Here is a 57,671-nt window from a genome sequence, read left to right on the forward strand (position 1 = left end):
CGTTGAATATGGCTGTTGCTTTTAAAGAAGGTGTGATTGCAGGAAGAAGAGCCTTTGAATCTGGATTGGGAGCTATTGCCAACCATGCCGAAGCTTCAAGTCCGCTTACTTCATTTTTATTTGAATAAATCAAACTTATGAAAAGCTTTAAAGATGTTTTTGAAAACTATCAGTGGGATGAGGTGAAGAATAAGCTTGGAAAAGTAAGTCTGGCAGATGTAAGATACAGTCTTCAGAAAAAAAATAAAACTCTGGACGATTTCCTGAATCTCCTTTCACCAGCTGCCTCTCAGGAACTGGAACTTATGGCAGGAATGACGCAGATGCTTACCCAAAAACGATTTGGAAAAACCATTCAGCTGTATGCACCGCTGTATCTCAGTAATGAATGTCAGAATATCTGCACCTATTGCGGATTCAGTCTTGATAATCATCTGAAAAGAAAAACCCTCTCCGATACGGAACTGATGATTGAAGCATCTGTTCTGAAATCAATGGGAGTGAATCATGTGCTGCTGGTAAGTGGTGAAGCCAATAAAATAGTAGGAGTTCCTTACTTTCAGAATGCTGTCCGTAAGTTAAAGCCTCATTTTTCCAACATTTCCATTGAAGTTCAGCCCTTATTGGAAGAAGAATATAAGTTGCTTCATGAGGAAGGAGTACATTCCGTTTTAGTGTATCAGGAAACCTATCATCAGGATGTTTACAGAGAATATCACCCAAAGGGTAAAAAATCTAACTTCCATTTCCGTCTGGAAACTCCCGACAGGGTAGGAAGAGCAGGAATTCATAAAATTGGACTAGGAGTTCTTCTTGGACTTGAAGATTGGAGAGTTGACAGTTTTTTTAACGCATTACACATTGATTATCTTCAGAAACAATACTGGAAAAGTAAATTTTCTGTTTCCTTTCCAAGACTCAGACCGGCAGAAGGGATTATTGAACCTAATTTCATAATGGAGGACAAAGATCTTCTTCAATTGATCTGTGCGTATAGAATCTGGAATGAAGACCTTGAAATCTCCATTTCTACCAGGGAAAGTGAAGTGTTTAGGAATAATATTGTTTCTCTGGGAGCAACCGCTATGAGTGCAGGTTCAAAAACAAATCCCGGAGGATATGCGGTGGATAAAGAATCTCTGGAACAGTTTGAAACCAGTGACGAGCGAAGTATGGATGAAATTAAAATCATGATTAAAAAAGCAGGTTATGATCCTGTGATGAAAGATTGGGATTCCGTATATAATGGATTTTGAAATTTTAAAGCCATTAAGGATTTTGAAGGAGTGAAGTTGAATTAATAAAAATCGGAGATTTTTTAGATAGTATCTTTTTAAAGCGAAGCTTAACTTTCCTAAAAAAGCTAAAGAAACTTAATGGCTCAATTATCATAAAGTATGAAAAAAGAAGATCATTTTTCACGGTACAGCCGGCAGATATTTATTGAAGAAATAGGATTGGAAGGACAAAAGAAAATAAGTTCATCCAAAGTTCTTGTCATTGGGGCAGGAGGTTTGGGAAGTCCTGTTATTCAATATCTGGCTGCTGCAGGAGTAGGAACTTTAGGTGTTGCAGATTTTGATGAGGTTGAACTTCATAATCTGAACCGGCAGATTATCCATACCGAAAACAGAGTAGGATTATCCAAAGTGAAAAGTGCTGAAACCTTTGTAGGAGAACTCAATCACCAGATTACATTCATCGGTATTGAAGAAAAAATCAATGAAAATAATGCAGAGGTAATTCTGTCTCAATATGATGTTATTGTTGACGGCTCAGATAACTTTTCAACAAGATATCTGGTAAATGATACCTGCGTGAAACTGAAAAAGGTTTTGGTTTATGGAAGTATTTTAGGGTTTTCAGGGCAGGTTGCTGTATTTAATCATAATGGAAGTAAAAATTTACGGGATATTTTCCCTGAACCGCCTTTCGATGAGGATGTGCCCGATTGTGACAGTCTTGGTGTATTAGGAGCTCTTCCCGGAATGATAGGCAGCATGATGGCTCTTCAGGCATTAAAAATTATCATAGATCTTCCGGTGGGTGTGAATCAAATGACATTGGTAGATACGATGAAGTGGAGATTTCAGACGATAGATTTCTGAAGTAAATGTAAACACTAATATCACTGATATTTTACCAAATAACACCATTTTAATATCAATAGAAAGAGGCAGTAAAATGATTACTGCCTCTTTTATTTATCTTAGAAAGGATTATTGTGCCTGCTGCATTACGCCACCGTTATCCTCTTTTTTAGTCTGGTTAAGGATATTCGGATCCTCTTTTGCCAGTTTATTTCTTGTCGGAATTTTGTAGTTGATAGAAAATCCGAAATTTCTTGTATCATATTTACTGCTGATCATTACAGGAGTTCCTGATGGAGGATTAGAACGTACCTGCATCATCTGTCCGTTGAAAATATCATTCGCAAAAACAGAAAGTGTCAGACGGTTGTTCATAAACTTTTTCGTCAGCGTAATATCAAGCGAGTTGTTGAACGGTTTTTCTGCCGTAAAGTAGAAATATCCTGCTTTGGGTGTCAGATAGCTGTAATTAGCTGTCATTTTGATGTCCTTAGGCAAAAGAATCTGCGTCATGATATTGAAAATCCAGAACCCTTTATTATTCAGATTGTCAATTTCATGTTTCTGATAACCGGCATATAAGTACATGAAGTTAATTTTATCAGGGTTGAAATCAAACTTCATAATCTCACTCATAGGCTTACTGAAAATCATGAAAGGAACCGGCAATCCCACGTTGAAGTTGTGAATTTTCATATTTGAAATATTCACCTGCTCGTTGTAGAGTTTTCTTCCGTCTTTTCGGATGATCTGTGCCACCTGATTGCTTGCCGAACTTACACTATATCCGATAAATGCATAATCAAAAGCTGAAATTTTCAATTCATAATTATCAAAAATAGTAGGTTGTAGATTCGGGTTACCGTTTACTTCTGTACTGGGTCCTGAGAACGTCACGTTGTTCGGGTTAAGGGCAGAAATACTCGGCAGACTGATTTTTCTGTTGTAATTCGCGGCAATATAAACCTGATTCATCATGTTATACTGCACGCTTGCATTAGGGAAAAATTTAAACTTATTGAAAGGAATTAAATTAGCCTCTACCAGTTTTGCATCTTTATCAAAATATCTTGTTACTCCGGAAATATCATAGTTCTCAGCACGGGAACCTAATGTGAAATCAAATTTTTTCAATTTAGCCTGAAACTCTAAGTAGGTAGAAGCTGTCTGTCTTTGATATTCCAGATTGGTCAGACCAAAACTTTTCGTATCATAATCCTGTCTTTCATATAACCCACCAAAACTTACCTTTCCGCCATCAAGAAGTTTGATTGGCTGTGCATAATCTACTTTCAGGTTCGCGATATTCATCACAGATTTATTGTTCAGAATATCTTTTAATCCGTTAGTAGGGCTATCAAGAGGTTCATTGGGATAGTTTACAAATGTTCCATCCTGAAAATAATTATCCTGAGAAAACTTGCTGTCTGATTTTGTATACCCAAACTGGAAATCAAGTTTTTGAGATTTGTCAGCAAAACGTTTCTGATACGTTACCACGGCTTCCTGTCTCAAGGTATTGGTATGGGCAACATCCGAAGAAGTGTAAAAAGCTTCTCTTAAATCCTTCGGGTTTCTCTTGAACGGTAGATCTCCATGTCCGTCACTTAAAGTATAGTTATCATTATTGTTGTGATAAATATCGTAGTTCAATAATAATCTGTCCTGTCCTAAATCAAAAGTCAATCCGGATTTTGCAAAATATCCGCGTGCATATCGATCGGTATGGCTGTTCAAAAGTTCATCCTGCTTACCATTCAGCATACTTTCACGGTAATTTTGCCCCACATTCAGCTGCCACCCGAAATATTTATTTCTGGCGTTTAAGTTAACAGAGTTTGTGGTTCTGCTTCTGAATTTATCATAATTCGTGAAAGAATAATTTCCAGAATAGGTAGCAGTTAAATATTTATTAGCGTTTTTGTTGGTGATGATATTCATAATTGCACCTCCGGAAGTGGCCGGAAACTCAGCACCAGGCTGAGTGATCACTTCAATCCTTTCTACAGAATTGGCAGGCATTCCTTCCAGGAAGGAGTTCAGTTCATTGGACGTAATGTTCAAAGGTCTTCCGTTAAGATATACTTCCAGCATTTTTCCCTGATACATCATCCCTGCGATGTCGGTAGATACAAGCCCGGGAAGTTTTTTAATTCCTTCCAGAACGTTTCCGTTATTGAGCTGAGGTTGTTCAGAAAAATCAAAAATAGTACGGTCCGCCTTTTGTTCAACGGCTTTTTTAGTTTTGGTGATCACTACACCTTCAATTTGTTTCTCTTTAGGAGTGCTATTGGTCTTTTCCTGAGAGAAAACCAGCATAGAACTTACCAGAGATAAAGCGAATATAGTTTTTTTCATAATGTTTTTACTACTATTCGGTTAGACGATGAAAAATAAATTTTGTTACAGTCAGCACAGTAATTTATTTATTTTAATGAAGAAAATTCAATAAAATCATATTCTGCAGAAGAAGTAAAAAGTTGTCTTAATACAGCCGCATGGCCATTTCCTGCAATAACAAGAATTCTGTCTTCATTATTATGAGGAATGTTTTGAATATTGCGGAACATTCTCAGGTTCCTGCTGTACCAATAGAGAGCAAGCATATCTGCACCATCATATTCTCTCAGTTTAAAATCTCCGCTCAGATAAGCCCCATATCCATATTGATGGCTTTCTTTGGAATTCATATAAATAAAAGTGTCTAAGAGCGATTTGAAATTTTTAGGTTCAGAACTCTTGAAAAACCTGTTAAATTGTTGAGAAATTGCATCATTACTTCTAAAATCATACTCTTTGCTGAGGGTATTAAAAAATGTAGAATCGCTTTTTCCAAACTTCTTCTGAAGATCATCCCAAATAGATTCCGCATCAATGCTGAACAGTTCTTTTATTTTAAGGTCCCTGGCGATTCTCATAGCAAGCTGATAACGTTCGTCTCTTTTGTCCCGGTGTTTGCCGTCATTGTATTCCTTAAGCTTTTGATTAGCATTCCAGCTTGGCCAGGCCTCAATTGCAATTTTTGTTGGCTTAAATCTTTTGATATATTCTACAAGCTCGGTGACTTCATTTGAAGTTTTAGGAGAAAGTACATCTATCTGATCTTCTGTATTGATTTTATTGGCATCAAGATTTGGGTAATCAAAATGAAATGATCCGACAACCAAAACTTTTGTCTTTGGATTTTTAAAATAATCGGAAGGTTTTTTTTGAGCAAACACTGATGTAGACATGAATACAAGAAAATATAAATAAAAGTTTTCATGATTTTATTTTTTAATTACTATTACATTATTATTGTGCACGGTTTTTCTCTTCGAAATTCACCGTTCTGTTATTTGATTTTACTTTCTGATTTCCAAAATTATAAGTGATGCTGAGTGTCATTCTTCTGGCATCCCAATAGTTGTTGAAGGACTGTGTGTTATCGGTAAAGTACATATCAGCCCTTAATCCGGATTGTCTGAAAATATCACTCACTGAAAGATTGACCTGAAGTGCCTTTTCTGCAAAGCTCATCTTTAATCCTGCATCCAGGCTTGCACTGTTTTTCGCAGAAAAATATCCGTCTCTGGAAGGAAGATTGTTCCAGTAGTTGACAAATAGCATAAATGTTTTTGCCTTATTCAGCTGGAAGGTATTGTTCAAAGAAAAATAAAATGACTGTCCATTTTTAGCAACCAGATTGAATCTTGTAATCTGAGTTTCATTATAGCTGAAGGAAGTAGAGATATTACTTTCCCAGATTTTGAAATAGGTGTTCGTATAATTGAGATTGATTCCGTAAACATTCTGACTATAATAGTTTTCGTAGGTACTGACAAGGTTAATCCCATTCAGAAAGGAAATCTGGTCAAAATTATTCGTTGTTCTCTGATAATAAAGATTGGTAGAAAATTTACTTTTAAAAATATAATTGAATTCGATGTTATGATTGAAAGATGGCTGCAGACTTGGATTTCCTGTATAATACGTATTGGGATTAGAATACCATCGGAACGGATCTAAAGCTCGGAAGTAAGGCCGGTTGATTCTTCGTGAATAATTAATACTGAACTGATTGTTTTCATTGGCTTTATAAGAAACATAAGTTGTTGGGAAAAACTTTCCGTAATTATTCTCCGATTTTGATTGCGTAGTAGGAGAGAAGCCGCTGGTTTGTGAATATTCATAACGAAGTCCGGCCTTTACAGACCATTTTTCACCAAGGTCCTTACTGGCACTGATATAAGCTGCATAATTCTTTTCATCATAATCAAAAAGATTACTCTTTGCCGGATCTATGATATAATTCCCATTGGTGAAATTAAAATATTCTATATCTGAATTATTAGAAAACTGGCTGTATTTCGTACCTGTTTCCAATTGAATTTTTTTGAAATTTAAAGTCAAGTCTGCTTGTCCGGAGTATATTTTATAATCTACCGTAGAGCGATTTCTAACGATCTGAGTGGCATTAGTGGCAAGATTTTTTGTTGTAAAATTAACTTCAGTATCGGGCAAATTTCCATAATAATTAGATCCGAAACTAAGTTTATGTTCACCCAGTTTTTGATCAAAATAGAGATTAAGCATTTGGGTAGTAAAAGGAGACCGATGCTTTGAATCTGTCTCTGTTTGCAAAGTAGACGTACCATCTGTAAAGTAACTTTGTGTCGAATTGATATCCATATTGGTATGTCCTTTTGTAATGTCGTATACCAATCCTATATTGGAACTTTTAGAAAGAGAATAGTCGAAATTGGCATTCAGCCCAAGTCCGTCATTCATATCTCTTCTGTCATCCTTGCTGACAGAAGAATTTTGGCCGATAATATTATATTTTTCTACCGATCTTTTATCTCCGTCATAGCCCGTCACCTTTACAGAAGCTTTTATCTTCTCGTTTTGATAATTTACTCCTGCCACACTGCTGAAACCGGCATATGTTTTTTGAGTATAATTGGAATTCAGATAGCCGCTCCATCCAAGATTCTGATTCTTTTTGAGGATGATATTAATAATTCCGCTGTTTCCCTGAGCTTCATATTTAGCAGGTGGAGTCGTAATCACTTCTATTTTCAAAATATTTTCAGAACGAATATTTCTCAGATAATTGATGAGTTCTGATCCGGAAAGATTCAGCATCCGGTCATTCACCATTACAGAAACCCCATTCTTTCCGGCAATAGAAAGAAGTCCTTTGTTTTCATCCACCTGCAATAAAGGAGTTCCCGCCAGAACCTCAGTCCCTGAGCTTCCCTGTGAAAGCATCGAGTTCTGAACGTTGTAAACAAGACGATCCACTTTACGTTCTACCAGAACTTTTTTACCATTCACCGTCACTGCTTCAATTTTGTTGACGTTAATAGTGTCTTTTGTTTGTGCTGCTGTTAAAGAACAAATCAAGGTAGCTATAAATAAAAAATCTTTTTTCATGGAATATTAATGACAGATTAAAATAATGGTTGTGTTAAATTTCTCTCACAAAAGTATTGGAAGGGCTTCTGAATGGAAAGAGCATTTAGATGAAGGGCAACATTATGCGTGTCAAAAAAGTTTCATCGGAAAAAAACAGGTTTTTATCGAAAAGAGTAGATGGAGTATCGCTACAGTGATTTATATTTGAATATGAATAAAAAGCAAATTATCTGGCTTCAGATTTTTTATTGGTGTTTCAATTTTATAGGGAACAACATTACGCCTTATTTCTTTTTCCCTGAGCGAAGGGGATTTGAAACGTATGTGCTGAACTTTACCTATTTTATTACTGAAATCTCTACTTTTTATCTTTTGTATCTTGTTATTATTCCGAAAGTATTAAATCTTGAGAAACTTTATTCTGCAGTTTTAGTTTTTTTAATCTCTATATTAAGCTTTGGTGTCATTCGGTATGGAATAGAAGAAGTACTGCTTCCAATTACTCTTGGATTCAGAAATTATAATAAAGATACCGGACTTTTATATTATTTGACAGATAATATTTACAATGCTTCACTGACGGTTTTCATTGCCGGAATTTTGTGGATCGTGGAGAAATACGGAGTTGCTGAAAATGATAAAAGACAACTTCTGATTGAAAAAAAACAGGCAGAGTTACAGGCACTGAAGACTCAGATCAATCCTCATTTTATTTTTAATTCATTAAATAATATTTACTCTTTGGTGTATCAAAAGTCAGATAAAGCACTTCCGGCCATTGAAGAACTTGGGCAATTGCTGAGATACAGTACCAAAGATCTTGAAAAAGACTCAATTTCTTTGGATAAGGAAATTGGATATATAGACAGTCTGATTGCGCTGGAGAAGCTTAGAATCAGAAATCCTGAACTGTTGAGTATACAAAAGGATATTCAACACCCTCATCTGAAGATCTCACCCATGCTGTTGGTTCCTTTTGTTGAGAATGCCTTTAAACATGGTGATTTTCGTGATAAAGGTGTTGATATGAAAATTTCAGATCATGATAAGGTGCTGCATTTTTATCTTTTAAATTTTAAAACACAGAAAATGAAAGACACCGTTTCTGGAATAGGAATTCAGAATGTGAAAAAAAGACTGGAAATATTGTATCCTAAACACCAGCTTGAGATCAAAGATTCGGAGACGGAATTTATTGTAGACTTAAAAATTGATTTAAGGGATGAATAAGATAAAATGCATCATTGTGGATGATGAGCCACTGGCCATCTCTCTTCTGGAACATTATGTAGAGAAGATTCCCTTTCTTGAATTGGTATTTTCAACAGAGAATCCTATTCTGGCCTTGGAGTATCTGCAAAAAAATGATTCCGACCTCATCTTTCTTGATATTCAGATGCCTGAGCTTACAGGAATCAATTTTATGAAGATTGTAGGACCTGATCAAAAGTATATTCTGACAACGGCTTATTCAGAGTATGCCTTGGAAGGATATGAGCATAATGTAGTGGATTACCTGCTGAAGCCTATTTCATTTGAAAGATTTCAAAAGAGTGTATTAAAGGCTCAGGAGCGATTTTCTTTTCCACAGGAAGAAAATACCCATTTCTTTGTAAAATCTTCCGGGCAGAGGCATCGTATCGGCTTTCAGACGATTCTTTATATTGAAAGTATAAAAGACTATGTCAATATCCGGACTGAAAATGATGAGTTTATCGTTCTGGATACTCTTAAATCAATGGAAAACCAGCTTCCTGCAACATTTGTTCGGATTCATAAATCTTTCATCGTCAACCTGGATAAAGTCAAAAGTATTGGAGCGAAAAAAGTGATTCTTCCTGAATACGAGATTCCTATTGGAGAAAGTTATAGGGCAGGTCTTTTGGATAGATTAAAGTGATAAAATATCGGGATATTCATTTGAGACAGGTTTCTAAAACCTGTAAGGTTTAGAATATTTACCAAGTTCAGACCAAGTAAGTTGAAATAAAAAAAGACGACTTCAGTTGAAGCCGCCTTTCTATTAATTAATCTAACAATTAATCTTATTTTTCCTGTTGTTTGATCAGATTTAGCGCTGAACCGGCCTTAAACCAATCAATTTGCTGATCATTGTAAGTATGGTTGGCCATAATGATATCTTTAGTTCCATCGGTATGAATGAATTCTAAAGTCAGTTGTTTTCCTGGAGCGAATTGATCAAGATCTAAGAAATTAACAACATCATCTTCCAGGATCTTGTCATAGTCTGCCTCATTAGCGAAAGTAATTCCAAGCATTCCCTGTTTTTTAAGGTTCGTTTCGTGGATTCTTGCGAATGATTTTACCAATACAGCTTTCACACCAAGATGCCTTGGTTCCATGGCTGCGTGTTCTCTTGAAGAACCTTCACCATAGTTCTGATCTCCTACAACAATTGTTGGAATACCAGCCGCTTTATAAGCTCTTTGTACAGCCGGAACTTCACCGTATTCACCGGTTAATTCATTTTTAACTTTATTGGTTTCCATGTTGTAAGCATTCACTGCTCCAATCAACATGTTGTTTGAAATATTATCAAGGTGACCTCTGTATTTCAACCATGGTCCAGCCATTGAAATATGGTCAGTAGTACATTTTCCGAAAGCTTTGATCAATACTCTTGCTCCGGTAATGTTTTTACCATCCCATGCAGGGAATTCTTCCAATAACTGAAGTCTGTCTGAAGTTGGGCTTACATTCACAACAACGCTTGAGCCATCTTCTGATGGTGCCTGATATCCGTTATCATCTACAGCAAATCCTTTTGAAGGAAGTTCGAAACCTCTAGGCTCGTTAAGTTTTACCTGTTCGCCAGCTTCGTTCGTTAAAGTATCAGTAATCGGGTTAAAGTCCAGTCTTCCTGAGATCGCTACAGCAGCTACCATTTCAGGAGAAGCTACAAATGCGTGGGTGTTTGGGTTACCGTCAGCTCTTTTTGCAAAGTTTCTGTTGAAAGAATGGATAATAGAGTTTTTCTCTCCTTTTTCCGCACCTTCTCTGTCCCATTGTCCGATACATGGTCCACAAGCGTTGGTAAAGATTCTTGCGTTTTCAAATTTTCTGAAAGAATCTAAGAATCCGTCTCTTTCCGCTGTAAATTTCACCTGCTCAGAACCAGGGTTGATTCCTAAGATTGCTTTAGGTTTTACCCCTTTTGACACTGCATCCTCTACAATGGATGCAGCTCTTGATAAATCTTCATAAGAAGAGTTGGTACAAGAACCGATAAGTGCCCATTCCACTTCTAACGGCCATCCGTTAGCTTCAGCTTTAGCTCTGAATTCAGCCACTGGAGTTGCTAAGTCCGGAGTGAAAGGTCCGTTTAAGTGAGGAGTCAGTTCAGAAAGGTTGATTTCTATTAATTGATCGAAATATTGTTCAGGGTTAGCATATACTTCAGCATCACCTGTTAAGTGCTCTGCAATTTTATCAGCGGCATCTACTACGTCCTGTCTTCCTGTAGCGGAAAGATATCTTCTCATAGAATCATCATATCCGAAAGTAGACGTGGTAGCCCCGATTTCAGCACCCATGTTACAGATCGTACCTTTACCCGTTGCGGAAAGAGATTCTGCACCTTCACCGAAATATTCCACGATACATCCTGTACCTCCCTTTACGGTAAGAATTCCGGCAACTTTTAAGATCACGTCTTTTGCAGAAGTCCATCCATTCATTTTACCGGTTAATTTTACCCCGATAAGTTTAGGCATTTTAAGCTCCCAGGCCATTCCTGCCATTACGTCTACTGCATCAGCACCTCCTACACCAATAGCTACCATTCCCAATCCGCCGGCGTTTACCGTATGCGAGTCGGTACCAATCATCATTCCTCCGGGGAAGGCATAATTTTCCAGTACAACCTGGTGAATGATACCTGCTCCAGGTTTCCAGAATCCGATTCCGTATTTATCGCATACAGAGCTTAAGAAGTTGAATACTTCGGAGTTTTTGTTGATCCCTTCCTGTAAGTCTTTATCAGCACCTACTTTAGCCTGGATAAGGTGATCCGCGTGAGCAGTAGAAGGAACAGCCACTTTAGCTTTTCCTGCCTGCATAAACTGTAAAAGTGCCATCTGTGCGGTAGCATCCTGCATCGCTACTCTGTCCGGTGCAAAGTCCACATAAGAGTTTCCTCGTTCATACGCTTGTGTAGCATTTCCTTCCCAAAGGTGGGTGTAAAGGATTTTTTCTGAAAGGGTAAGAGGTTTTCCCACGATTTGTCTTGCTGCTGCAATTCTTTCAGGGTAACGTTCGTACACCTTTTTGATCATATCAATATCAAAAGTCATATCGTATTTTAGTTTTGTTCTTGTTCCGTTAATGCTTCTTTTCCCTGTGTTGAAAAAGAAAATCACTTATCTATGCATCAAAAAACGTTCCTATAATCCATAAACAGGGTGTTTTTGATTCTGAAATCAATAGATTTTATAACTTTCAATTTAAGAAAAATTAGAATTTATTTTCCAGCTTTTATCGAAAAAAAAACGTAATTATCTTAAAATAGAAACGTTCTAAACAAAAAATTGGAAGATTTTAAATCCTTAAGGACTAAAATCTTCCAATAATATAGTTATTCAATAGTCTTGCGACTTATTATCAATCTCTTAGTGAGCGCTTGTACTTGTTAATTCTTTAATAGAAGGAACGAAAGTAGTAAGGTCGATTCCTTCCACTGCAGCTTTGTACTCATCAATGCTAGGAATTCTTCCGATAATCGCAGAAAGAACAACAACCGGAGTTGAAGCAAGCAGAGATTCTCCTTTTTTACGTTCAGAATCTTCCACTACTCTTCCCTGGAAAAGACGGGTAGATGTTGCTAAAACAGTATCTCCTTTAGCTGCTTTTTCCTGGTTACCCATACAAAGGTTACATCCAGGACGCTCAAGGTACATTACGTTTTTATATTCAACACGGGCCTCTCCTTTTGGAGCGTTATCATCAAATTCAAAAGCTGAATATTTTTCTAATAATTCCCAGTCTCCTTCTGCCTTTAATTCATCAATGATGTTGTAAGTAGGGGCTGCTACTACAAGAGGAGCACTGAATTCTACCTTACCTTGTTGCTTTTCAATGTTTCTAAGCATTTGAGAAACAATCTTAAGGTCTCCTTTGTGAACCATACAAGATCCTACGAAACCAAGGTCTACTTTTTTCTCACCACCATAGTAAGAAAGATCTCTGATGGTATCGTGAGTATATCTCTTGGATACATCATCATTGTTTACATCCGGGTCAGCAATCATTGGCTCGACAATTACGTCAAGATCTACAACTACTTCAGCATAATATTTAGCATTTGAATCCGGAGTTAAAGCAGGTTTTTCTCCTGATCTGATCTCTTCAATTCTCTTATTTGCTTTGTCAATTAATCCCTGAAGAACTTTATTGTGGTTATCCATACCCTTATCGATCATGATCTGGATTCTGCCTTTTGCAATTTCCAGTGATTCGATCAAAGTATTATCTTCAGAAATGTTGATAGAAGCTTTTGCTTTCATCTCAGCAGTCCAGTCTGTAAATGTAAATGCCTGATCAGCAGGAAGTGTTCCGATGTGAACCTCAATGATTCTACCCTGGAATACGTTTTCTCCTCCAAACTGCTTCAACATCTGAGCCTGTGTAGCATGAACCACATCACGGAAATCCATGTGTTCTTTCATCTTTCCTTTGAAGGTTACTTTTACAGATTCCGGAATTGGCATTGATGCTTCACCTGTAGCCAAAGCAAGAGCCACAGTTCCTGAGTCTGCTCCGAAAGCTACTCCTTTGGACATTCTTGTGTGAGAGTCACCACCAATGATGATGGCCCACTCGTCAACAGTGATGTCATTAAGAACTTTGTGGATAACGTCAGTCATGGCGTGGTATTCACCTTTCGGGTCACGGGCTGTAATCAGTCCGAACTCGTTCATGAATTTCATCAGCTTAGGAATGTTAGCCTGAGCTTTTTTATCCCAAACGGAAGCGGTGTGACATCCCGACTGGTAAGCTCCGTCTACAGTAGGAGAGATTACAGTTGCGGCCATAGATTCAAGCTCCTGAGCAGTCATAAGCCCTGTGGTATCCTGTGAACCTACAATATTCACTTTGACACGAACGTCTGATCCTGCGTGCAGAACTTTTCCTGGGGTAGTTCCCACAGCATTTCTGTTGAAAATCTTTTCTACAGCAGTAAGTCCCTGTCCTTCATGAGAAATTTCTTTTGAAGGAGCAAAAACCGTCGGCGCTTCAATACCTAAAACCTGAGCAGCAAATGTCTGTAGTTTTTTACCAAATACGACCGCGTAAGATCCTCCTGCTCTGATGAATTCCATCTTTTGCGGAGTGAAAGATTTGGTAAGGTCGATCAGTTCCTGGTCGCCGTTAAATAATTTCTTTTCTTTTGTATTGATTGTTAAAACAGTTCCTGTTGCTACTGAATATGCTTCTTCAAGAACAATGTCACCGTTTTCATTACGAACCGGGTTTCCGTTTTCGTCAACTTTCTTTACCCAGTTTTTAAGGTCAATACCGATACCTCCGGTAACGTCTACTGTGGTAAGGAAGATCGGAGAAATACCGTTTGTTCCTCCTACAATAGGAGCAATGTTAACGAATGGTACATATGGGCTGGCCTGTTTTCCTGTCCAAAGAGCCACGTTGTTTACTCCGGACATTCTGGATGATCCAACACCCATTGTTCCTTTTTCAGCGATCAGCATAACGCTTGCATCAGGATGCTTTGCCTGTAAAGCTTTGATTTCTTCCTGAGCTTCAGGAGTGATCATACATTTTCCATGAAGTTCACGGTCTGATCTTGAGTGAGCCTGATTACCCGGAGAAAGTAAATCTGTAGAAATATCTCCTTCACCAGCAATATAAGTAACTACTTTAATTTCTTCAGCAACTTCAGGAAGTTTAGTGAAGAATTCAGCTTTTGCGTAGCTTTCAAGGATTTCTTTTGCAATTTCGTTTCCGCTGTTGAATGCTTCTTTCAGACGGTTCGTATCTGCTTCATAAAGGAAAACCTGAGTTTTAAGAACGTTGGCAGCTTCTTTGGCAATCGCTGCATCATTACCTAAAGCAAGGTCCAGCAGCACCTCAATAGAAGGTCCGCCTTTCATATGAGATAATAATTCAAAGGCAAATGCCGGGGAAATTTCTTCTACTACGGATTCACCCAGAATAATTTCTTTTAAAAATTTTGCTTTTACTCCCGCTGCACTTGTTGTTCCGGGTAGTGTGTTATAAATGAAAAATTTAAGAGAGTCCGGTCGGTCAGCATTACCTGAATCTTTAATTTGTGCAATGATTTCGCTTAGTAATTCAGCACCATCAATTGGCTTTGGATGAAGCCCCTGGGTTTTTCTTTCTTCAATCTCTTTGATGTAATCCTTATAAATACTCATAATAGAAGGTCTTTCAAAATTAAAGGTAGGCCTGCTTTTTCTTTACCGGGGTGTATAAATACAATTAATGACATTTTGAGTTCTCGCATTTTGATGCAACATTAACCGAATAAAGTCAGCATAATCTACACTTTTTCAAAAGTTTTTTAAAATTATCAAACATTTCAAAATGTTCCCAAAATTACGAAATTTTACAATTTTATAAGAATGAAATTATTTAGATTCTTTATAAATATGAATTTTATAATATCTATTTTTGGTCGTATTTTTGTAATCAAATGGAGAATATGAAAAATATCCTGAATGTTTTATGTGTTTTTATTTCGATTTTCGTTTTCTCACAGACCCGATCTGTGAAGAAAATCCCTGCGAAGAAAGGACCGAAAACCACGGCTAAAAAAGCAGCTTCAGCCAGCAAACCTAATGCTGATCTGGTGGTGATCAACATAGATCTTCCTGTTTTGATTCCTAAGAAAAAAGGAGATCAGTTCGGGTATGTCAATCAGAACGGGAAATTTATTATCCAGCCGGAATATCATATTGCCGTATTTTTTTATGAAGACTGCAACCTTCTGAATTCTCCTAATGAAAAAGTGAGAAAATTTGGAACAAAAGACTATGCTACGGTGGAGAAAAATATGATTTCTTACCGTATAGATAAGTCTGGGAAGCGAGTCTATAAGTTTAAAGATACCGATTTTGGAAAATGTAAATTTGAAGAATATAAACAACAGTTATTCCAGGCTTATATCCTGAATGGTTTTTACGGAATCATTGAAAAATCCAAATTTGTAAATGCCGCAGATTACAGACAATATCAGATCTATCCTCAATATCAGTATCTGTTCATTCTTGAAGGGGATGATGTAGCTAATCCAATGATTGTTGCTTCCAATAATGATAAATTTGGAATCATTGATGTTAACAATAAAGTTATTATTCCGTTTGAATATTCCAATATTAAAAGAAATTTCAGCTGGAAACTCGGTAAGATGTTTGAAGTGACAAAAGACGGCTCGAATTACTACTATATCGATGCCAACAACAAAACTTACTAAATAATTATAAATGATGAATGATGAATGATGAATGATGAATGATTCATTTGATAACTCCTATTTTTCATAGTGTTTTTTCCATTCTGTAACTATTTATTTACCACGTAATCTGATATTCAGAAGCCCACATCTCGTAACCCGATCGCAGTTCATATATTTTTTGTAATTTTGCGGCTGAAATAAAGGGGTGCTTTAACAGGCTGAGATTATACCCAATGAACCTGGAACAGGTAATGCTGTTTAGGGAATTGAAAATGTACCAATGAAACAGTATAACAATATACCAATTGCTAGACTGTTAAATTAATAAAATTGTTACATTATTGCTCAACCCCTTTTATTCATTAAATGTTAAAGATTTATAGAATGAAAGGATTATTTTTTTTAGGGCTTAGTGTAGGCTCAGTAGCTTTTATACAGGCTCAGAATAAAGATTCCCTAAAGGTGAGGGAAATTGAAGCAGTCAACTTTACCAAAAGGCTTCCGGTAGCAAAGGAAATCATCAATGTACAGAAAGATCTGGACAGTAAGAATCTGGGACAGGATCTTCCTATTCTTTTGAAAAATCAAACTTCCACTATTTCGACGTCAGATGCCGGAAACGGAGTAGGATATACCGGTTTCAGAATCCGTGGTGTTTCAGGAAGTGCCATCAATGTTATGATGAACGGTGTTCCATACAACGACTCTGAAAGTCAAGGAACCTTTTTTGTCAACGTTCCGGATTTGACAAGTTCTGCCTCACAGATTGTCATTCAGAGAGGAGTAGGAACTTCCAATAACGGGGTTTCTGCCTTCGGAGCAAGTATTAACGTACTTTCTAAGGATCCTGAAGAGAAATTTTATTTTAAAACGGATGACAGCTACGGATCATTTAATACTTATAAATATTCAGCAGAAGTTGGCTCAGGGAAATTCTGGAAAAACCGACTTTCTGTGATGGGAAGATATACTCATATTCATTCTGACGGATACATCGACAGAGCTTCATCCAACTTACATTCTTATAATTTCACTGCCTTATTTGAAGAAGGAAACACGAAATTACGTTTAATGGCTTTTGGTGGAAAAGAGAAAACATATCAGGCATGGAACGGGATTGATCGTAAAACCTGGGAGACTGATCCTAAATTCAATATTTCAGGAGCCATTTATGATGCCAACTGGGAGAATATTGTAAGTTTCTATGATAATGAAACGGATAACTACAGACAGAACCATTATCAGTTGCTTTGGGAACAGAAATTCAACGACCGCTGGAATCTGGAAACCACGTTCCACTATACAAAAGGAAAGGGATATTATGAAAACTACAAGCAGGGAGATCCTTTTTCAAGATATAACCTTCCCAATATAACAGAAGGAGGAGAAACGATAAAAGCTTCAGACTTTATCAGAAAAAAATGGCTGAATAACGATTTCTACGGAATGGTTTCTACATTGTACGGAAAGTTTGAAAATTTAGATTTGAACTTTGGTGCTGTGGTCAATCAGTATTACGGAAGACACTATGGAAATGTAACAGGAGTATTTTTTCCTCAGATTGATGAAAGCGAATATTACAGAAATCGCTCTGTAAAGAATGAGGTGTCTGGTTTTGCAAAAGCTTTATTAAGATTGAATAATTTTGAATTCTTTGGTGATTTGCAGCTCAGAAAAATAAATTACAACACAAAGATTCTGACGGCTGGTGATGGTGAAGGAGCAGATTTAAGTAAAAACTGGCTGTTTTTTAATCCAAAAGCTGGAGTAAATTACAGAATTGACGGAGGTAAAATATTCCTTTCTTACGCCCACGCCCATCGTGAACCCAACAGAGACGATCTGATGGCTAATAATGATGTAAAAGCAGAAAAGCTTCACGATATTGAAGCCGGTTTTGAAAAACAGTTCGGAATCGTTTCTTTTACTGCGAATGTGTATTATATGTATTATGTGAACCAATTAGTTCTGAACGGAGAACTGAATAACGTAGGGGCATTTATCAGAACAAATTCAGGGAAGAGCTACAGAAGAGGTATTGAGATTGGTGCTTTGGCAAAACTATCCAAACAATGGGAGGTTTCCGGTAACATAACATTAAGCCAGAACAGAAATCAGGATTTTAATATTCAGAATGGTGATGTTCCTAAAAGCCTTGGAAATACTCAGATTTCATTTTCTCCAAATGTTATAGCCAATTTAGGCTTGAAATTCAATCCTACAAAAAATTTCCAGTTTGCTTTAATGAATCAGTATGTAGGAAAACAATATCTGGATAATACCGAAGATGCCAATCTGCAGCTTAAAGATTATTTCCTTACAGATTTCAATGCTCAGTACCAGTTTAAAATTGCCAATAATGAAATTGCATTGAAGTTATTGGTGAATAACCTGTTCAATAAGAAATATGTGAATAACGGATCTGTTTATGATGGGCAGCCTTATTATTTTTCTCAGGCAGGAACGAATTTTATGTTTGGAGTGAGCTGGAAAATTCAGTAATTGACAAATCGGCCTTTTTGCTTTTTAACAGTTTTGACCTTTTTAAGCTTAAAAAAAGCAGTTTGAATAACAGTAAATCTGTTTTACTACAGATTAAGTAAAAGACTGTTTCGGCAGTCTTTTTTATATCCATTAAATATTACAAAAAGTCACGAAAAAGTTATAAATTTGCTGCCAAATGAATATTTCAGCATATATTTTAGAATACTTAAAACAATTTGGAACTGCCACAGTTCCAGGCTTTGGGGTGTTTTCACTGAAAAATTCTAAGGCAATTATTAATTCTGAAAACGGAAGCATTCTGCCTCCGGCCAGTCAGATTGAGTTTACAATAGATTACGAAGTACAGACTAAAGATCTTGCTGCTTTTATTGCAGAACAAAAACAAATGTCTCTGGAAGCTTCAAAAAGTGATCTTAAAATTCAGACTGATTTTTGGAAGAAAAAACTTCAGGCCGAACAGGTTCTTGAAATTCAAAACCTTGGAACAGTCTTCATTGAAGAAGGACACACTCATTTCAAGGGAAAAAGAATAGAATCCGGACGTCCGGACTTTTACGGATTGGAAGAAATCAGATTCTCAGATATCAATAACGGGGAAAAAGTGAATACCACAGTGAATCGCGAAAAGGATTTTAAATTCAAAAAAACAATTCTTTGGATTTTCCTTCTGGTTATTCCGGTTCTTGGGATTTTATACCTGGCGTTTAGCCAACAGGAACTTCTTTTTGGAAAAAAATCTTTCAATAATGTTTCTGTACAGACTTCCACCCATAGAATTGTAAAAGATACGGTGAAAGTAATGGTACATACCCCGGAAACATCCGTTTCAGATTCTTTGAAAAAAGATTCATTAGTAAAACCCGCCGGAAAAGTAAAACAATCTGCCCCGGCTGTCCCAAACAACACTAAGACTAGATGGCAAAAATAAAAAAAGCGTCAGAATCTCTGACTATTATGACCAATATCGTTCTTCCGAACGAAACCAATTCTCTAAGAAACCTTTTCGGTGGTGAACTTTTAGCAAAAATGGACCGTTGTGCGTCTATTTCTGCAGCAAGACACTGCGAAAGAAGAGTAGTTACAGCTTCTGTAAACCACGTATCTTTCAACCATCCGATTCCGGAAGGAGGAGTTGTGGTGCTTGAATCTAAAGTTTCCAGAGCATTTTCCACTTCCATGGAAGTGTATGTAGATGTATGGTTGGATGATCCTATCAATCAGAAAAAAGTTCATACGAATGCCGGGATTTATACTTTCGTTGCAGTAGATGAATTCAACCGTCCAATTCCTATTCCGGAAATGATTCCTGAAACAGAGGAAGAAAAAGAAAGATTTGCCGCAGCATTCCGTAGAAAAGAACTTTCATTGATCCTTTCCGGAAGAATGAAACCTTTGGAGTCTGTAGAACTTAAAAAACTATTCCAGGAACCGCAGGAGTCTAAGAAAGATAAAAAGTAAGCTTATATACTTTATCAATAAAAATGCTTTTAAACTTTGCTGAGTGCTAACGCCTTTGCGAGCTTAAAAGCATTTGTTTTTTCAGAAATTTGCGAACTTTGCGGTAGAATAAAATTGTAATCATTTAGGAATCTGTTCCTATCTCTAAAATCATTTATAAAAAATGAAAATACTTCTTTTAGATAAAAACCATCCTCTCATCACTGAACAGCTTTTGGCTCAGAATTTTATTTTAGAAGAGGATTTTACATCGTCTTATGATGAGGTTTGTGATAAAATTGAGAACTACGACGGAATTATTATCAGAAGCCGTATTCCACTAGACAAAAACTTTCTGGAAAAAGGGAAGAACCTGAAATTCATCGCAAGAGTAGGAGCCGGAATGGAAAATATTGATATTCCTGTTGCAGAAAAACTGGGAATTCAGCTGATCAATTCTCCGGAAGGAAACAGAGATTCTGTGGCTGAGCATGTAGTGGGAATGTTACTGGTGATCATGAACAGACTTTTTATTGCTTCTCAGGAAGTGAAAAACGGGATCTGGAAACGTGAAGAAAACAGAGGAGATGAGCTATTAGGAAAAACTGTAGGGCTTATCGGATATGGTAATATGGGAAAAGCTACTGCAAAAAGACTTTCAGGGTTTGGATGTAAAGTGATTTTCCATGATATTGTTCCTGATCTTTCTGATGAATATGCAGTACAGGTTTCATTGGATGAATTGAAGCAGTCTGCAGAGATTGTGAGCTTACACATTCCTTTAACTGCGGAAACCCATTATCTTATAGATGAAACATTCATTGCAGAAATGAGAAAGGAATTTTATTTTGTGAATACTGCAAGAGGAAAGAATGTTGAAACTAAAAGTTTAGTACAAGCATTGAAATCAGGAAAAGTAAAAGGTGCTTGTCTGGATGTTTTGGAATATGAAAAGTCTTCTTTTGAGAACATTGAATCAGAAAATGAAGTTCTGAAATATCTTCTTGAGTCAGAGAAAGCTATTGTAACACCCCATATTGCCGGATGGACCCATCAAAGTAAAGAAAAACTGGCTCAGTTTATTGTAGATAAAATTGTGGCTTCACATTGTTAAGATATTTAAAAAAATAAAATATAAAAGGCGGATATACAAAAAGTAAATCCGCCTTTTTACCCTTTAACATTTTACTTTTCTATTTCACTTATGTTAAATAATTCATAATATCCACCTCATATTTATTATTTATTTTGAGTTTTATTAAATTGCCGCTCATTTTTGAATCTCATGACGACGCGTAATTTTGTACTTATTTTAACTGTTCTATTATCAATATTTTCCTGTAAAAAAAAGTCTGAAGCCAAAGAAGTTTCGGCTGAAAATACAACCAATCTGCCCAACTATGGAAATGTAGATCTGAGTGATATTTTTACAAAGGGTGACGGACAGCTTTTGAACAGACAAACTACCGTAAGTTATATAGATCAGTATTACAAAAAAATATGGGAAGGAGGAGACCTTAGTGGTGGAATTCTTGTTGCCAAAGGTGATGAAATCCTGTATGAAAATTACAGAGGTTTCGGAAGAGAAGGAAACCAAATGCCAATCGATAAAAATACACCTTTGCACGTTGCTTCAGTTTCAAAGACTTTAACGGCAATGGCCATGATGAAGCTTATAGAGGCCGGGAAAATAAAATTAACGGATCACCTTACGCAGTTTTTTCCAGGATTTCCCTATCCGAATGTTACCGTTCAGACTTTATTGGATCAAAGAAGCGGTCTTCCAAAATATGAATATTTTATTACCAAGATACAACCTGCTCCGGCAGAACTTTCCAAGCCTTTTATTACCAACGAAGATGTATTGAATATGATCATCAAATATAAACCTGATCTGGCAAGAGATACGGATACAGGATTTATGTATTGCAACACGAATTTTGCTTTATTGGCTTTATTAATTGAGAAAGTGACTAAAACTCCTTTCCCTCAGGCGATGAAAGAAATGGTTTTCACACCATTGAAAATGAATAACACGTACATCTTCCAGGAAAAAGATATTCCTACAGCTTCGCAGTCTTTCTATTATGGAGGAAATAAGTTGTATCCTTTAGACAGACTTGATCTGATTTACGGAGATAAAAATGTGTACACTACACCAAGAGATTTATACAACTTCTCAAAAGCAATGTTTTCGAAAAATTTCCTGAAACCGGAACTGATGCAGATGGTATTTACTCCTTACAGCAATGAGAAAGCAGGAATGAATAATTATGGGTTAGGATTCAGAATGAAAATATTCGATAATGGCGAGAAGCTGACCTATCACAACGGATGGTGGCATGGCACCAACTCGGTATTTGCCCATCTTTTAAAATCTAAGGTTACCATTGTAGCTATTGGAAATAAATATTCAAACAAAGTATATACAGCTCTTGCATTATCAGGATTATTTGAAGATTTCCCTTTACAGAAAGAGAAACTTCATACGGTGATGCATGACAATAAAGATACTTTAAATTCCGGACAGGAAGTTTTTGGAGAATAATGTTTACTTTTGCCTAAACATTTTCATGAAAAGGTTTCTTTTATTATTCGTTATCTGTTTTCTTGTACATTCATGTGCAAGAGTAGGATCTCCTGTTGGAGGACCTAAAGATACTCTGGCACCGAAATTTTTAAGTTCAAACATTGATACAACAAGAATTAATGTCAAAAGAGATATTCACCAGCTCCGTCTGGATTTTGATGAATATGTGACGTTGAAGGATATCAATAAAAACCTGATTATTTCACCTCCCATTAAAGGGATAACGAGGATTCTTCCGTCCAATATTGCCAACAAATTTGTTCTGATTCAATGGTCAGATACCCTTCAGGCTAATACAACGTATAATTTCAATTTTGGAAACTCAATTGTTGATAATAACGAATCCAATATACTAAGGTATTTCAATTTTGCTTTTTCTACAGGAGATAAATTGGACGATCTTTATATCAGCGGTGAAGTGAAGGATGCTCTCAATACTAAAAAGAAAGAAGGAACTACAGCAGAAAATAAACTTGTGGTAGGATTGTATCAGCTAAAAGATACAATGGATTACAAGAAAAAACCTTACTATATCACAAAGGTAGATGAAGACGGATATTACGAATTAAACTATCTGACTCCTGGGAAATATAAAATTATTGCTTTTGAAGACGAGAATGGAAATTCTATGTATGATCCGGGTAAAGAAAAAGTAGGTTTCCAGAAAGATCCCATCAATTTTGAGAAATCTATTTCAGGGTTAAACTTAAAAGTATATCCTTCCAAAAAGGCTGTAAAGTATGTTGAAATGAAAGAAATCTCAGGCGGTGTTCTGATGACCTTTGAAGGAAATCCTGACGAAGTAAAAGTTCAGTCGCTGAATGAGAAACTGAAAGATGTAAAAATAACCCATACTCCGAAATCAGACTCTGTAAGAATCTGGTTTGATGCGGTAAAAGATAATGTAGGGCAGGACGCTAATGAAAAACTGATATTCACCCATAATAAAGGTCCGAAAAAAGACAGTGCTTACAGCGTGTCTTTATTTTACAGATACAATAAAAAGAATGTCATGGATCTCAACAGTGATAATGGAGGTGAATCATTAGCTCCAAAGTCAGATTTTAGGATATCTTCCAATTATATCGTTGATAAAATAGATCCTTCAAAATGGACACTTAAGATGAAAGGAGACAGTTTAACATCGTTACCATTTACTGCGAGAATTTCAGAAACAAATCCTTATCAGATTCAGGTTCAGTCAGATTTTGTAATGGGGAAAAGTTATGAGCTTACCGTACCTAAAGAAACAGTATCCTCTTTCTATGCAAAAAATACTCAGTCTAAGCGTTTCGATTTTGATGTTGACAAGATAGACCAGTTTGGAAGTGTTGAATTCTCCATTTCTAATGCACCTACGACAAATTATTGGATTCAGCTGCTGGATTCTTCAGATAAAATTGCCTATCAGAGATATATAAAAGGAGACAAAGTAAAATTTGATATCCTGAAACCTGGAGAATATATTGTGAGAATTCTGGTAGATAATAACGGGAATAAATATTGGGATGAAGCAGATTTTGCAAATGATGTTTTTGCTGAAGATGCCTATATTTTCTATAAAAAAGTGATCATTAGAGGTCTATGGGAAACAAGAGAAGAGTGGGATCTGAAGGATACCAGAACACTTGATAATCCTAAAGGAGCTACGCCCGCTGTAACAACTCCTGTAGTGGAAACTCCACCAGCTGCGACTGAAGTGAAACAGGAAGCTAAAAAAGAATTAAAATCTCAAAATGCTGTTTTAACGCCAGTAAAGTAAGTTGATGAAGATCGCTAAGAAAATAATATTCTGGACATTGGTGGCGTTTGCCCTGATTCAGTTCTTTCCTATCGATAGAACCAATCAGCCTGTGGATACGAAGGTAAACTTTGTTGATGCAAGGAAATCACCGGAAAAGATCAGAACGCTGCTTAAAAATGCATGCTATGACTGTCATTCCAATGAAACGGTTTATCCGAAATATGCTTTTATTGCTCCCGTTTCATGGTCTGTGAAGAGTCACGTGAATGAAGGTCGCGAACATCTTAATTTTTCTGTCTGGGGAACATATAATAAGGATCTGAAGGAAAATATGCTGACTAAATCCGTTCAGACCATTCAGAACAAAACAATGCCGATGCCGGGTTATATTGTTTATCATAAAGAAGCCAATCTTTCAGAAGCGGAAAGAGCATTGCTGATTCAGTATTTTGAAGAAATGCTGAAGACTAAAACCTACTAGTTTCTATCATAGAAAACTCCCGCAGATTTTACAAACTAAGCAGATTATTTAAAACAAATATCTGTCCGGTCTGTAAAATCTGCGGGAGAATATTTTACAAAAATTATTTCTTTATATAGCTCTCAAAAAATCTCTTCTGAGAATCGAAAGCGATATCTTCAAAATCCAGATCCTGTAAAGGAATCCAGACTGCTTCTGAGATTTCAGAGAGTTCAAGACTTACCTCAAATTTTTCCGGAACATTGTATTCATAAAAGAGATCGATCGTATTATAATCAATTTCCTTGTATTGATAGATGTTAGGAAGGCTGGTAAGGTATTTCAGGTTCGAAATATTGATGTCAAGCTGAAGTTCTTCAAAAAGTTCTCTTTTACAGGTTTCCTCTGCACTTTCTTTAGGGTCGACAAATCCTCCTGCAAGATCGAGCTTCCCTTTTTTAGGATCTCTGTTTCTTCTGGTAAGATAAATTTCGTCTCCACATCTGATGACAACTGCTACCGCACCTGCCACATTATTATACAGAGTAAAACCACATTCCGGACAGCTCCATTTCTTTTCACCATCCCAGTGTAAGGACTTCTTGCCACAGCTTGGGCAATATTTCAATATTTTCATTGAGCAATATTAATATTTCTCGGGTGATAACTCAAAATAACATCCCTTAATTCTTCCGTTTTCAGATGCGTATAGATCTCCGTTGTCGTAATACTTGAGTGTCCCAGCATTTCCTGGATATAACGTAAATCTGCCCCATTCTGTAACAAATGGGTCGCAAATGAATGTCTGAATGTGTGTGGTGATATTTTTTTGTTAACCCCTGCTTTATCTGTAAGTTCTTTAATAATAAGAAATACGATTACTCTGGACATAGAAGTCCCACGGCTGTTTAAGAACAGAGTATCTTCATATTTCTTATTGACTTTTCCTTTAGAACGCACCTCTTTGATATAACTTTCAAGCAAATCAGCCGTATAATCAGCTAAAGGAACAAAGCGTGTTTTATTTCCTTTTCCGTGTACCTTGATATATTGCTCTTTGAAATTGATATTGGAGATCTTCAGATCGATCAGTTCAGAAACACGAAGTCCGCATCCATATAGTACCTCTATGATGCAGTGGTTTCTTTTTCCAAGATCTGTATTGACCTCAATAGCAGCAATAATTTTGTTGATATCAGGCAGGCTTAAAGTATCAGGTAGATATAGTCCCAGTTTAGGGCCTTCAAGTAACGCCGCAGGATTGTCTTCACGATATTCATCCTCCAGCAGAAATTTGAAGAAAGCTTTGATGGAAGATATCCATCTTGCCTGTGATCTCTCACTGAATTTCTGTTTGGAAAGATTGAAAATGTATTCCTGCAGGTTTTCGTAACCGATGGAGTCTGGACCGACGTTTTCCAGATCCTCTTCTGCGTAATCTTTTAATTTCTTAATGTCCCGAACGTAAGCGTCGAGCGTGTTTTCTGAAAAATTTCTTTCGAAACGAAGAAATATTTCAAAATCTTTGATCTTTTCATCCCAAGTCATTTGTGCTTATTTTTTTAGTTCACAGTCCGATATTTGTTCTATTTCAATATTATGGTTCCTCAGGAACGATATTCCATCGTCATCCGAATACTCATTAATGTACACCAGTCTCGTAATCCCTGCCTGCAGAATCAGCTTGCTGCATTCTTTACAGGGAGACAGCGTTAAATATAACGTTGCTCCTTTTGCAGATTGGGTAGAGGCAGCCAGCTTTAATATAGCATTGGCTTCCGCATGCAATACGTACCAGTGTGTTTTTCCATCTTCATCTTCACAGCAGTTTTCGAATCCCGAAGGAGTCCCGTTGTAACCATCTGAAATAATCATCCTATCTTTTACGATAAGAGCTCCCACCTGTTTTCTCTTACAGTAGGAGAGTTTTGCCCATTCCTGAGCCATTTTTAGATAAGCTTTATCAAACTTATTCATACCGCAGCATTGTTTTTTTTCGAAATAATTTGGATTAAAATCTTTTAGAAAGATTTAGAAGTTAGGCTTTCTCTTCTCTAGAAACGCAGTAACTCCTTCTTTCTTATCTTCCATTTCAAAAAGTTCTCCGAAATATTTGATTTCAGTTTCAAAACCTTTCTCCGTATCCGATAAATTCACGGCATTGATAGCCTTCGATATTGCCATTGGTGAATTGTAGGCAATCGTGTTTGCTAATTCTTTCGTTTTGGTTAATAATTCTTCAATAGGGTATACTTCATTCACCAGTCCGATCTCTTTTGCTTTTTGAGCAGGGATCATTTTGGCAGAGAAGATCATTTCATTGGCAATACCTTTTCCTACAAGCTTTGGAAGCCTCTGAGTTCCTCCGTATCCCGGAATTAATCCAAGAGTTACTTCAGGAAGTCCTAATCTGGCGTTTTCCGATGCATATCTGATGTGGCATGCCATGGCAAGCTCCAAACCTCCTCCTAATGCAAAACCGTTTACGGCTGCAATGACAGGTTTAGACATATTTTCAATCTTGTTGAACAATGTATTTTGTCCGTTTCTTGCAAGTTCTTCAGCTTTTTCCTGTCCGAATTCACTGAATTCCTTGATATCAGCTCCTGCTACAAAAGATTTTTCTCCACTTCCGGTAAGGATAATGACTCTACATGAAGTGTCAGCGTTAAGCTCATCCAGTGCGGTACTGATTTCCTGAATTGTTTTGGCATTTAAAGCATTTAAACTCTCAGGTCTGTTTATGGTAATAATAGATAATTTATCTTCTTTTTTTAATAATATGTTCTCGTAACTCATTTTTCCACTTTAAAATATCATCCTTTGCAAATTATGAATTTTTTACAAAAAAAAGGAAAAAATATTATTTTTTTTTCCTTTTTTTTAATTTATCATTCAATATGATTATTTGGAATGATTCATCATATTTGCATCAATATTGACGTTTAGTTGAGAAGCCACTTTCATGCCAAGCTCAATGTTAGCACGGAAAAAGTGACATAACTGTCGGTTGATAATCTCATCTCTTTTTGGCCCGGTGATACCACTCATGCTGCCTACAATATTTTTGATCAGATGATCTCTGTCCTCAGCATTCATTGCTTTTGAATACAAAAGCCCCGGTTGGGTATAGTGATCACTGTCATTGTCATTTCTGTTGTAGCTGGCAACATGAGCACTGTCTAACTCATATTCATAGTTTTTATAAGATGAATCTGCTTTAATATCATCAAAACTGTTCGGATGATAATTAGGTTTGTCCTTGTACTGGCTTGAATCTGCCATATAACCATCTCTTTGGTAGTTGTTGACTTCAAATGGACATCTGTTCACTTCCAGCTGATGAGCATTGACACCTACTCTGTAACGATGAGCATCAGGATATGAAAATAATCTTCCCTGAAGCATTTTGTCCGGTGAGAAACTGATTCCGTTAATTAAGTTACTTGGTGAAAAAGTAGACTGTTCCACATGGGCAAAATAATTAACAGGTATTTCGTTAAGCTCCATTTCGCCTACTTCAATCAGAGGGAAATCATCGTGGAACCATACTTTGGTTACATCAAAAGGATTCCATCTGAAATCTTTTGCCTGCTCCTCAGTCATTACCTGTATAAATAAAGTCCATTTTGGGAAGTCTCCATTTTCAATAGCGTTGCAAAGGTCTTCCTGTGCAAAGTCCGGGTTTTCTCCGGCCATTTTTACGGCTTCTTCCTCCGTAAAGTTTTTTACACCTTGTTTTGTTTTAAAATGGAATTTCACCCATACTCTTTCATTTTTATCGTTGATCATGGAGAAAGTATGAGATCCGAAACCGTGCATATGTCTGTAGCCGTGAGGTGTTCCTCTGTCTGACATTAGTATAAGAACCTGATGAAGTGATTCCGGGTTTAAGCTCCAGAAATCCCACATCATCGTGGCGCTTTTTAAGTTGGTTTTCGGCACTCTTTTCTGAGTGTGAATAAAATCCGGGAATTTTTTTGCATCCTTAATAAAGAATACGGGAGTATTGTTTCCTACAAGATCCCAGTTTCCGTCTTCGGTATAAAATTTTAAGGCAAAACCTCTCGGGTCTCTTGCCGTATCTGCGCTTCCTTTTTCGCCTCCCACAGTGGAAAATCTTGCGAACATTCTGCATGAGTTTCCTACTTTTGAAAACAGCTTTGCTTTTGTGTACTGGCTGATGTCGTGTGTTACAGTGAACGTTCCGTAAGCTCCGCTTCCTTTGGCATGCACAATCCTTTCAGGAATTCTTTCCCTAACGAAATGCGCAAGATTCTCCTGAAGAATAAAGTCCTGCAGCAATACCGGGCCTCTTGGTCCTACCGTCTGTGAATCCTGATGTTCAAAATAAGGTGCGCCGTTACTTAACGTTAATTTTTTAGAATCCATATAATTGATGATTTGAATAATTGTTTCTTTTTCCTAAATCCAGTGTAAAGGTAATGAATATCAAATTTACTTGAATTTTTAATTGCTAATAGCAAAAACGTTATATCTTTGTAATAGATAATATTAATCAAATGAACATTCAGCAACTGGAGTATCTTATCGCCGTTGATAAGTATAAACATTTTGGTAAGGCCGCTCAGGCGTGTTTTATTACCCAACCTACGTTAAGTGCCATGATACAGAAATTTGAGGATGAACTGGATGTAAAGGTTTTCGACAGAACTACTCACCCGATTCGTACCACGGATGTAGGTCTTCAGATTATTGATCAGGCAAAGGTAATTATCGAGTCTGTCAATGAGCTGAAAAACAAAGCCAACCTTTTGAATAATATTCTAGGAGGAACTATCAATCTGGGAATCATTCCTACGGTGTCTTCTTTCATTCTGCCAACAGAGATTTTCAAATTCCTGGAGGAAAATCCGAAGATTCAGATGAATGTAAAAGAAATGACAACTGATAATATTATTAAAGCGCTGAAAGCAGGAGAGTTAGATGCCGGAATTATTTCCACTCCTTACGATACCGCTGACGAGTTTTATCAGGATTTTCTGTTCAATGAGGAGTTGATGATTTACAGTTCCAATACAGAAGCTAACAAAAAGAATTCTTATATCATTCCGGAAGATCTGAATGTAGAGAAAGTATGGCTTCTTGAAGAAGGGAACTGTCTGAGAAATCAGTTTGAAAATATTTGTCACCTTAAAGAAAATACCCTGAAACCTAAAAATTTAGATTTCTTAGCTTCCAATATCCAGACTCTGGTACACATGGTAGATAAAGTAGGAGGAATCAGTATTCTGCCGGAACTGGCACTGAGCCAGCTTTCAGAAGAGCAGAAGAAAAATGTTTTCAGATTTAAAAAACCTTTCCCGTATCGAGAAATCAGTATTATTTACTATAAACCGACTTTTAAGCAAAAAATTATTGATGAATTATCACATTCTATCAAAACTTCTTTAGAACTTAAGTTGAATTACCACGAAAGTCCGAAAGAATTTGTAAGCATTAAGCCTCAGTAATGGAAATGCTTTAAAGTGATAGAAATCATCAATTTAAATAAAAGTATAATTAATAAACAAAATTTTTGAGTATTACGAAAATAGTACTTAAATTTGCTGACGTTTATTACGAGGAAAAATTTGACCTGATTGCAACCTCTATAAAAAAATGCTAAAACAGTATTCTTTTTTTCTGGGCAATTTCATTCATATTTTTCGCAATACAATTTTTTAAATCTTTAAAAACAAAAGAATTATATGTCTTATTTATTTACATCTGAATCAGTTTCAGAAGGACATCCGGATAAAATTGCCGATCAGATTTCCGATGCATTAATCGACCATTTCTTAGCCTATGATAAAGATTCAAAAGTAGCATGTGAAACTCTTGTAACTACCGGACAGGTGGTATTGGCAGGAGAAGTAAAATCAGATGCTTACCTTGATGTACAGACCATTGCCAGAGAAGTAATCAACGGAATCGGGTATACGAAAGGAGAATATATGTTCAACGGAGATTCTTGCGGAGTTATTTCTGCTATCCATGAGCAGTCACCTGATATCAACCAAGGAGTTGACAGAGCTGTAAATGATGAGTCTTTCGAAGCTAAAGCAAATGCACAGGGAGCAGGAGATCAGGGTATGATGTTCGGGTATGCTACCAATGAAACGGCAAACTATATGCCTCTTGCGTTGGATCTTGCCCATACGATCCTGAAAGAACTTTCTGCTATCAGAAGAGAAAATAAGGAAATCACTTATCTTCGTCCGGATGCAAAAAGCCAGGTAACCATTGAGTATTCTGACGATCATAAACCAATCAGAATAGATTCTATCGTAGTTTCTACCCAACATGATGACTTTGGAAGTGAAGAAGAAATGCTGAACAAAATCCGTGAGGATATCAAAAATATTCTGGTTCCAAGAGTTGTTGCACAGCAAACTGAAGAAATCAAGGCTTTATTCAACGATCAGATCAAATATCACATCAATCCTACTGGGAAATTCGTAATCGGAGGACCTCACGGAGATACAGGTCTTACAGGTAGAAAAATCATCGTTGATACCTACGGAGGTAAAGGAGCTCATGGTGGTGGTGCTTTCTCTGGAAAAGATCCTTCTAAAGTAGACAGAAGTGCGGCTTACGCAACAAGACATATTGCTAAGAACTTAGTGGCTGCCGGAGTAGCGGATGAAGTTTTGGTACAGGTTTCTTACGCCATTGGAGTAGCTGAACCTTGTGGTTTATACATCAACACTTATGGAACTGCGAAAGTAGATCTTCATGACGGAGATATCGCTAAAAAAGTTTCTGCTATTTTTGATTTAAGGCCTTATGCTATTGAGCAGAACTTGAAATTAAGAAATCCTATTTATCAGGAAACAGCGTCTTACGGGCATATGGGTAAAGAGCACTATATAGCTGATAAAACTTTCAATAAAGGACATAAAAATGAGCTTACATTAGAAGGGCTTGAGTTCTTTACATGGGAAAAACTAGACAAAGTAGAGGAAATTAAAGCTGCTTTTGGAATTTAATTTCTCTTTAAAGAATAATAAATGAACTGCTTTATCTTTGGATAAGGCAGTTTTTTTTAATTTTACACCTTAATAATATAGAAAGATGATGAATTTTCGAACTGTAGTTGCTGCCATGTCTCTGTTTTTGCTAAGTACATTAGTAAAAGCTCAATATACCATGCATAAAATGATCAGTGTAGGGTATACTTACCAAAATCAAAGTTTTGGTGAAATAGGAGGTAAATTACTTTTCCTTAAAAATGATGATGTGATTTACAGAGTAGGAGGATCTGCAATGATGGGATCTGTGGATTCTAAATTTGCTATTATGCCCAAACTACAGGCTGATGTCCTTCTTAATTTTGAAAAGAATGTAGACTTCTATCATTCATATTACTTTTTAGCAGGTGTGGAAGGAACCAATAAATACATTGCCCCTAAGATAGGAGTTACCTTATTTGGGATGCTTGATCTTACAGGAGGTTATGCTTTTCCTATCGGAGATACCCGACTGAACGGCAAAGAGATGAAAGGACTGAATATTAATTTTACATTAAATGTTCCTACAGTCTTTATTCATGACATGTTTAAATGATATTTTTTAGATTTTTCTCTATAAAATTTAATAATAGGTTAACAGTTATTAAAAATTATTATATTTACATCATAATAATTGTACTACTGCCTATAGAAGAGACTCTACTCTAGAACTGTTTTGTTTATACAGCAAAGGCCAGAAGAAATATCTGGTAGAATGCCTGTCTGCAAATATTTATATTGAGAAGAGTTATGAAATCAAAATCGGATAGTTTACTAATTTCCCTTTACCAGAAAGGTGATGAGAATGCATTATCAACCCTCATTCACCGTCATCAGAGAGAACTTTTTACATTCATTTTTTACAAAATTAATGATGAAGATTTAGCTAACGATATCTTCCAGGATACATTCATGAAGATTATTGTCATGCTGAAAGAAGGACGCTATAACGAAGAAGGCAAATTTATTCTTTGGGCGAAAAGAATTTCCCACAATTTAATCATTGATCATTTCAGATCAAAATCCAAGAATATCAAAGTTTCAGAAACTACTTTTGAAACAGATGAATATTCTATCTTTGATTTGATCAGAGAACCTTCAGAAAATATTGAGGACCAGCTTGTGACCAACCAGATTCAGGAGGATCTTATGAGGATGTTACTGTTTTTGCCACAAAACCAGCAGGAGGTAATCAAACTGAGGTTTTTTGATGGTCTGAGTTTCAAAGAAATTGCAGACCATACAGAGATGAGCATTAATACTACGCTAGGAAGAGTAAGGTATGCACTGATAAACCTGAGAAAAATCATGGACGAAAACAATATAATATTAACCAGATAAATAATATTTTGTAAAATTTCACGTTTTTAAGGAAAACATACTTCGCTTATGAAAAAAAATGACTCCTTAAAAGTGAAAACTTTGAAACCTAAGAAACAAACAATTGATTTTTTGCTGAATTTTTCCAAAAGCCTTGAGATTGTGAAAAGCAAGAGCAAAAATTATCCTATTACAAAAATTAAAATTATTAACTTTGTGCTGTATGAAAATGCAGCACGTTTTTTTTGACCTGGATAATACACTCTGGGATCACCGCAGAAATGCCTATCTTACCATTAAAGATCTTTTTGAAAAACAGGAAATTACTTCAAAATATCATATTGATTTTGAAGAGTTTCATTCTGTCTATCACAATATTAACGAAGAGTTGTGGGAAAAGATCAGAGACGGAATTATTGGCAAAGAGTACTTGAGAGAACACCGTTTTTATGATTCATTCAAACATTTTGGAGTAGATAATAAAGAGCTTGCCGTTTATTTTGAAGAAAACTTCCTTGATAATATTGTGAGTCATAACGAATTGGTAGAAGGAGCAGAAGATGTTTTGGAATATCTGAAAGCTAAAAATTATACACTGCACATTATTTCCAATGGATTTCAGGAAGTAACGGAAAGGAAATGTACCCTGTCCGGAATTGCACCTTATTTTAAGACTATTACCAGTGCAGATGCAGTAGGGGTAAGAAAACCCAATCCAAGGATTTTTGAATATTCATTAGGCCTTTCTGAAGCCAGCAAAGAAGAAAGTATCCTGATTGGGGATGATTGGATTGCAGATGCCATGGGAGCTACAGATTTCGGAATGGATGCGATCTTCTTCAATGTTTATAAAGAAGATAAGCAGAAAGAAGGTTTAAAAGCCATTACCCATCTTCAGCAGATCAAAGAATATTTATAGAAATATATAAGATCATAAGATTTGATAAAAAGCCACTAAGACTGCCTTAGTGGCTTTTCTGTTTTCAATTTTCAGAAATCAATACAAACGTTGGTGATCATCTGTTTCAATGTGTGGTTAACTTAAATTTCTCCACCAAAATCATTTTTCCCAATTCTTTCCCAAATTGATTAGCAACTTTGCTTCATAATAATAACAGAAAATGTAATAGTATGAAAAATGTAAAGAAAATCACAGGAGTATTAATGATTATTTTTTTATTAGTGGGAGGCTTAGTAGCCGCACAGGACAGAGCAATCAATGCGAATCAGTTACCGAAAACAGCTAAAAACTTTCTTGCTGCTCATTTTAAAGGAATACCTGTGGCCTCGGCAATAGAAGACAGAGAAATCTATGGAGTAGATGAGTACAAAGTATATCTGACGAACGGAATGAAAATGGAGTTTGACAGCAATGGAAACTGGAAAGAAGTGGATGGAAAACACCAGAAAATTCCATATGGTTTCATTCCTGTTTCAATCAGAAATTACATCACGAAAAACTTTCCTAACACTTACATTATTAAGATTGACAAGAAAAGATGGTCTTATAAAGCAGAACTTTCCAATGGATTGGAGCTTGAATTCGATAGAAACGGGAATTTTAAAAGAATCGATGATTAACACTTAACCGAATACAAACACTAAATAGTAATACTATGGTCAATTGGAATGTAATAAAGAGTAACGGAAGAAAGATGTCTTCTGCTCAGATTAGAAAGAATATGGTATCATTTATGACAAGAAATCATCCTTGCAGCATCATTGATTCCATTGAAAAAGAATACAGTGCTTACAAAATTCATTTAATGAATGGTCTGTGTCTTGTTTTTGATGCAGATGGCCTGAATGTGAAATCAAATTAGTTTCTTTATGAAAAAGAACCTGAGGGAATCCGGCAGAGAGCATTTCCATTTTGTAGATTTATTATCAGTAATTTATCACATAACCCTTATACTGATGATATTATCGTAGACTTTCGGATGTATATTCCTTTCTCCAGCTTCCCTTCTTATAATTTCCTATATTTGACATAAGTTAATCGTGCACCAGAGCATATAGATCCGGAATATGAAGATTTTAATAGTAGAAGATGAACCCGAACTGAAAGATACCGTACAGAAATTTCTGGAGGCAGAACACTTCATTGTAGAGTATGCAGAAAATTACAGTGGCGGATTGGAGAAAATTATTTCTTACGAATACGACTGTATTTTGCTGGATATCATGCTGCCTGACGGAAACGGAATCGATCTGCTGAAAGAGATCAAAAAAATGCACAAGAAAGACCCTGTGATCATCCTTTCTGCCAAAGACTCAGTAGATGATAAGGTGGCCGGACTGGAAATAGGAGCAGATGATTATCTTGCTAAACCTTTCCATCTTGCAGAACTGATGGCGAGAATCAAATCTGTGATCAGAAGAAAAAATCAGGATGGCGAAAATATCATCCGCTACAAAAATATCAGCATTGACCCGGAGAACAGAACGGTGAAAGTAGGCGATGAAGAGCTTGTTCTTAACCGTAAAGAATATGACCTTCTCTATTATTTTGTGATTCATCCGGAAAAGACCTTACAAAAAACAACACTGGCAGAAGCCATCTGGGGAGATTATATCGATCAGGCGGACAGCCTGGATTTTATATATTCCCAGATTAAAAATCTTCGTAAAAAACTGAAAACCCTCAATGCAGAAGCTGATTTCCAGGCTGTATACGGAATAGGATATAAATTCATCTGATGAAAACTTCATTAAAATATTACACGATAAAATACCTGATCATGATCCTGCTGCTGATCATAGCAGTGTGGGCGGGTCTTTTTTATGCCTACATTCTGGATGAAGTACACGATAATGTAGATGATGGTTTAAGAGATAGAAAAATACAGATTATTAAAGCTGTTTATCTTAATCCTCAGCTTTTGAAGAATAATGAATTTGGATTCAATGAATTTAAAATCAATCCGATCAAAGCCGCAGATTATCAGAATAAAAGCAGGCTGTACAATAAGATGTACTATATGGAATATGATGATAAAGACCAGCCTTACAGGGTTTTGGAAGCCGACTTTATTGATCAGTTCAAAGGGCATCAGCGGCTTGTCATCAGAACATCTACGGTAGAAGAAGACGAATTGATATATGATCTTACAACAGCCTTAATTGTGCTTTATATCCTTTTGGTGATAAGTATCGTAGCAGTTAACGGATATCTCCTTAATAAAGCTATGAGACCATTCTATCAGATATTGGATAAACTTAAAAAATATCAGTTTGGAATTCCTTTTTCTCAGGAAAAGCAGAACTATAAGATCACCGAATTTGAAGAATTAAATGTGGAAATCAATGAAATGATTGAACGTAATGAATTGGTTTTCTATCAGCAGAAACAGTTTATTGAAAACGCTTCCCATGAGCTTCAGACTCCTTTGGCTATCGTGATTAATAAAATTGATCTGATGATCCAGAATGATGATCTTGATAAAAAGAACCTTACTTTTCTTACTGAAGTAAAGAATGATCTGAGAAGAATGGTTGGGTTAAACAAATCGTTATTAATGCTTTCCAAAATTGAAAACAGTCAGTTTAATAAAACTTCAGATGTTGATTTTAATGTGATGATCGCTCAATTAGTTCAGAATTATGAAGATTTCATTGCATTCAAAAAAGTAGAGGTCAGTATTATTGAGAAAGGAAAATTTGTTGCGGATTTTAATCAGGATCTTGCAGATATTCTTTTATCCAACCTTCTTAAAAATGCAGTTAAATATAACCATCAGGAAGGGATTTTAAACATTATCGTGGAAAATAATCGGATAACATTTCAAAACAGCGGAAGTGCTGAACCTTTAGATAAATCCAGAATCTTTAACCGTTTCTATAAACGGGGATCAGATCATACTTCTACAGGATTAGGGCTGTCTATCATCAAAACCATTATCAAGCAATATCCGGGCTGGGATATTAATTACGAATATGGAGATCAGATGCATTACTTTATTCTGACAAAGAATAATGCCCATTAATAATACTTTATATCAATAGAAAAAGCCTTTCGTCTGAAAGGCTTTCTTATGTTTAAAACTCAGGATTAAAATCCTAAACTTGTTCTTACTCTTTTAAGTGTTTCCAGCGCGATAGGTCTTGTTTTTTCCGCTCCTTGCTGAAGTTTTGCTTCAAGTTCATCAAGATTATTCATGTAATAAGTGAACGTTTCTCTTTCTTTCTCAAAACGTACCAGGATAAGATCCAGCAATTCTTTCTTAGCATGTCCGTATCCGAAGTTTCCGGCAAGATATTTTGCTCTTAATGCTTCAGTCTGTTCAGGCGTAGCAATCAGCTGATAAATCTGGAATGTTTTATCCGTTTCAGGATCCTTAGGTTCCTCTAAAGACTTGGAATCTGATTCAATGCTCATCACCTGTTTCTTCAACTCCTTTTCAGGTAAGAAAATGTTGATGATATTTCCTCTTGATTTTGACATTTTCTGTCCGTCTGTCCCGGGAACATATTTAGTGTCCTCCTGAAGTTCAGATTGTGGAAGAACAAGAATTTCACCCATCTGGTTGTTGAATCTTGAAGCGACATCTCTTGCAAATTCCAGGTGCTGAAGCTGATCTTTTCCTACAGGTACAATTTCAGCATCATAAAGTAAAATATCTGCAGCCATCAGAATAGGGTAGGTAAACAGACCGGCATTTACATCCTGAAGTCTGTCAGCTTTATCCTTAAATGAATGGGCTAATGTTAATCTTTGGTATGGGAAAAAACATGATAAATGCCAAGAAAGTTCACAGGTTTCAGCGATATCACTTTGTCTGTAGAAATATGTTTTTTCAGTATCCAATCCACAAGCAAGCCAAGCCGCAGCAATCTCGTAGGTATTTTGTCTTAAAGTCTGCGCATCCTTAATCTGTGTAAGCGTATGAAGATTCGCAATAAATAAAAATGATTCATTTCCTTCCTGCTTGGATAGTTCGATAGCAGGAATAATAGCCCCTAATAAATTTCCAAGATGGGGTGTTCCGGTGGCTTGTATGCCGGTAAGAATTCTTGACATTTGTTTACAATTTATATTTAAAAATTAATGAATAGCAAATTTACGAGGTTTGACGGGAATAACGAAAGATAAAAGATAAAAGATAAAAGATAAAAGATAAAAGATAAAAGATAAAAGATAAAAGATGTTGTTATTAAAATTCAACATCTATCCATTGGCTTTAGCCAAAACGTATCAACCTTCAATAATCTATATCTCTTTACGCATCATCCGTGAAAATCTGTGCAATCCGTGGGAAAAATATTAAGGAATCACAATTTTTTCTCCTCCAAATTTCGGTTCCACACCAAAAAGAAGATCCCAATAGGCTTTAGCTTTTGCAAAATACTCTCTTAAATTGGTCTTTAAACCTGCATACTTATTCACATCCGCTGCATTGTATCCAAAGGCTTCCATACCATTTTTTCTGGCCAGGAAAACGGCCCTTTCATTGTGAAACTTCTGAGAGATAATGATCAGTTTTGTCTGGCTGAAAATATCCTTTGCTCTTACCACGGAATCCAGCGTCCTGAATCCTGCATGGTCTAAAATAATTTTATCCTGTGGAATTCCTTCCTGCATCAATGCCAGCTGCATATCTTCAGGTTCGTTATAATCCTTGGTGCTGTTATCACCACTAACGATGATGTATTGTATTTTCCCGCTTTTGTATAAATCACTTGCAGCCTTAATTCTGTTATAGAAATAAGCATTTGGAGTTCCATTGCTCAGAAGTTTTCCGGTTCCCAGTAATAATGCGGTTTTTACTTGTGGTACATCAGCAGTATTGTAGGAAAGAAATGGTGCGCTGTCACTTTTGATGCTGTAATTCGCCCAGGCAATAAAAATAATTCCTGCAACGAAAAGAAGCAGGAAAAATTTAAAAATATTTTTGATTATTTTTTTCATCCGAAAATATATCTTTTAAAACTCCAGACCGTTCGGGAATGCTTTTTTTCTGAATATTAATAAGAATGCGGCACCTACTGTGATCGCAGAATCAGCAACATTGAAAATATATTTGAAGAACTCAATATGTTTTCCTCCTATCAAAGGCCAGCTTTCAGGAACGTACCAGTCTACCACAGGGAAATGAAGCATATCCACTACACATCCTTTCATAAATGTGGAATATCCGTGTCCGAAAGGAACAAGTTTGGAAATTCCGCCATAGCCAATCCATCGGTCAGTGCTGGCGTCATAAACTGTTCCGCTGTCGAAGATCATTCCATAGAACATTCCGTCAATAAGATTTCCGATAGCGCCTGCAAAAATGATCGCCATGGGAACTAAAAGATAATTAGAAGCTCCTTCTTTCAACCATTTTTTGAACATATAGATCATCCCTCCGATCAGGAAAACTCTGAGGATAACCAGAAAATATTTCCCGATAATTCCTCCGAAATGAAATCCATAGGCCATTCCGGGATTTTCCACAAAAGTTTTGTTAAAGAAACCATTGATAACAGGAATGCTCTCATTCAGTTCAAAATGGGTTTTGATATAAATTTTTGAAGCCTGGTCAATGAATAACACTAAAAGTGTTATTGCTAAGATCTTTTTCATTATTGTCCTTTAGGTTTTGAAGGCTTTGAAGCCGGCTTTACATTTTTATTATCGCTTGCTTTCTTGACCACTTTCTGTCCATTGAAAGAGCTCTTAACATGTGCTTTTTCAAATTTAATGCCCATTTCTTTGAGTACGCTTTTCAGTGCACTCAGCTCCATAGAATTCTTAGGATGTACTATGATAGATTCCATTTCTTATATTTATTATTTACATTTTGGACAGCTCATCAAGTCTTTTCCTGTCTTTCTCAGACAGATCATTCACTCCGTTTTTGCCCATCTTACTCAAAAGTCTGTCGATTTCTTTCTCCCGCTCGCGTTTATCAGAATTGAATTGATCATCAATGGTATAATTATAATTTTTTTTCCGATCAGGGAAGAATCTGTTTTTGATCCATTCTCTGTTGAAAAATAATATAACTACGGCAATGATCACTCCCAAAATTAATAATTCGTTCATGGGTATACATTAAAAATTAGGTTTATAAAGTATCCGTAAATACGATATAAACCCAATGTTATTTTACAAACCTTACGGTTATTTTTGCATGTTTTTCGCTTCGATGCTCAACGTAGCGTGAGGAACGGCTAAAAGCCTTTCCTTAGGAATCAGCTTTCCTGTTACTCTGCAAACACCATACGTTTTATTTTCGATTCTGATCAAAGCATTTTTAAGATCACGCACGAATTTTTCCTGTCTTCCTGCCAAAATAGAATTCTGTTCTTTGCTCAACGTTTCTGCTCCTTCTTCAAAAGCTTTGAAAGTAGGAGACGTATCATCAGTACCATTATTCTGGTCATTGATAAAACTTTCTCTGATAAGCTGAAGATCCTTTTCTGCTTTTTCTATTTTTTCTTTAATGATCGCTTTAAATTCCTGTAAATCAGCATCGCTGTATCTAACTCTTTCGTCTGACATATTCTTTCTCTTTTTTAATAAAATTATGAAATGGAATTTGAAATATAATAACTACAGGTTAATTTTTTTCAACATTTATCTTAAAATTAACCTCATCTATTTCGATTTCGTTAAAATTTAAAAGTGAAGATACAATTTCTATTTTATTTGACAAGACTTCGGAAGAAATATATTCTTCATTTTTCTTAATCTCATTCAGGAAAGGAGAGCTTTCTTCCAATGTGATTGAAATTCTGTCTGTCAGATCAAAGTCTTTGTCTTTTCGCAGGTTCTGAATTCTGTTGATGAATTCTCTTGCGATCCCTTCAGATTTTAACTCATCGGTTAACGTCAAATCTAATGCCACAGTTGTTTTTCCATCAGAAGTTACTGTCCATCCCGGGATATCTTTTGTAGAAATTTCCACATCATCAAGAGTGATCTCATATCCCTGAACGTCTGTTTTCCCTTCTTTTTCAAGTGTGGAAATCTGTTCTGCTGTAAGGTTGCTAATCTCTGCACCTACCACCTTCATATCTTTTCCTAATTTAGGACCAAGTGCTTTGAAGTTCGGTTTTATCTGTTTTACAATTAAATGGGATGCTTCTTCAGCATTAATTAACTGTAATTCTTTCACGTTCACTTCCTGCTTGATCAGATCTGCAACCGCAAGAATCTGTTCTTCTGTTTTAGCATCCAGTACAGGAACCAATACTTTTTGTAAAGGCTGACGAACTTTTACATTTTCTTTCTTTCTCAATGAGAAAACCATACTTGTAATGTTCTGTGCCAGATGAGTCTTTTCAACCAGATCCTGATCGATTAAACTTTCATCTGCTACCGGGAAGTCTGTTAAGTGTACAGATTCACAGTTTTCTTTACCTGTTACCTTATTCAGGTCCTGATATAACTGATCCATAAAGAACGGAGCAATAGGAGCGGATAATTTTGCTACTACTTCAAGACACGTGTATAGAGTTTGGTAAGCGGAGATTTTGTCATCAGAATAGTCTCCTTTCCAGAAACGTCTTCTGCATAATCTTACATACCAGTTACTCAGGTTATCGTTCACAAAAGTACTGATCGCTCTTGCTACTCTTGTCGGCTCATAATCTTCATAGAATGCTTTCACCTCTTTGATCAGAAGATTAAGCTCAGAAAGGATCCATCTGTCGATTTCCGGACGGTTTTCCACTTCTTTTTCTGAATAGTTAAAGCCATCTACATTCGCATACAAAGCGAAGAATGAATAGGTATTGTAAAGGGTTCCGAAGAACTTTCTTCTTACTTCGTCGATTCCTTCAATGTCAAACTTCAGGTTTTCCCATGGGTTGGCATTGGAGATCATATACCAGCGCGTAGCATCCGGTCCGTATACAGCAAGTGTTTCGAACGGATCTACGGCATTTCCTAAACGTTTTGACATCTTCTGCCCGTTCTTGTCCAGAACAAGACCGTTACTCATTACATTTTTATAAGCAACTGAATCAAACACAGCAGTCCCGATTGCGTGAAGCGTATAGAACCATCCACGGGTCTGGTCAACACCTTCTGCGATGAAATCAGCCGGGAATGCTTTATTATTGTCGATTAATTCTTTGTTTTCGAAAGGATAATGCAACTGGGCATAAGGCATAGACCCTGAATCGAACCAAACGTCGATCAGGTCGCTTTCACGTTTCATTGCTTTTCCTGAATCAGAAACCAATACCACTTTGTCAACCACGTTTTTGTGAAGATCCACAAGCTCATAGTTAGACTCTGCCATATTTCCGATGATGAAACCTTTGAAAGGGTTTTCAGTCATCAGTCCTGCTGCAATTGATTTTTCGATCTCGTTATAAAGTTCCTCTACAGAACCTATGATCTTTTCTTCCTTCAGGTCATCTGTTCTCCAGATCGGCAACGGAATACCCCAATATCTTGAACGGGATAAGTTCCAGTCGTTTACATTTTCCAGCCAGTTGGCAAAACGTCCTTCACCCGTAGCTTTTGGCTTCCAGTTGATGTCTTTGTTTAAATTAACCAGTCTGTCTTTTACAGCAGTCATTTTCACAAACCATGAATCCAACGGGTAATACAATACCGGTTTATCTGTTCTCCAGCAGTGTGGATAGGAGTGGACATATTTCTCTACTTTGAAGGCTTTGTTCTCTGTTTTCAACAGGATCGCAAGTTCTACATCCCATGATTTCTCAGGAGCCGTTCCTTCGTCGTAATATTCGTTTTTGATATAAGTTCCGGAGAATACCGCAGGAACATTATCTCCTTTGATGAATTTACCCTGTAAATCTACCAATGGTACAAGATTGTCATTTTCATCTTTTACCAACATCGGTGGAACCTCAGGCTGAGCCATTTTAGCAACTCTCGCATCATCCGCACCAAAAGTAGGTGCCGTGTGAACGATACCTGTACCATCTTCTGTGGTTACAAAGTCACCAAGAATCACTCTGAATGCATTCTCAGGGGTGTCATTAGGTGTAAACCACGGAACTAATTGCTCATATCTTGTATCAACAAGCTTTTCTCCTGTAAATTCTTTTAGTATTCTAAAAGGGATTACTTTCGTTTCCGGAGTATAGTTGGCAAAATCTTCATCTGTACCTTCTGCGTATTTTTTACCGAAAACTTTAGGTAAAAGAACGCTGGATAACACTACTGTTACAGGTTCAAATGTATATTGATTGAAAGTTTTAACTAAAACATATTCAATATCTCTCCCTACGGTAAGAGCCGTATTGGATGGAAGTGTCCACGGGGTGGTCGTCCATGCAAGGATATGAACATCTCCGTCAACATCATTGAACAATGCTGAAGAGTCTTTCTTTACTTTAAACTGAGCCACAACCGTTGTGTCCGAAACATCACGATAGGTTCCGGGCTGATTCAGCTCGTGAGAAGAAAGTCCTGTTCCTGCTTTTGGAGAGTAAGGCTGGATAGTGTAGCCTTTGTACAACAAATCTTTGCTATACAACTGCTTCAACAACCACCAAACGGTTTCCATATATTTTGACTTGTACGTGATGTACGGATCATCAAGGTCTACCCAATATCCGATTTTCTCCGTAAGGTTATTCCATACGTCGGTATAACGCATTACCGCTTCACGGCAAGCTTTGTTATAGTCTTCAATAGAGATTTTTTTGCCAATATCTTCTTTCGTGATTCCTAATTCTTTTTCTACACCCAGTTCCACAGGAAGACCATGCGTATCCCAGCCTGCTTTACGGAAAACCTGCTTTCCGTTCTGAGTCTGGTAACGGCAGAAAATATCTTTCAATGCTCTTGCCATTACGTGGTGAATTCCAGGCATACCGTTTGCTGAAGGCGGACCTTCGTAAAAAACAAACTCAGGATTTCCCTGACGAATCTCAACACTCTTATTGAAGGTTTTATTTTGTTTCCAAAATTCCGCTACATTCTCTGCTACGTCAATAAGGTTGAGGTTTTTGTATTCTTTAAATTGGCTCATTGTAAATATCTCAATATCGTTGATTAATTAAGTCTGCAAATTTACTAAAATTTGTCGGTTTATAATATATGTTTTATTTAGGTAATTTCTATTAAAAAGTTCAATTTCAGAAATATAATAAAGAAAGTGGGGGAAAGTGAATGGTGAATAGTGAATAAATGAATTTTTTCTGACAACTTTTATGTGAGATTTTATGCAGTATATTCAATAGAAGTGGGCTTTAGCCCACTTGAATAATAAAGTTTATTTATGGCTTTAGCCAAAACTTAATGGTAACGCAAAGTTCACAAAGATGTATGGATAATGTAAGATCGATCGCAAAGACGTTTCACTCAGCAGGGGAAATATGGGGTGAGAAAAACAAAATTGATTCGAAGTTTGGCTAGAGTACGAAGCACTGATTGGCAGAAATTTTGTACATTTAAGTAGACCTACTAAACCCAAATGCTGTATGAAAATCTTTTATTACCTGATGCTTTTTGTTTGTTTTATCAACACAGGCATTGTACAAGCTCAAAATAATTACCCTCAAAATTATTTCAGAAATCCATTAAACATTCCCATGCAGCTCGCTGCCAATTTTGGTGCTGTGCGGACCAACCACTTTCACATGGGACTGGATCTGAGAACCAACAGCCAGGAAAATCTGCCGGTTCTTGCCGCTGCAGAAGGTTATGTAAGCAGGATAAAAGTAGAACGGTACGGATTTGGAAATGCAGTGTACATCACTCATCCCAATGGTTATACCACGGTATATGCTCACCTGAATAAATATTTCAATCAACTTGATGAATACGTAAAGGAGAGGCAATATAAAGACGAAAAGTGGGAACAGGATATTACTTTTCAGCCCGGACAGTTTCCTGTGGAGAAAGGACAGCAGATTGCTTTAAGTGGAAATACCGGAGGTTCCGCAGGACCACACCTGCACTTTGAAATAAGAGATACCAAAACAGAGGAATGCTTAAATCCGTTACTTTTTGGCTTTGCCATTCCTGATAATATTGCCCCGATTATTAGCGGATTGTATTGGTATGACCGACGTTTCAGTACGTATGAACCAGGAGCAAATAATATTGCCGTAAAAAAAGAGGGAAATGCTTATACGGCTAATCTTATTCAGGTGAGTTCTCCGGAGATAAGTTTTGCCATTAAAGCTGTAGATAAAGCCAACAAAGGATTTAATCTTGGTATTTATCAGACAGAACTGTTTATGGATGGCAATCTGATGTACAGTTTTAAAATTGATAAGATCCACTATGATGATACCCGATACATCAACGGTTGTATAGATTATACCAAATTCATAAGAGATAAAATGGGAATCCAGCACCTGTCTGATTTACCTGGAATGAAACTGCAGCATTATAGTCTTCCAAATTTAAGTGGGATTATCAAACTTCAGGATGAAAATGTTCATGCCATTGAAATTGTCCTGAAAGATGTCAAAGGAAATACAAGCCGCTTAACAACAAAAGTTCAGTTAAGTAAAACTTCAGAGAAAATATCTTATACTGCAAAAACAATAATGGCTAATCAAGGGAAAATCATTACCACAGAAAATACAGAGATTGCTTTTAGTAAAAATGCCATGTATGATGCTGTAAATTTCAGTGCCTATGAAAAACCTGATACAGATCCGAATGCAGTTTCAAATACGATTGTTTTGCATAATCCATATATTCCCGTTCAGGATGAATATACCTTGAAAATAAAACCGAATAGAAAATTAACCAATACAGAAAAAGATAAAGCCATTATTCTTCTTGACTATAGCAGTGATAAAACCGTTGTCAAGGTAAAATGGAATGGTGATTGGGCAGAAGGAAAATTCAACAGATTGGGTACCGCAAAATTGATGATTGACAATAATCTTCCATCCGTTTCATCAGGCTGGGCAGAAGGAGCATTGGTTAATAGCAGTTCATTACTCTTAAAAGGAACAACGAAAGTGGGTGATATTATTTCATTCCGTGCCGAACTGGATGGCAAATGGTTGAGGTTTACCCGTGTAAAAGATAATTTTGTCTACATTTTTGATGAAAAATGTCCTAAAGGAAGTGGTTCTCATACTTTAAAAGTAACAACTATCAATACTGCCGGGAATACCAATACACAAACTTTTACGTTTAGGAGATAATTCATCTTTTAATACTTGAATCTTTAAATCTTTTAATTTTAATTAGATAAATTTGCCTTTTAAAAAATTAAAATCATTGGAATTTCATCCGTCAATCGAGAAAGAAGGGATTCAGGAAATCAAATTGTTTCAGGAAGAAAAACTTCATGAGCTTTTGAGGTATCTTGAAACTCATTCGCCGTTTTATCAGAAACTGTTCAAAGAAAATAATATTACTATTGAGGATATTCGTACTTTGGAAGACCTTCAGAAGATTCCTACCACCACAAAGAATGATCTTCAGCAGTACAATCATGATTTTTTCTGCATACCACCGGATAAAATTGTGGATTACAGTACCACTTCCGGAACATTGGGAGATCCGGTGACTTTCGGATTGTCTGACAGTGATCTGGAAAGGCTTGCGTACAATGAAGCGATATCTTTCGCCTGTGCAGGAATTCAGAAAGGAGATGTTGTGCAGATGATTACCACCATAGATAAAAGGTTTATGGCTGGGCTTGCTTATTTTCTTGGTTTAAGAAAAATGGGGGCAAGCGTAGTAAGAATGGGACCGGGAATTCCTGAACTGCAATGGGATTCTATTTTTAGATACAAGCCAAAATATTTGATTACAGTACCTTCTTTTCTACTGAAAATGATTGATTACGCTGAAAAACACGGGTTGGATTATAAAAATTCCGGCGTTTATGGTGCTGTTTGCATTGGAGAAAGTATCAAAAATCAGGATTTTACAGATAATATTCTTTCACAGAAAATCAAGGAAAAATGGGACATCAAACTCTTTTCTACCTATGCTTCTACGGAAATGAGCACTGCTTTTACAGAGTGTGAATTCCAGATCGGAGGACATCACCATCCGGAATTGATTATTACAGAAATCCTGGATGATGAAGGAAACCCTGTAAAAGAAGGAGAAAGCGGTGAACTTACGATTACGACTTTGGGAGTGGAAGCCATTCCTTTGTTGAGGTTTAAAACCGGAGATCTTGTAAAAGCCCACTATGAGCCATGCCAGTGCGGAAGAAATACGATGAGGCTAGGACCTGTTGTAGGAAGAAAGCAGCAGATGATCAAATACAAAGGGACAACGCTGTATCCTCCTGCTATGAATGATATTTTGAATGATTTTAATACTATCTTATGCTACCAGATTGTGATTCAGTCCAACGAAATCGGACTTGATGAGATTATCATTAAACTTAGTACAGAAGCAGATCACGAAGGGTTTGTCAATGAAGTGAGAGATCACTTCCGTGCAAAACTGAGAGTAAGTCCCAAAATTGAAATCATAGATTTTGATGTTCTTTCTAAAAAAGTTTTTAATCCAAACAGCAGAAAGCCAATCACTTTTATTGACTTAAGATAAAATTAAACCTAAAGAATAATTAACAGAGGTCTTTTTATATATCTTTGGGGCTTGAATAGTAAAACTAATACACTATGAAAAATTATTTCTGCTGCTTTTTGCAGCCATTACCACGGCAACTTTTGCCCAGGACAAAATTAATATTGAATCTGGAAATTTTGACTTTCTGAAAGATCAGACTGAGGTAAATGTTCAGTTTAAATTTGAAAATCCTCTTTTTCAGGCAGATAATTATACTGAAGCCCAATATCTTGAAAGAAGAAAAACAGAGACATTGGCTAAGAAAGGCGAGCAATCCTGGAAAGAATGGGATGAAGAATGGCAAAAGCATAAGGAATCTGTTTTTTTTGATAAGTTTATCGAAGGAGTAAATGGTAAAGCGAAAAAAATAAAATTCAGTAAAGGAGCTTCGGCAAAGTACACCTTAGTACTGCATACAAAATGGATCTACGCCGGATGGACTGGGTTTGTAACACAGCCTGCTAAATTATCATCAGAAATGATATTTGTTGAAACTGAAAATCCATCTAAAGTTTTAACTAAAGTTCAGGGTGATAAGATTGAAGGGATAGGAAGTAAAGGTAGTTATCGTATGGAATACGGAAGAATATCCGCTGCATATGAAAAAACAGGAAAAGAATTGGGTAAAGCTATTAAAAATGCTTTAAAATAAGAAAAACGGTCTGAATTTTCAGACCGTTTTTTTATGCTTGATTTTGCTGTTCCTGTTTTTCCAGCTTGATCAGGTTTGCAAGGTTTTTAATAACTGTATCATGCTTTCTCACAAAAGGATTGTCTTTATTCCAGACATAGCCTGCTAAAACAGCACAGATCTTTTTCTTTACGTCCGGATTTTCTGGTTGATGGAAGAATAATTCCTGAAGATTTCCGGTATACCATTCTTTTACATAGGTGGTGAAAACATCCACTCCATATAAAATGTAGTCTGTGTATTCCCTCTGCCAGTCAATTTTTTCTCCGTTTAATTGTCTTAATGCCAGTTTGGCGGCCAGCATTCCGGATTCTGTGGCAAAAGCCATTCCTGAAGAAAAAACCGGATCAAGGAATTCAGAGGCATTTCCTGTTAAAGCAAATCCGTCTCCGAATAAACTTTTTACTGAACAGGAATAATCTTTCAGATGTTTAGGTTCAAAAAGGAAATCTACATTTCCAAAACGTTTTACATAATATTCAGAAAGAGAAATAGCTTTTCTTAAAGCTTCCGTTGTATCTCCGTTTTCAGATAATTTGTCAATATATTCAGTAGGACCTACAATTCCTAAGCTTGTGTTTCCGTTGGAAAAAGGGATTACCCAAAGCCATACTTCTGTTTCAATAATGTCAAAAGAAATCAAAGTTCCTTCCTCTCCCGGTTCTCTGTTGATATCATTCACATGAGAAAAAATCGCAGAGTGAGGGGATAGTTTTGAAGGTTTTTCAAGATCAAGCAGGCGAGGTAAAACTCTTCCGTAGCCACTGGAATCGATAACAAACTTAGCATGGATCTCTTTTGTTTCCCCATCCTTGTTTCTTACCGTAGTTATAGAATCTGTTCCGTCAAATTTGATGTCTATAACCTCAGTTTCAAACTCAAGATCGATTCCTTTGTTAATGACTTCCTGAGCAAGCGTATTATCAAAATCAGCTCTCGGAACCTGCCAGGTCCAGTCCCAGCCTTCCCCGAATTTGTTGCTGAAATCAAAAATGCAGACTTCGTCACCACGAAGAAAACGAGCTCCAAGCTTTTTTTCAAAGCCCATTTTATCTAATGCAGGGAAAAGTCCGGCCTCCTCAAAGTGGTCCATTACCCTTGGAATTAAGCTTTCTCCAACTACGAGTCTGGGGAATTTTGTCTTTTCGACTACTTTTACGCTGACGTTATTGTTCTTCAGGTACGAAGAAGACACGCATCCGGAGGGTCCGGCTCCGATTACAAGAACGTCAACAAATTCTTTGCTCATCTTTGATTTTTTATTTTAATAATAACTTTTATCTTTGCCGCAAAATTAGTGACAAATAATTAATATTTTACAAAATTATCAACTATTACTTTTAATTGATGAAAATAAATAACTTTTTAGAACTGAAAGACTTTCAAAAAATTATCATTGAGAATGAAAAAATAGAACTGGATGAATCACTTTTATCAAGAGTGGATAAAAGTTTTCAGTTTTTAAAGGAGTTTTCAAAAAATAAAGTAATATATGGTGTGAACACCGGTTTTGGGCCAATGGCTCAGTTTAAAATCAGTGATGAAGATACACACCAGCTTCAGTATAACCTGATAAGAAGCCACTCTTCAGGAATTGGAAACCCTTTGCCTGTAGAAGAAGTAAAAGCATGTATGCTTGCAAGATTGAATACCTTATCATTAGGGAATTCAGGAGTGCACCAGTCTGTTATTTATCTGCTTCAGGAGCTGATCAACAGAGATATTACTCCACTAATCTTTGAACATGGAGGAGTAGGAGCAAGCGGTGACCTTGTTCAGCTGGCTCACCTGGCTTTGGTATTGATTGGAGAAGGAGAAGTTTTTTACAATGGAGAAAGAAAATCTACCAAAGAAGTTTTTGAAGTTGAAGGCTTAGAACCGATCAAAGTAGAGATCCGCGAAGGTCTTGCATTGATGAACGGAACTTCCGTAATGTCAGGAATCGGTATCGTAAATGCTTATAAAGCCAATCAGCTTACTGATATTTCTCTTAGACTTTCTTGTGCCATCAATGAGATTGTACAGGCTTATGATGATCATTTGTCAGAAGCCTTGAACGGAACTAAGAAACATTACGGTCAACAGAAAGTGGCAGAAAGAATGCGTGCTCACCTGGCAGACAGTAAACTGATCAGAAAAAGAGAAGAACATCTGTATACCCATTTTGAAGAACAGGAAAAAGTATTCAAGGAAAAAGTTCAGGAATATTATTCTTTACGATGTGTTCCTCAGATTCTAGGTCCGGTATTGGATACATTGGAATATACGGAGAAAGTTCTTGAGAATGAGATCAATTCAGCGAATGATAATCCAATTATCAACGTTGAAGACCAGCATGTGTATCACGGAGGAAACTTCCATGGGGATTATATCTCTTTGGAAATGGACAAGCTTAAAATTGTGGTAACCAAACTTACCATGCTTGCAGAAAGACAGCTAAACTACCTTCTGAATGCTAAAATCAACGAAATTCTACCTCCTTTTGTCAATTTAGGTAAATTAGGGTTCAATTTCGGGATGCAGGGTGTACAGTTTACAGCAACTTCTACCACGGCAGAAAGCCAGATGCTGTCAAATTCTATGTATGTTCACAGTATTCCAAACAATAACGATAACCAGGACATCGTTAGTATGGGAACAAACGCTGCTGTAATTTGTAGAAAAGTCATTGAAAATGCCTTTGAAGTTTTGGCTATTGAAGCTATTACCATCATTCAGGCGGTTGAATATCTTGGATTCCAGGATAAGGTTTCATCCTCTACAAAAGAACTGTATGATGATATCAGAAAAATTATTCCTGCTTTCTCAGACGATATGGTTATGTATCCGTATTTGGAGGAAGTAAAGAAATATCTGAAAGGAATGTAACTATTGGTTGCCATCAATTGTCTTTTAAAAAAGGCTTCCAGCATCAACTTAAAAAACTAAAAACGATATAAACACTAACGCATGAAATGTGCAATTGTAACAGGAGGCTCCAGAGGAATCGGGAGAGCAATCTGTATAAAACTGGCTGAAGAGAAAAACTATCACATCCTTATCAACTTCGCTTCAAATGAAACGGCAGCCAAAGAAACGTTGGCTAAAGTGGAAGAATTGGGTGCTACCGGAGAAATTCTTAAATTTGATGTAGGAAACAGCGAAGAAACACAAGCTGTTTTAACGGAGTGGCAGGAGAAAAATCCTGATGCCGTGGTAGAAGTGATCGTCAATAATGCCGGAATCACAAGAGACGGTCTTTTTATGTGGATGCAGAAGGAAGACTGGAATAGTGTGATCAATACAAGTCTGGACGGATTCTTCAATGTGACCAATTTCTTTATTCAAAAGCTGCTTCGTAACAAATACGGAAGAATCATCAATATGGTTTCTGTATCCGGAGTAAAAGGAACAGCCGGGCAGACAAATTATTCTGCTGCGAAAGGAGCTTTGGTAGGTGCTACAAAAGCCCTTGCACAGGAAGTTGCCAAAAGAAATGTTACGGTAAATGCCGTTGCACCGGGTTTCATCAAAACGGATATGACCCAGGAGTTTAATGAAGAAGAACTGAAAGCAATGATTCCTGCCAACAGATTTGGAGAAGCAGAAGAAGTGGCAGATCTTGTCGCATTTTTAGCATCTAAAAAATCTTCTTACATTACAGGTGAAGTGATTAATATTAACGGAGGAATTTATTCATAACATGGAAAATAGGGTTGTAATTACCGGAATGGGAATTTATTCCTGCATCGGGACGTCTTTAGAAGAGGTCAGGGAATCCCTATATCAAGGAAAATCCGGTATTGTTTTAGATCAGGACAGAAAAGAATTTGGTTTTAGGTCTGGCCTCACAGGAGTTGTTCCAAAGCCTGATCTGAAAAATCTTTTAAACAGACGCCAGCGTGTCAGTATGGGAGAAGAAAGCGAATATGCTTATCTTGCTACGCTTGATGCTTTAAAACAGGCAAATCTAGATGAAGAATTCTTGGATGCTCATGAAGTGGGGATCTTATACGGAAATGACAGTGTTTCTCAGGCAGTCGTAGAATCTATCGATATTGCAAGGGAAAAGAAAGATACAACATTGATGGGATCGGGAGCGATTTTCAAATCAATGAACTCAACGGTAACGATGAACCTTTCTACGATTTTTAAACTGAAAGGAATCAATCTTACCATCAGCGCAGCATGCGCAAGCGGTTCGCATTCTTTAGGACTGGCTTATATGATGATTAAAAATGGTTTCCAGGATATGATTATCTGCGGCGGAGCTCAGGAAACCAACAAATATTCCATGGCGAGCTTTGACGGATTGGGAGTGTTCTCAGCCAGAGAAGATGAGCCTGCAAAAGCATCCAGACCTTTCGATGCAGAAAGAGACGGATTGATTCCAAGTGGCGGAGCTGCCAGTCTGATTGTTGAAAGCTTGGAATCTGCCCAAAGAAGAGGCGCTCCGATTATTGCAGAAATTATCGGGTACGGTTTCTCTTCCAACGGAGGGCATATTTCAACACCAAACGTGGATGGACCGGCTTTGGCAATGGACAGAGCCTTAAAACAGTCAGGATTAAAAGCTTCAGACATCGATTATATCAATGCTCACGCAACTTCTACTCCAATTGGTGATGCCAACGAGGCAAAAGCCATCTATGAGATCTTCGGGAGCGAAGTTCCGGTAAGTTCTACCAAATCCATGACCGGACATGAGTGCTGGATGGCAGGTGCAAGTGAAGTTATCTACTCCATTCTGATGATGCAGAACGATTTTGTTGCTCCCAATATTAATCTGGAAAACCCTGATAATGAAGCACAAAAGATAAATTTAGTTGCAAAAACAAAAAATCAAAAAATTGATGTATTTTTGTCGAATTCTTTTGGGTTTGGGGGAACCAATTCTGCACTAATAGTTAAAAAATTTGATTAAAAACATGGAAAGGGAAAAAATTGTTGCTATTGTTAATGATTTTCTTGTCAACGAATTCGAGGTAGACGGAGACGAAATCAGTAACGATGCCAACCTTAAAAATACACTGGGCTTAGACAGCTTAGATTATATCGACATGGTAGTCGTGATTGAATCCAATTTCGCGGTGAAATTAGGAGAAGCAGATTTCAAAAAAATGGTAACATTTGATGATTTCTATACAACGATTGAACATAAGATTGCTGAAAAAAACGCGTAGTTATTGAGTAATTCTTTATTCTATAAAATGTGCCAATGTAACAATATCACAGTGATCCGGTAACGGACACTTCAAAAAGGTATTATTACATTGGCTCTCTGTTATATTAAATTATAGATATGAACAAGTGGAAAGGTAAATCTAAAGGAACAGTACTCGGATACAGAATATTCGTCTGGTGTATTAGAAATATCGGGATCAGAAGTTCATATGGTGTGCTGTATTTTGTGGCAGCCTACTACTCCCTGTTTCAGAAGAAAAGCAATCAATACATTCTTTATTATTTTCAGAAAAGACTGAACTATGGATACTGGAAATCCAAAGCTTCCATCTTTAAAAGCTATTTTACCTTCGGAAAAGTTCTGATTGATAAAACTGCGATTTCTGCCGGACTCAGAGAAAAATATACCTATGAATTTGACGGTATTGAAAACCTCAGAAATCTTTTAGCTGCTAAAAAAGGAGGTGTACTCATCAGTGCCCATATTGGTAATTTTGAAATTGCGGAACACTTTTTTGCAGATATCGACTTCGACTGCCAGATCAATCTGGTTACAACAGATCAGGAAGTGACCGTGATCAAGGAATATCTGGAAAGTGTTGCGGTAAAAAAGAGTAATATCAAGTTTATTTACGTGAAGGAGGACATGTCTCATATCTTTGAGATCAATCAGGCTTTGTCCAATAATGAACTCATCTGCTTTACCGGAGACCGTTATTTCGAAGGGTCCAAATATCTGGAGGCAGAACTGCTGGGAAAAAGTGCAAAATTTCCGGCTGGCCCGTTTTTGATCGCCTCAAGGTTAGGCGTTCCCGTAGTATATGTCTATGTGATGAAAGAGAATAATCTTCATTACCATCTGTATGCAAGAGTTGCCCAGAGTATCAAAAATCGTGATTCACGGGGACTTTTACAGTCTTATGTGCAAAATCTTGAAACTATGGTGAAAAAATACCCGCTTCAATGGTTTAATTATTTTGATTTTTGGGATGATGTTGATTAATTTTTCTATTTTTATCCCGTAAAAACGAATAAAAACTAAAAAACCATTAAGATTTACCGAGATTTAAGAGAACTCATAAAATTTCTATGCTTACTTTACTGAAGTAAACTTTAAATATCTTAAATTCCCTGTTTCTTAATTATTAAAAGCACATTTTCTTTTGAAGAAAGAATACGACATACTTGTAATCGGCAGCGGATTGGGAGGCCTTGTTTCAGCTCTTATTTTGGCGAAAGAAGGTCTGAAAGTATGCGTTCTGGAGAAAAATAACCAGTATGGGGGAAATCTGCAGACCTTTTCAAGAGATAAGCTTATTTTTGATACCGGGGTCCATTATCTTGGAGGTTTATCCAAAGGACAGAATCTAAACCAGTTCTTTTCCTATCTGGAAATTATGGATGATCTTGAACTTCAGTTGATGGATGAAGACGGCTATGACAGAATCAGTTTCGGAGAAGATGAAATAGAATATCCTCATGCACAGGGTTATCAGAATTTTGTTGAACAGCTTTCAAAGTATTTTCCCGAAGAAAAAGAAAACCTTGAAAACTATTGCGAAGAAATTCAGTATGTATGCAGCCAGTTTCCCAGATATCATGTGGTGGGAAAAGACAATTACAACGAGGAAATCCTGCATCTAAATACCAAAAGATTCATTGAATCTGTTACTCAGAATAAAAAATTGCAGTCAGTTTTACTGGGTTCCAACTTTTTATATGCCGGAGACTCGGAGAATGTTCCCTTTTATGTACATGCTCTGACGGTAAATTCTTATATCCAAAGTGCTTACAAATGTGTGAAAGGAGGAAGCCAGATCTCTAAACTTTTAATCAGAAAACTCCGGGAATATGGAGCCGAAGTACACAAGCACTCCGAAGTTTCAGAATTTGTTTTTAATGAAAATAATACACTGACCTCTGTCAAAACAAAAACAGGAAAAGAATATACCGCCAAACAATTTATTTCAAATATAGAAATCCGTTCCACCATTAAACTTATTGGTGAAGAAAGACTTAAGAAATCTTTTCTGAACAGGGTTTTAAGCTGGAAGCCGGTTTCATCGTGCTTTAGTATTTATCTTGTTTTAAAGCCTCATTATCTTCCGAATTTTAATTATAACAGATATCATTACTCCTCTGAAGAACAGGTTTGGAATGCATTCCAATACCGGAAAGAATCGTGGCCGGAAACGTTTATGCTTTCTTCTACACCTTCGAAACGTCATCCTGAATTCGCAGAAAGTCTGACGGCGATATCGTATATGGATTTTGATGAGGTTAAAGAATGGGAGAATACCTTCAATACCGTTGCCGATGAACATGAAAGAGGAGATGCTTATGAAAGATTTAAGCTTGAAAAAACAGAAAAAATGCTTGATGCTCTGGAAAAGAAAATTCCGAATCTAAGGCATGCCATTAAAACACTCTATACTTCCTCTCCTTTATCTTATCGGGACTATATCGGAAATTGTGAAGGAAATATGTATGGATATATGAAAAGCTCGGAGAATCCTCTTAAAACGATGGTTTCTCCCCGTACCAAAATTGACAATCTTTTTCTGACCGGACAATCCGTGAATATGCATGGCATCTTAGGCGTTACTATCGGAGCTTTTAACACCTGTGCTGAAATTATCGGAAAAGAAACGATAGACATGCGGCTGACCCAAATGATTAATAAAAACTAAAGTGAAAAAAACTAAAACCATTTATTCATCCTGTAAAAGAACTTTACTTTATCTCACTTTTTGTGTTTTCCTCACATCCTGCGGAATCTCAAAGTCAATCAAACATATTCCCGATGTAAAACAATATGCTCTGGAGATCCCGAAAGTAAACCAGATCAATGACAGTACCTTCAGCTACAATCAGAATTATCTTACCAAAAATAAACAGCAGCTCTGGGAACTCTATATTAAAGGAAATCCTTTGCAGCTTGGATATAATAGCGGAGCATTGACCCAAAACTTAATGCAGAAGCAGGAGAACATTTTCTTTTCAAAAGTGGAGGGTTTTGTGCCATCAAAATTCAGACAAGGGCTGTTAAGAGGTTTTTTAAAATGGTACAACAGAAAAATGTACCTCAATGTAAGAGAAGATTATCAGGCAGAATTATTTGGCTTGTCACGATATTCATCCGATCAGTATGACTTTATTGCTCCTAAATATTTAAGAAACCTTTACCTGCACGGTGCTCATGATATCGGGCATGCCATGCAGGATCTTGCCATGGTAGGCTGTACATCTCTTGCTATATGGAATGAAAATACTGAAGACGGAGACTTGTTGATTGGAAGGAATTTCGACTTTTATGTGGGAGACGATTTTGCTAAAAATAAATTGGTAGAGTTTGTGCAACCCGAAGAAGGAATTCCCTATATGTCGGTAAGCTGGCCCGGAATGATAGGTGTAGTTTCAGGAATGAATAAAGAAGGAATTACCGTGACCATTAATGCCGGAAAATCAAAAATTCCTTTAACGGCAAAGACTCCTATTTCCCTGGTTACAAGAGAGATTTTACAGTATGCAAAAAATATAGAAGAAGCCATTGCCATTGCTAAAAAACGAAAGGTGTTTGTTTCGGAATCTATCCTTGTGGGAAGTGCAGCTGATAAAAATGCAGTCATTATTGAAGTTTCACCTAAAAATTTCGGGGTATATAGAGTACAAAATACAAGCAGAGTGCTTTGTACCAATCATTTCCAATCTGAAGCTTATAAAGATGACAAAAGAAATCAGAAGCAGATTGAAGAAAGCCATTCAGAATACCGTTATGAAAAACTTCAGGAGCTTTTGCAGAAAGAAAAGAAGATCACTCCCGGAAAGATGGCTTCCATTTTAAGAAATAAGTCAGGCTTAAAAGATGAAAGTATCGGTTATGGAAATGAAAAAGCACTCAATCAGCTATTGGCTCACCATGCCGTTATATTTTCGCCTCAGAAAAAACTGGTTTGGGTTTCTTCCAATCCTTATCAGCTTGGAGAATTTGTTTGCTATGACCTGAATGAGATTTTTTCCGGTAGGCCATTATCGCAAAGTCTGCTGGCGAAAACAGAACGGAATATTGCAAGAGATCCGTTCGCAGATTCTGAAGAATTTCAAAACTATGAACTATCCAAAATGTACGGTAAAGAAATCAATGAGGCCGCTGATGATAAAAACGCGCTGTTGACAGATGATATTATCCCATCGTATCAGGCTATGAATCCCGATTTTTGGCTGGTCTATTATCAATCAGGAAAGTATTATTTTAGCAAAAGAGAATATTCAAAGGCAAAAATGGCGTTTGAGAAAGCATTGACGAAAGAAATTACAACAGTTCCGGACAGAAAAA

General features: G+C 36.7%; 50 protein-coding genes and 1 riboswitch (2 of these 51 running past the window's edge). Of the genes, 32 read left to right on the forward strand and 18 right to left on the reverse strand.

The genetic code is table 11. The features are described from left to right. From KBP46_RS16595 to KBP46_RS16605, 3 genes are all read left to right on the forward strand, one after another. Positions 1 to 128: the end of a thiazole synthase gene (locus KBP46_RS16595; protein ID WP_120233241.1), read on the forward strand. Its footprint begins 649 nt before the window's first position; 128 of the gene's 777 nt are visible here — the last part of the coding sequence; the start codon falls outside the window, past its left edge; it ends in the stop codon at positions 126 to 128. Positions 129 to 137: 9 nt separating this feature from the next. Further along, positions 138 to 1,256: a 2-iminoacetate synthase ThiH gene (gene thiH / locus KBP46_RS16600; RefSeq protein WP_216443724.1), complete on the forward strand. Its 1,119-nt coding sequence runs from the start codon at positions 138 to 140 to the stop codon at positions 1,254 to 1,256. A 141-nt stretch (positions 1,257 to 1,397) separates the two neighbouring features. Then, positions 1,398 to 2,108 carry a HesA/MoeB/ThiF family protein gene (locus tag KBP46_RS16605; RefSeq protein ID WP_216443725.1) on the forward strand — a complete coding sequence of 237 codons (711 nt, stop codon included), beginning with the start codon at positions 1,398 to 1,400 and terminating at the stop codon, positions 2,106 to 2,108. Between the two features lie 111 nt (positions 2,109 to 2,219). Here KBP46_RS16605 and KBP46_RS16610 read toward each other — a convergent pair whose 3' ends face one another. The 3 genes from KBP46_RS16610 to KBP46_RS16620 all read right to left on the reverse strand — a co-directional run bounded on the left by KBP46_RS16610 (position 2,220) and on the right by KBP46_RS16620 (position 7,508). Continuing rightward, positions 2,220 to 4,448: a TonB-dependent receptor gene (locus KBP46_RS16610; RefSeq protein WP_216443726.1), complete on the reverse strand. Its 2,229-nt coding sequence runs from the start codon at positions 4,446 to 4,448 to the stop codon at positions 2,220 to 2,222. A 68-nt stretch (positions 4,449 to 4,516) separates the two neighbouring features. Then, positions 4,517 to 5,323, reverse strand: a complete 807-nt coding sequence (locus KBP46_RS16615; protein ID WP_253297063.1) for a DUF5694 domain-containing protein — start codon at positions 5,321 to 5,323, stop codon at positions 4,517 to 4,519. A 61-nt stretch (positions 5,324 to 5,384) separates the two neighbouring features. Next, positions 5,385 to 7,508: an outer membrane beta-barrel family protein gene (locus KBP46_RS16620; RefSeq protein WP_216443727.1), complete on the reverse strand. Its 2,124-nt coding sequence runs from the start codon at positions 7,506 to 7,508 to the stop codon at positions 5,385 to 5,387. A 192-nt stretch (positions 7,509 to 7,700) separates the two neighbouring features. On the opposite strand from KBP46_RS16620, the gene KBP46_RS16625 reads away from it, so the two are divergent. Both KBP46_RS16625 and KBP46_RS16630 read left to right on the forward strand, forming a co-directional pair. Beyond that, entirely contained in the window at positions 7,701 to 8,720 is a 1,020-nt protein-coding gene (locus KBP46_RS16625; RefSeq protein ID WP_216443728.1) for a sensor histidine kinase, read from the forward strand. Next, positions 8,713 to 9,390: a LytTR family DNA-binding domain-containing protein gene (locus tag KBP46_RS16630; protein ID WP_062675994.1), complete on the forward strand. Its 678-nt coding sequence runs from the start codon at positions 8,713 to 8,715 to the stop codon at positions 9,388 to 9,390. Before KBP46_RS16625 ends, KBP46_RS16630 begins: the two co-directional genes overlap by 8 nt. 145 nt (positions 9,391 to 9,535) lie before the next feature. Here KBP46_RS16630 and KBP46_RS16635 read toward each other — a convergent pair whose 3' ends face one another. Then, positions 9,536 to 11,803: an aconitate hydratase gene (locus KBP46_RS16635; RefSeq protein ID WP_120233328.1), complete on the reverse strand. Its 2,268-nt coding sequence runs from the start codon at positions 11,801 to 11,803 to the stop codon at positions 9,536 to 9,538. A gap of 315 nt (positions 11,804 to 12,118) precedes the next feature. Beyond that, the gene (locus KBP46_RS16640; protein WP_216443729.1) at positions 12,119 to 14,902 is read right to left on the reverse strand and encodes a bifunctional aconitate hydratase 2/2-methylisocitrate dehydratase; all 2,784 of its coding nucleotides are present in this window, start codon (positions 14,900 to 14,902) and stop codon (positions 12,119 to 12,121) included. A 287-nt stretch (positions 14,903 to 15,189) separates the two neighbouring features. Between KBP46_RS16640 and KBP46_RS16645 the strand changes: the two genes are divergently transcribed. The 8 genes from KBP46_RS16645 (at position 15,190) to KBP46_RS16680 (ending at position 24,699) form a co-directional block, all read left to right on the forward strand. Further along, on the forward strand, positions 15,190 to 15,960 hold the full coding sequence (locus tag KBP46_RS16645; protein ID WP_253297064.1) for a WG repeat-containing protein: 771 nt from the start codon (positions 15,190 to 15,192) through the stop codon (positions 15,958 to 15,960). Between the two features lie 173 nt (positions 15,961 to 16,133). Then, positions 16,134 to 16,225: riboswitch (TPP riboswitch) on the forward strand. Positions 16,226 to 16,326: 101 nt separating this feature from the next. Then, entirely contained in the window at positions 16,327 to 18,444 is a 2,118-nt protein-coding gene (locus KBP46_RS16650; RefSeq protein WP_216443731.1) for a TonB-dependent receptor, read from the forward strand. A 178-nt stretch (positions 18,445 to 18,622) separates the two neighbouring features. Further along, positions 18,623 to 19,375: a hypothetical protein gene (locus KBP46_RS16655; protein ID WP_216443732.1), complete on the forward strand. Its 753-nt coding sequence runs from the start codon at positions 18,623 to 18,625 to the stop codon at positions 19,373 to 19,375. After that, positions 19,363 to 19,905 (forward strand): acyl-CoA thioesterase, encoded by a 543-nt coding sequence (locus KBP46_RS16660; protein WP_062675990.1) that lies wholly within the window; start codon positions 19,363 to 19,365, stop codon positions 19,903 to 19,905. Before KBP46_RS16655 ends, KBP46_RS16660 begins: the two co-directional genes overlap by 13 nt. Positions 19,906 to 20,068: 163 nt before the next feature. Then, positions 20,069 to 20,998, forward strand: a complete 930-nt coding sequence (locus KBP46_RS16665) for a 2-hydroxyacid dehydrogenase (RefSeq protein ID WP_216443733.1) — start codon at positions 20,069 to 20,071, stop codon at positions 20,996 to 20,998. A 171-nt stretch (positions 20,999 to 21,169) separates the two neighbouring features. Continuing rightward, a complete protein-coding gene (locus KBP46_RS16670) occupies positions 21,170 to 22,432 on the forward strand; it encodes a serine hydrolase (protein WP_123277655.1) in 1,263 nt (420 codons plus the stop codon). A gap of 25 nt (positions 22,433 to 22,457) precedes the next feature. Further along, positions 22,458 to 24,236, forward strand: a complete 1,779-nt coding sequence (locus tag KBP46_RS16675; protein WP_216443734.1) for an Ig-like domain-containing protein — start codon at positions 22,458 to 22,460, stop codon at positions 24,234 to 24,236. A 4-nt stretch (positions 24,237 to 24,240) separates the two neighbouring features. Continuing rightward, entirely contained in the window at positions 24,241 to 24,699 is a 459-nt protein-coding gene (locus KBP46_RS16680; protein WP_062675986.1) for a heme-binding domain-containing protein, read from the forward strand. Positions 24,700 to 24,802: 103 nt separating this feature from the next. On the opposite strand, the gene KBP46_RS16685 is transcribed toward KBP46_RS16680, so the two are convergent. From KBP46_RS16685 to KBP46_RS16705, 5 genes are all read right to left on the reverse strand, one after another. Beyond that, positions 24,803 to 25,315 (reverse strand): NUDIX domain-containing protein, encoded by a 513-nt coding sequence (locus tag KBP46_RS16685; RefSeq protein ID WP_216443735.1) that lies wholly within the window; start codon positions 25,313 to 25,315, stop codon positions 24,803 to 24,805. Next, complete coding sequence (gene xerD / locus KBP46_RS16690; RefSeq protein ID WP_034692523.1) at positions 25,312 to 26,226, reverse strand: site-specific tyrosine recombinase XerD; 915 nt, start codon at positions 26,224 to 26,226, stop codon at positions 25,312 to 25,314. The genes KBP46_RS16685 and xerD overlap by 4 nt, the downstream gene beginning before the upstream one ends. Positions 26,227 to 26,232: 6 nt before the next feature. Continuing rightward, positions 26,233 to 26,655, reverse strand: a complete 423-nt coding sequence (locus tag KBP46_RS16695; protein WP_007844123.1) for a dCMP deaminase family protein — start codon at positions 26,653 to 26,655, stop codon at positions 26,233 to 26,235. 54 nt (positions 26,656 to 26,709) lie between these two features. Further along, positions 26,710 to 27,477 (reverse strand): enoyl-CoA hydratase/isomerase family protein, encoded by a 768-nt coding sequence (locus tag KBP46_RS16700; protein ID WP_062675984.1) that lies wholly within the window; start codon positions 27,475 to 27,477, stop codon positions 26,710 to 26,712. 105 nt (positions 27,478 to 27,582) lie between these two features. Next, a complete protein-coding gene (locus KBP46_RS16705) occupies positions 27,583 to 29,070 on the reverse strand; it encodes a catalase (protein ID WP_216443736.1) in 1,488 nt (495 codons plus the stop codon). 131 nt (positions 29,071 to 29,201) lie between these two features. Here KBP46_RS16705 and KBP46_RS16710 point away from each other — a divergent pair, with 131 nt between their 5' ends. From KBP46_RS16710 to KBP46_RS16750, 9 genes are all read left to right on the forward strand, one after another. Then, positions 29,202 to 30,152, forward strand: a complete 951-nt coding sequence (locus KBP46_RS16710; RefSeq protein ID WP_034692517.1) for a LysR substrate-binding domain-containing protein — start codon at positions 29,202 to 29,204, stop codon at positions 30,150 to 30,152. A gap of 237 nt (positions 30,153 to 30,389) precedes the next feature. Continuing rightward, on the forward strand, positions 30,390 to 31,670 hold the full coding sequence (gene metK / locus KBP46_RS16715) for a methionine adenosyltransferase (protein ID WP_062675982.1): 1,281 nt from the start codon (positions 30,390 to 30,392) through the stop codon (positions 31,668 to 31,670). Positions 31,671 to 31,755: 85 nt separating this feature from the next. Further along, entirely contained in the window at positions 31,756 to 32,247 is a 492-nt protein-coding gene (locus KBP46_RS16720) for a hypothetical protein (protein WP_062675981.1), read from the forward strand. 194 nt (positions 32,248 to 32,441) lie between these two features. Beyond that, the gene (locus KBP46_RS16725; RefSeq protein WP_062675980.1) at positions 32,442 to 33,032 is read left to right on the forward strand and encodes an RNA polymerase sigma factor; all 591 of its coding nucleotides are present in this window, start codon (positions 32,442 to 32,444) and stop codon (positions 33,030 to 33,032) included. Positions 33,033 to 33,234: 202 nt separating this feature from the next. Further along, a complete protein-coding gene (locus tag KBP46_RS16730; RefSeq protein WP_216443737.1) occupies positions 33,235 to 33,930 on the forward strand; it encodes a YjjG family noncanonical pyrimidine nucleotidase in 696 nt (231 codons plus the stop codon). A gap of 212 nt (positions 33,931 to 34,142) precedes the next feature. Continuing rightward, positions 34,143 to 34,592 (forward strand): PepSY-like domain-containing protein, encoded by a 450-nt coding sequence (locus tag KBP46_RS16735; RefSeq protein WP_216443738.1) that lies wholly within the window; start codon positions 34,143 to 34,145, stop codon positions 34,590 to 34,592. A gap of 35 nt (positions 34,593 to 34,627) precedes the next feature. Beyond that, the gene (locus KBP46_RS16740) at positions 34,628 to 34,834 is read left to right on the forward strand and encodes a PepSY-like domain-containing protein (protein ID WP_117753124.1); all 207 of its coding nucleotides are present in this window, start codon (positions 34,628 to 34,630) and stop codon (positions 34,832 to 34,834) included. A 205-nt stretch (positions 34,835 to 35,039) separates the two neighbouring features. Continuing rightward, positions 35,040 to 35,711 (forward strand): response regulator transcription factor, encoded by a 672-nt coding sequence (locus KBP46_RS16745; protein WP_062675977.1) that lies wholly within the window; start codon positions 35,040 to 35,042, stop codon positions 35,709 to 35,711. Next, complete coding sequence (locus KBP46_RS16750) at positions 35,711 to 36,997, forward strand: HAMP domain-containing sensor histidine kinase (protein WP_216443739.1); 1,287 nt, start codon at positions 35,711 to 35,713, stop codon at positions 36,995 to 36,997. The genes KBP46_RS16745 and KBP46_RS16750 overlap by 1 nt, the downstream gene beginning before the upstream one ends. 65 nt (positions 36,998 to 37,062) lie before the next feature. Here the strand turns inward: KBP46_RS16750 and trpS are convergent, their stop codons facing one another. The 7 genes from trpS to ileS all read right to left on the reverse strand — a co-directional run bounded on the left by trpS (position 37,063) and on the right by ileS (position 43,951). After that, the gene (gene trpS, locus KBP46_RS16755; protein ID WP_062675975.1) at positions 37,063 to 38,031 is read right to left on the reverse strand and encodes a tryptophan--tRNA ligase; all 969 of its coding nucleotides are present in this window, start codon (positions 38,029 to 38,031) and stop codon (positions 37,063 to 37,065) included. 243 nt (positions 38,032 to 38,274) lie between these two features. Beyond that, positions 38,275 to 38,919 carry a vancomycin high temperature exclusion protein gene (locus KBP46_RS16760; protein ID WP_216443740.1) on the reverse strand — a complete coding sequence of 215 codons (645 nt, stop codon included), beginning with the start codon at positions 38,917 to 38,919 and terminating at the stop codon, positions 38,275 to 38,277. A 15-nt stretch (positions 38,920 to 38,934) separates the two neighbouring features. Next, complete coding sequence (locus KBP46_RS16765; protein ID WP_034692496.1) at positions 38,935 to 39,576, reverse strand: lipoprotein signal peptidase; 642 nt, start codon at positions 39,574 to 39,576, stop codon at positions 38,935 to 38,937. Further along, a complete protein-coding gene (locus KBP46_RS16770; protein WP_062675973.1) occupies positions 39,576 to 39,770 on the reverse strand; it encodes a DUF2683 family protein in 195 nt (64 codons plus the stop codon). The genes KBP46_RS16765 and KBP46_RS16770 overlap by 1 nt, the downstream gene beginning before the upstream one ends. Positions 39,771 to 39,786: 16 nt before the next feature. After that, positions 39,787 to 40,038, reverse strand: coding sequence for a DUF6576 domain-containing protein (locus KBP46_RS16775; RefSeq protein ID WP_062675972.1), 252 nt, complete (start codon positions 40,036 to 40,038; stop codon positions 39,787 to 39,789). A 78-nt stretch (positions 40,039 to 40,116) separates the two neighbouring features. Beyond that, on the reverse strand, positions 40,117 to 40,497 hold the full coding sequence (locus tag KBP46_RS16780; protein WP_002983772.1) for a TraR/DksA C4-type zinc finger protein: 381 nt from the start codon (positions 40,495 to 40,497) through the stop codon (positions 40,117 to 40,119). Between the two features lie 58 nt (positions 40,498 to 40,555). Then, complete coding sequence (gene ileS, locus KBP46_RS16785; RefSeq protein ID WP_216443741.1) at positions 40,556 to 43,951, reverse strand: isoleucine--tRNA ligase; 3,396 nt, start codon at positions 43,949 to 43,951, stop codon at positions 40,556 to 40,558. 451 nt (positions 43,952 to 44,402) lie between these two features. Between ileS and KBP46_RS16790 the strand changes: the two genes are divergently transcribed. The 3 genes from KBP46_RS16790 to KBP46_RS16800 all read left to right on the forward strand — a co-directional run bounded on the left by KBP46_RS16790 (position 44,403) and on the right by KBP46_RS16800 (position 48,133). Beyond that, a complete protein-coding gene (locus KBP46_RS16790; RefSeq protein WP_216443742.1) occupies positions 44,403 to 46,091 on the forward strand; it encodes a M23 family metallopeptidase in 1,689 nt (562 codons plus the stop codon). A gap of 76 nt (positions 46,092 to 46,167) precedes the next feature. Further along, positions 46,168 to 47,460, forward strand: a complete 1,293-nt coding sequence (locus KBP46_RS16795; protein WP_216443743.1) for a phenylacetate--CoA ligase family protein — start codon at positions 46,168 to 46,170, stop codon at positions 47,458 to 47,460. A 274-nt stretch (positions 47,461 to 47,734) separates the two neighbouring features. Continuing rightward, positions 47,735 to 48,133, forward strand: a complete 399-nt coding sequence (locus KBP46_RS16800; RefSeq protein ID WP_216443744.1) for a hypothetical protein — start codon at positions 47,735 to 47,737, stop codon at positions 48,131 to 48,133. A gap of 31 nt (positions 48,134 to 48,164) precedes the next feature. On the opposite strand, the gene KBP46_RS16805 is transcribed toward KBP46_RS16800, so the two are convergent. After that, the gene (locus tag KBP46_RS16805) at positions 48,165 to 49,421 is read right to left on the reverse strand and encodes an NAD(P)/FAD-dependent oxidoreductase (RefSeq protein WP_216443745.1); all 1,257 of its coding nucleotides are present in this window, start codon (positions 49,419 to 49,421) and stop codon (positions 48,165 to 48,167) included. Positions 49,422 to 49,519: 98 nt separating this feature from the next. On the opposite strand from KBP46_RS16805, the gene hutH reads away from it, so the two are divergent. From hutH to KBP46_RS16840, 7 genes are all read left to right on the forward strand, one after another. Then, positions 49,520 to 51,040 (forward strand): histidine ammonia-lyase, encoded by a 1,521-nt coding sequence (gene hutH / locus KBP46_RS16810; protein WP_062675967.1) that lies wholly within the window; start codon positions 49,520 to 49,522, stop codon positions 51,038 to 51,040. Positions 51,041 to 51,121: 81 nt separating this feature from the next. Beyond that, a complete protein-coding gene (fabG, locus tag KBP46_RS16815) occupies positions 51,122 to 51,853 on the forward strand; it encodes a 3-oxoacyl-ACP reductase FabG (protein ID WP_216443746.1) in 732 nt (243 codons plus the stop codon). 1 nt (position 51,854) lies between these two features. Next, positions 51,855 to 53,075 (forward strand): beta-ketoacyl synthase, encoded by a 1,221-nt coding sequence (locus tag KBP46_RS16820; RefSeq protein WP_062675965.1) that lies wholly within the window; start codon positions 51,855 to 51,857, stop codon positions 53,073 to 53,075. 4 nt (positions 53,076 to 53,079) lie between these two features. Next, positions 53,080 to 53,334 (forward strand): acyl carrier protein, encoded by a 255-nt coding sequence (locus tag KBP46_RS16825; protein WP_216443747.1) that lies wholly within the window; start codon positions 53,080 to 53,082, stop codon positions 53,332 to 53,334. A gap of 119 nt (positions 53,335 to 53,453) precedes the next feature. Continuing rightward, entirely contained in the window at positions 53,454 to 54,338 is an 885-nt protein-coding gene (locus KBP46_RS16830) for a lipid A biosynthesis acyltransferase (RefSeq protein WP_216443748.1), read from the forward strand. Positions 54,339 to 54,498: 160 nt separating this feature from the next. Continuing rightward, the gene (locus tag KBP46_RS16835) at positions 54,499 to 56,025 is read left to right on the forward strand and encodes an NAD(P)/FAD-dependent oxidoreductase (protein ID WP_216443749.1); all 1,527 of its coding nucleotides are present in this window, start codon (positions 54,499 to 54,501) and stop codon (positions 56,023 to 56,025) included. A 1-nt stretch (position 56,026) separates the two neighbouring features. Next, positions 56,027 to 57,671: the 5' portion of a C45 family peptidase gene (locus KBP46_RS16840; protein WP_253297065.1), read on the forward strand. It continues 44 nt past the right edge of the window; only the first 1,645 of its 1,689 coding nucleotides appear in the window; its start codon is at positions 56,027 to 56,029; its stop codon lies beyond the right edge, outside the window.

It is taken from the genome of Chryseobacterium sp. PCH239 (genome assembly GCF_018924625.1).
Lineage (GTDB): Bacteria > Bacteroidota > Bacteroidia > Flavobacteriales > Weeksellaceae > Chryseobacterium > Chryseobacterium cucumeris.

Excerpts from the sequence above, each read along its gene's own strand:
- thiH (WP_216443724.1), top strand. The coding sequence starts at position 138 with ATGAAAAGCTTTAAAGATGTTTTTGAAAACTATCAGTGGGATGAGGTG.
- KBP46_RS16605 (WP_216443725.1), top strand. The coding sequence starts at position 1,398 with ATGAAAAAAGAAGATCATTTTTCACGGTACAGCCGGCAGATATTTATT.
- KBP46_RS16610 (WP_216443726.1), bottom strand. The coding sequence starts at position 4,448 with ATGAAAAAAACTATATTCGCTTTATCTCTGGTAAGTTCTATGCTGGTT.
- KBP46_RS16615 (WP_253297063.1), bottom strand. The coding sequence starts at position 5,323 with ATGTCTACATCAGTGTTTGCTCAAAAAAAACCTTCCGATTATTTTAAA.
- KBP46_RS16620 (WP_216443727.1), bottom strand. The coding sequence starts at position 7,508 with ATGAAAAAAGATTTTTTATTTATAGCTACCTTGATTTGTTCTTTAACA.
- KBP46_RS16625 (WP_216443728.1), top strand. The coding sequence starts at position 7,701 with ATGAATAAAAAGCAAATTATCTGGCTTCAGATTTTTTATTGGTGTTTC.
- KBP46_RS16630 (WP_062675994.1), top strand. The coding sequence starts at position 8,713 with ATGAATAAGATAAAATGCATCATTGTGGATGATGAGCCACTGGCCATC.
- KBP46_RS16635 (WP_120233328.1), bottom strand. The coding sequence starts at position 11,803 with ATGACTTTTGATATTGATATGATCAAAAAGGTGTACGAACGTTACCCT.
- KBP46_RS16640 (WP_216443729.1), bottom strand. The coding sequence starts at position 14,902 with ATGAGTATTTATAAGGATTACATCAAAGAGATTGAAGAAAGAAAAACC.
- KBP46_RS16645 (WP_253297064.1), top strand. The coding sequence starts at position 15,190 with ATGAAAAATATCCTGAATGTTTTATGTGTTTTTATTTCGATTTTCGTT.
- KBP46_RS16650 (WP_216443731.1), top strand. The coding sequence starts at position 16,327 with ATGAAAGGATTATTTTTTTTAGGGCTTAGTGTAGGCTCAGTAGCTTTT.
- KBP46_RS16655 (WP_216443732.1), top strand. The coding sequence starts at position 18,623 with ATGAATATTTCAGCATATATTTTAGAATACTTAAAACAATTTGGAACT.
- KBP46_RS16660 (WP_062675990.1), top strand. The coding sequence starts at position 19,363 with ATGGCAAAAATAAAAAAAGCGTCAGAATCTCTGACTATTATGACCAAT.
- KBP46_RS16665 (WP_216443733.1), top strand. The coding sequence starts at position 20,069 with ATGAAAATACTTCTTTTAGATAAAAACCATCCTCTCATCACTGAACAG.
- KBP46_RS16670 (WP_123277655.1), top strand. The coding sequence starts at position 21,170 with ATGACGACGCGTAATTTTGTACTTATTTTAACTGTTCTATTATCAATA.
- KBP46_RS16675 (WP_216443734.1), top strand. The coding sequence starts at position 22,458 with ATGAAAAGGTTTCTTTTATTATTCGTTATCTGTTTTCTTGTACATTCA.
- KBP46_RS16680 (WP_062675986.1), top strand. The coding sequence starts at position 24,241 with ATGAAGATCGCTAAGAAAATAATATTCTGGACATTGGTGGCGTTTGCC.
- KBP46_RS16685 (WP_216443735.1), bottom strand. The coding sequence starts at position 25,315 with ATGAAAATATTGAAATATTGCCCAAGCTGTGGCAAGAAGTCCTTACAC.
- xerD (WP_034692523.1), bottom strand. The coding sequence starts at position 26,226 with ATGACTTGGGATGAAAAGATCAAAGATTTTGAAATATTTCTTCGTTTC.
- KBP46_RS16695 (WP_007844123.1), bottom strand. The coding sequence starts at position 26,655 with ATGAATAAGTTTGATAAAGCTTATCTAAAAATGGCTCAGGAATGGGCA.
- KBP46_RS16700 (WP_062675984.1), bottom strand. The coding sequence starts at position 27,477 with ATGAGTTACGAGAACATATTATTAAAAAAAGAAGATAAATTATCTATT.
- KBP46_RS16705 (WP_216443736.1), bottom strand. The coding sequence starts at position 29,070 with ATGGATTCTAAAAAATTAACGTTAAGTAACGGCGCACCTTATTTTGAA.
- KBP46_RS16710 (WP_034692517.1), top strand. The coding sequence starts at position 29,202 with ATGAACATTCAGCAACTGGAGTATCTTATCGCCGTTGATAAGTATAAA.
- metK (WP_062675982.1), top strand. The coding sequence starts at position 30,390 with ATGTCTTATTTATTTACATCTGAATCAGTTTCAGAAGGACATCCGGAT.
- KBP46_RS16720 (WP_062675981.1), top strand. The coding sequence starts at position 31,756 with ATGATGAATTTTCGAACTGTAGTTGCTGCCATGTCTCTGTTTTTGCTA.
- KBP46_RS16725 (WP_062675980.1), top strand. The coding sequence starts at position 32,442 with ATGAAATCAAAATCGGATAGTTTACTAATTTCCCTTTACCAGAAAGGT.
- KBP46_RS16730 (WP_216443737.1), top strand. The coding sequence starts at position 33,235 with ATGAAAATGCAGCACGTTTTTTTTGACCTGGATAATACACTCTGGGAT.
- KBP46_RS16735 (WP_216443738.1), top strand. The coding sequence starts at position 34,143 with ATGAAAAATGTAAAGAAAATCACAGGAGTATTAATGATTATTTTTTTA.
- KBP46_RS16740 (WP_117753124.1), top strand. The coding sequence starts at position 34,628 with ATGGTCAATTGGAATGTAATAAAGAGTAACGGAAGAAAGATGTCTTCT.
- KBP46_RS16745 (WP_062675977.1), top strand. The coding sequence starts at position 35,040 with ATGAAGATTTTAATAGTAGAAGATGAACCCGAACTGAAAGATACCGTA.
- KBP46_RS16750 (WP_216443739.1), top strand. The coding sequence starts at position 35,711 with ATGAAAACTTCATTAAAATATTACACGATAAAATACCTGATCATGATC.
- trpS (WP_062675975.1), bottom strand. The coding sequence starts at position 38,031 with ATGTCAAGAATTCTTACCGGCATACAAGCCACCGGAACACCCCATCTT.
- KBP46_RS16760 (WP_216443740.1), bottom strand. The coding sequence starts at position 38,919 with ATGAAAAAAATAATCAAAAATATTTTTAAATTTTTCCTGCTTCTTTTC.
- KBP46_RS16765 (WP_034692496.1), bottom strand. The coding sequence starts at position 39,576 with ATGAAAAAGATCTTAGCAATAACACTTTTAGTGTTATTCATTGACCAG.
- KBP46_RS16770 (WP_062675973.1), bottom strand. The coding sequence starts at position 39,770 with ATGGAATCTATCATAGTACATCCTAAGAATTCTATGGAGCTGAGTGCA.
- KBP46_RS16775 (WP_062675972.1), bottom strand. The coding sequence starts at position 40,038 with ATGAACGAATTATTAATTTTGGGAGTGATCATTGCCGTAGTTATATTA.
- KBP46_RS16780 (WP_002983772.1), bottom strand. The coding sequence starts at position 40,497 with ATGTCAGACGAAAGAGTTAGATACAGCGATGCTGATTTACAGGAATTT.
- ileS (WP_216443741.1), bottom strand. The coding sequence starts at position 43,951 with ATGAGCCAATTTAAAGAATACAAAAACCTCAACCTTATTGACGTAGCA.
- KBP46_RS16790 (WP_216443742.1), top strand. The coding sequence starts at position 44,403 with ATGAAAATCTTTTATTACCTGATGCTTTTTGTTTGTTTTATCAACACA.
- KBP46_RS16805 (WP_216443745.1), bottom strand. The coding sequence starts at position 49,421 with ATGAGCAAAGAATTTGTTGACGTTCTTGTAATCGGAGCCGGACCCTCC.
- hutH (WP_062675967.1), top strand. The coding sequence starts at position 49,520 with ATGAAAATAAATAACTTTTTAGAACTGAAAGACTTTCAAAAAATTATC.
- fabG (WP_216443746.1), top strand. The coding sequence starts at position 51,122 with ATGAAATGTGCAATTGTAACAGGAGGCTCCAGAGGAATCGGGAGAGCA.
- KBP46_RS16820 (WP_062675965.1), top strand. The coding sequence starts at position 51,855 with ATGGAAAATAGGGTTGTAATTACCGGAATGGGAATTTATTCCTGCATC.
- KBP46_RS16825 (WP_216443747.1), top strand. The coding sequence starts at position 53,080 with ATGGAAAGGGAAAAAATTGTTGCTATTGTTAATGATTTTCTTGTCAAC.
- KBP46_RS16830 (WP_216443748.1), top strand. The coding sequence starts at position 53,454 with ATGAACAAGTGGAAAGGTAAATCTAAAGGAACAGTACTCGGATACAGA.